This window comes from Streptomyces sp. KL109B (assembly GCF_030766935.1).
Lineage (GTDB): Bacteria > Actinomycetota > Actinomycetes > Streptomycetales > Streptomycetaceae > Streptomyces.
This window is the reverse complement of sequence record NZ_JASERL010000014.1, coordinates 1-56,393: the sequence shown is the minus strand read 5'-3', so window position 1 is coordinate 56,393 and position 56,393 is coordinate 1. Positions and strand designations below refer to the sequence as shown.

Here is a 56,393-nt window from a genome sequence, read left to right as displayed (position 1 = left end):
GGGGCCGCTCAAGGGCACGGACTGCTCGTCGATGTTCAGTGTCTCGTCCTCGGGCGCCATCATGTCGGACACGGTGCGCCGGCAGTTCCAGGAGCTGGTGCCGAACACCATGCTGCTGAACAACTTCGGCTCGTCGGAGTCCGGCTTCAACGGCACGGCGACGGCCGGTTCGGGCGCGGGTTCCGGATTCCACGTGCAGGTCAACTCCCGTACGCAGGTGGTGGATCCGGCGACGTACGAGCCGGTCGGGGTCGGCGAGGTGGGCCGGATCGCGCAGCGCGGTCACGTCCCGCTCGGCTACTACAACGACCCCGCGAAAACCGCCGAGACCTTCTTCCAGAAGGGCGACGAGCGGTGGGTGCTGCTCGGTGACATGGCGACGGTCGACGCGGACGGCATCGTCAGCGTGCTCGGGCGCGGCTCGCAGTGCATCAACACCGGCGGCGAGAAGGTGTATCCGGAGGAGGTCGAGCAGGCGCTCAAGTCACACCCGGACATCTACGACGCGCTGGTGGCCGGGGTGCCGGACGAGAAGTGGGGCAACCATGTGGCGGCGGTCGTCCAACTCGCGGACGGGGCGCCCCAGTTGACCCTGGAGACGGTGCAGACGCACTGCCGCACGCACCTCGCCGGCTACAAGATTCCCCGGCAGCTGGTGGTGACGGACACCATCCAGCGTTCGCCGAGCGGCAAGGCGGACTACCGGTGGGCGCGGCAGGTGGCGGCGGAGGGGAAGGGCTGAGCCCGGCCCCCCGTTGCGCCCCCGGTCGAGTCAGTCGAGGCAGAACTCGTTCCCCTCGATGTCCTGCAGCGTGATGCAGGACTCGTTCTCCTCGTCGGCGTGCTGGGTCAGGACGTGTGTCGCGCCGAGCTTCATCAGGCGGGCGGCCTCGGCTTCGAGGGTGGCGAGCCGTTCGTCACCCACGAGACCGATGCCGGCCCGCACGTCGACGTGCACCCGGTTCTTGACGACCTTCCCTTCGGGGACGCGCTGGAAGTACAGGCGCGGCCCCTCCCCGGTGGGGTCGGCGGCGGCGGACCATGCCTCGTCCTCGTCCGCCCCGGGCGGCATGACGTATCCCAGCACCTCGCACCAGAAGCGGGCGACGCGCACCGGCTCCGCGCAGTCGAAGGTGATCTGCATCTTCTTGATCGCTGTCACCGGCGCACCATAGCAAGGGTGTTCCCCTGTCGCGGTGGGATTTTCTCGGTTGCCGGGCCCCAGGACCGGTGCTGAAGTGCCTCCATGGATCACACGGCGGTACGGGACCTGTTCGACCGGCAGCTGCGGCGCGAGGCGCGGCCCGACGAACCGGGGGCGCGGGTGGAGCGGATCGGCGACGTCGTGCGCCACGTCGGGCCCCCGGAGGGCTGGAGCGCGGTGCTCTGGTCGGACCTCGACGAGCACACCGCCGACGCGGCGATCGCCGAACAGGTCCGATTCTTCGGCGAGTTGGGCCGCGACTTCGAGTGGAAGACGTACGGCCACGACCGCCCCGCCGACCTCCCCGAACGCCTGACGGCGGCCGGTTTCCTGGCCGAGGCCCCGGAGACCCTGCTCGTCGCGCGGACGGCAACCCTCCCCCTCGACACCGCACCCCCTCCAGGAATCCGTCTGCTCCCCGTCACCGAGGACGCGCACGTGGAACTGGCCGCGCGGGTGCACGCGAAGGCCTTCGGGGACAGTGGCACGCGCCTCGCCCACCAACTGCGCACCCAACTGGCCCAGGCCCCGGACACCATCCCCGCGGTCGTCGCGCTCCACGGCGACGAACCGGTGAGCGCGGCCCGCATGGAACTCCACCCCGGCACGGCCTTCGCGAGCCTGTGGGGCGGCGGCACGGTGCCGCAATGGCGGGGCCACGGCATCTACCGCTCCCTCGTCGCCTTCCGCGTACGCATCGCGGCCGAGCGCGGATTCCCGTACGTACAGGTGGACGCCTCGCCGTACAGCAGGCCGATCCTGGAACGGCTGGGGTTCGCGGCGGTCGGGACGACAACGCCGTATGTGTGGGAGCCCGACCCCGCCCGGTAGCCGGTCGCGCCGCATCTCTTGACGACTGCGGACCCTCCTTGAATTACTGATCACCAGCAGGGCAACCGAATGATCGGTCGGGAGTTTCGGGAGTGCGTGCGATGGCGTCGACGGCGACGGACTGGTGGGACGAGGGCGAGCGGCTCGGTCTGGACGAGTTGCGGGGGCGGCAGTTGGAGGGGCTGCGGTGGACGTTGCGGCGGGTGTATGAGCGGGTGCCGTTCTATCGGGAGGCGTTCGACAAGGCGGGGGTGCGGCCGCAGGACTGTCGGTCGCTGGCGGATCTGGGGCGGTTCCCGTTCACGGGCAAGGCGGATCTGCGGGCGAACTATCCGTTCGGGATGTTCGCCGTGGAGCAGTCCAAGGTGCGGCGGTTGCACGCGTCGAGTGGGACCACCGGGGTGCCCACGGTCGTGGGGTACACCGAGGGTGATCTGTCGGTGTGGGCGGACGTGGTGGCGCGGGCGATCCGCGCGGCGGGCGGCAGGCCGGGGCACAAGGTTCATGTGGCGTACGGGTACGGCCTGTTCACGGGTGGGCTGGGTGCGCACTACGGGGCGGAGCGGCTCGGCTGCACGGTGATTCCGGCGTCCGGTGGGATGACCTCGCGGCAGGTGCGGCTGATCCTGAACCTGAGGCCCGAGATCATCATGGTGACGCCCTCGTACATGCTGACCCTGCTGGACGAGTTCGAGCGGCAGGGCGTCGATCCGCGCACCACGTCCCTCGAGGTCGGCATCTTCGGTGCGGAGCCGTGGACCGAGGAGATGCGGCGCGAGATCGAGGAGCGGGCGGGGATCGACGCGGTCGACATCTACGGGCTGTCCGAGGTGATGGGGCCGGGTGTCGCGCAGGAGTGCGTGGAGACCAAGGACGGGCTGCACATCTGGGAGGACCACTTCTATCCGGAGGTCGTCGATCCGATCACGGGTGAGGTGCTGCCGGAGGGCGAGCACGGCGAGTTGGTGCTCACGTCCCTGACCAAGCAGGCGATGCCCATCGTCCGGTACCGGACGCGGGATCTGACGCGGCTGCTGCCGGGGACGGCGCGGCCCGCGTTCCGGCGCATGGAGAAGATCACCGGGCGCAGCGACGACATGGTGATCCTGCGGGGCGTGAACCTGTTCCCCACGCAGGTCGAGGAGATCGTGCTGCGCACGCCGGGCGTCGCCCCGCACTTCCAGCTCCGCCTCACCCGCGAGGGCCGCATGGACGCGCTCACGGTGCGCGCCGAGGCCCGGCCGGACGCGACGCCGGAGGAGCGGGACGCGGCGGCGCGGGCCATCGCGGCCGGGATGAAGGACGGCGTGGGCGTCTCGGTGGCCGTCGAGATCGTCGAACCGGAGTCCCTGGAGCGCTCGGTGGGCAAGATCAGGCGCATCGTGGACGAGCGGAATTCCTGAGCCGTACTACCTCACTCGACGTACGCCTGCGTCAGACGTCGTACGGAGTTTCACACAGTCGTTCGCACACGCACGGTGCTCCGCCGACTACCGCCTCATACGCTCGACCTCATGACTCACATCGCACCCAACTCGCCCACAAACAGCGACAGTTCGACCATCTTCGAGAAAATTGGCGGCGCCGACGCCGTCGGCACGGTCGTGGACATCCTCTACGACAGAATCCTCGCCGACGAGGAGCTCGCGCCCTACTTCATGGACGTCGACCTCGACCGTCTCAAAGAGCACCAACGCCTCTTCGTAGGGCAGGCGTTGGGTTCCACCGAGATCTATCCCGGCCGCGTCATGGCGCACGCGCACGCCCCGCTGGCCATCACGGACACCGCCTTCGACCGCGTCGTCGACCACCTCGGGGCCGCGCTCGCCGAGGCCGGCGTCGACGAGGCCACCATCGGCACGATCGCCGGCACGCTGAGCCCCTTACGGAAGGACATCGTCACGGCCTGACCGCGGGGCGCGCAGAAGCGGTGGCGCGACGCCGCCGGGCCGCCGTACGGTGGATGACGTACCGCATCGCACGGCGGCCTCCGACACCCACTCCGTATCCGGAGGTCCCGCATGTCCGCCCAGCCAGCGGTACGCCCCTTCCGCCGCGCCGACCGCGACCAGTTGACGACGCTGATCAACGCGCATGTCGCCGCCGTCGTCCCCGGCCTCTCCGTCTCCGTGAACACCGTGCTGAGCAGCCTGGAACGGCAGCCGGACGAGTTCGTCACCGACCCGTGGGTCGCCGAGCGCGTCACCCTCGTCGCCGAACAGCGCGGCCATCTCGTCGCCGCGGCACACCTGCTGCGCTACCGCGACGACGCCTCGGTCGGCTCCGAGTACCGGGACGCGGCCGAGATCGGCTGGTTCCTGCACCGGCCGCCGTCCTCGCTCTGGCCCGGCGCCGAGAAGGCCACCGACCTGCTGATGGCCGGCTGCCTCACCCAACTCACCCGCTGGCGGCCCCGCGCGCGCTACGCGGACGGCGCGCTGCCCGCCCCCGCGATCTACGGACTGCCCCGCCCCTGGCCGCACATCCGCGAGGCGTACCTGCGGGCCGGGTTCCGGCACACCGGCGGCACCGAGGTGGTGCTGATCGCGCGGGCCGACGAACTCCCCCGGCCGCGGGCCCGCCAGGACCTCGCCTTCGAGCGCACCCTCGGCGAGTCCGGCACGCGCTTCACGGCGTACGCCGACGACGGGGACGCCGTCGGCTTCATCGAGGTCGACACGGCGCTCGGCCGCCCGGAGCGCATCGGCCAGTCACCGGGCCTCGCCGACATCGCCAACCTGCACGTCGCCGCGACCGAGCGCGGCCCCGACCTGGCGCACCAGCTGCTCGCGGAGGCCGCCGACTGGCTGCGCCTGTGCGGCGCGGACCGCGTCCTGGCGTACGAGGACGCGGGCGACGCCGCGGCGATCGGGCTGTTGCGCAGCGCCGGGTTCCGGGAGTTGACGCGGACGGACCGGGGGTGGCGGCTGACGCCCGGGTAGTGCCCCTCCCCGCAGGGCTACTCCGTCAGCCGGTCCCGCAGTTCCCGCTTGAGGATCTTGCCGGAGGCGTTGCGCGGGAGCTCGTCCACGAACACGATGCGCTTCGGCGCCTTGAAGTGGGCGAGCCGCTCGCGCGCGTGGGCGATCAGCGCCTCCTCCGTCACCTCGACCTCGGCGGAGCGGACCACGACGGCGGTCACCGCCTCGATCCACCGCTCGTCGGGCAGCCCGACGACGGCGGTCTCGGCGACGGCCGGGTGGGTGTAGAGGGCGTCCTCGACCTGGCGTGAGGCGACGAGCACGCCGCCGGAGTTGATGACGTCCTTCACCCGGTCGACGACGGTGAAGTAGCCCTCGCTGTCGCGCACGGCGAGGTCTCCTGACCTGAACCAGCCGTCCCGGAAGGCCTGTTCGGTCTCCTCGGGCTTGTCCCAGTAGCCGTCGCAGAGCTGCGGGGAGCGGTAGACGACCTCGCCGGGCGTGCCGTCGGGCACGTCCTTGCCGTCGTCGTCGACGACCTTCGCCTCCACGAACAGCACCGGCCGCCCACAGGAGTCCATCCGGCCCTCGTGCTCGTCGGGTCCCAGGACGGTGGCGAGCGGGCCGATCTCGCTCTGCCCGAAACAGTTGTAGAAGGCGAGTCCGGGGAGCCGGGCACGCAGCCGTTCCAGGACCGGTACCGGCATGATCGAGGCGCCGTAGTACGCCTTGCGCAGCCCGCTCAGATCGCGGGCGGCGAACTCCGGGTGCTGGGAGAGCCCGATCCACACCGTGGGCGGCGCGAACAGGCTGTCGGCCTGCCCCGTCTCCACCAGGTCGAAGACCCGGTCGGCGGCCGGCGCGTCGAGGATCGTGTTCGTGGCGCTCACCGCCAGGTACGGCAGCAGGAACACGTGCATCTGCGCCGAGTGGTACAGCGGCAGCGCGTGCACCGGCCGGTCCGTCTCCTTGAGGTCGAGGGCGTGGATGGCGCTCACGTACTCGTGGACGAGCGCGCGGTGCGACATCCGGGCGCCTTTGGGGAGTGCCGTGGTGCCGGAGGTGTAGAGGAGCTGCGTGAGGTCGTCGGCGTCCGGGGATTCCCCGTCGTACGGGGCGGTCGCGGCGAGCCGCGTGAGGAGCGTGTCGTCCGCCTCGCGCAGCGCCAGCACCCGTACGTCGCCGGGGAGCCGGTCGGCGATGTCGGGGTCGGCGAGGACGAGCGAGGTGCCGGACTGGCGGACGATGTACGCGAGGTCGTCGCCGGTGAGGTTCTGGTTGACGGGGACGTGCACGAGGCCCGCGCGGGCGCAGGCGAGGAAGCCGATCAGGTAGGCATCGGAGTTGTGCCCGTAGGCGCCGACCCGGTCGCCGGGCGCGAGGCCCTCGGCGCGCAGGGCTCCGGCCGCGCGGGAGACGGCGTCGTCGAGTTCCTCGTACGTCCATGAGCGCGGCCCGTAACGCAGGGCGACGCGCGCCGGGGTGCGGCGGGCGCTGCGGCGCAGGACTCCGTCGACGGTGCTGGTGGCGGCTGCGGCGGCGGTTGACCTCGTCATGGCGTGATCCTGCGGGGTCGCGGGGGCGGGGTCAAGGTGTGCGTGTCATGGGCCGGTGCGGGGCTCTCGGCACGGGACATACCGGTTGGTACGCTCTGGCGCACCTCGCACCGCTCAACCACCTCTGTCCGCAGCACAGTTGGGAGCACGATGCGCACACGCCCAGGACACAGACGCCTCGCGGCCCTCGGGGTCGCCGCCCTGCTGACCGCGCTCACCGGGACGGCCTCCGCGTCGTCCGCCGCCGCCGAGCGCGGCGGGCATCCGCGTGGCGGCGGCCTCTCCGCCACCATCCGCTACACCGAGTACGGCATCCCGCACATCGTCGCCAAGGACTACACGAACCTCGGTTTCGGCACCGGATGGGCGCAGGCCGCCGATCAGGTGTGCACGCTCGCCGACGGGTTCGTGACGCTGCGCGGGGAGCGCTCGCGCGCGTTCGGCCCCGACGCGGCGCCCGACGGCTCGCTGTCGTCGGCGACGAAGAACCTCTCAAGTGACTTGTACTTCAAGGGTGTTCGCGAGGCGCACACCGTGGAGAAGCTGCTCGACGTGCCCGCGCCGGCGGGTCCGAGCCGCGCCGCGAAGGACGCGATGCGCGGCTGGGCCGCCGGGTACAACGCGTGGCTCAAGCAGAACCGGATCACCGACCCGGCGTGCGAGGGCGCGGACTGGGTGAAGCCGATCACCTCGCTCGACGTGGCGACGCGCGGCTTCGCGCTCGCGGTGCTCGGCGGTCAGGGGCGCGGCATCGAGGGCATCACGGCCGCGCAGCCACCGACGACCACCACATCGCAGGCCGCCCCCAGCAAGTCCGACGTCGCCGACGCCGCCCGCGAGTTGTTCGAGCAGGACGACTCCGACATGGGCTCGAACGCGGTGGCGTTCAGCGGCGCGGCGACCGCGAACAAGCGGGGCCTGCTGCTCGGCAATCCGCACTATCCGTGGCAGGGCGGCCGCCGCTTCTGGCAGTCGCAGCAGACCATCCCCGGCGAACTCGACGCCATGGGCGGCTCGTTGCTGGGCAGCACCGGCATCTCGATCGGCCACAACGCGCACGCCGCGTGGAGCCACACTGTCGCGACCGGCGTCACCCTCAACCTCCACCAGCTGACCCTCGACCCGTCCGACCCGACGACGTACGTGGTCGACGGCGAGAAGGAGAAGATGACGAAGCGGGACGTCACCGTCGCGGTGAAGGGTGGCCCGGACGTCACCCGCACCCAGTGGTGGACCCGCTACGGTCCCGTCGTCACGAACCTCGGCGCCTCGCTCCCCCTCCCCTGGACGGCCACGACGGCGTACGCCCTGAACGACCCGAACGCGGTCAACCTGCGCGCGGCGGACACGGCGCTCGGCTTCAGCAAGGCCCGTTCGACGGCCGACATCCTCGCCTCGCTGCGCCGCACGCAGGGCCTGCCGTGGGTGAACACGATCGCCGCGGACTCCGGCGGGCACTCGCTGTTCACGCAGTCGCAGGTGCTGCCGCGGATCACCGACGACCTCGCGGCGCGCTGCTCGACGCCGCTCGGCAAGGTGACGTATCCGGCGTCCGGCGTCGCGGTCCTGGACGGTTCGAAGACCGACTGCGGGCTCGGCAGGGACAAGGACGCCGTGCAGCCGGGCATCATGGGCCCGTCCAGGATGCCGGTGCTCAAGGACGCCCCGTACGCGGAGAACTCCAACGACAGCGCGTGGCTCGCCAACGCGGACACGCCGGTCACCGGCTACGAGCGGGTCTTCGGGAACATCGGCACGCAGCGCTCGATGCGGACGCGCGGCGCCGTCGAGGACGTCGCGGGCATGGCCGACAAGGGCGGCCTGACGGTCGCGGACCTGCAACGCCAGCAGTTCGCCAACCGGGTGCCGGCCGGTGACCTCGCGGCGGCGGACACGGCGAAGGCGTGCGCGGCGCTCCCGGGCGGCACGGCAACCGGCAGCGACGGCACGGCGGTTGACGTGTCGAAGGCGTGCGACGTGATCGGCGCGTGGGACCACACCATGAACACCGACAGCCGGGGCGCCCTGCTCTTCGACCGGTTCTGGCGGAAGCTGACGGGGGCGGTGCCCGCGGCGCAGCTGTGGAAGGTGCCGTTCTCGGCGTCCGACCCGGTGCGCACCCCGAACACCCTCAACACGCAGGCCCCGGGTTTCTCCACCGCACTCGCCGACGCGGTCGCCGAGTTGAACGCGGCGAAGATCCCGCTCGACGCGAAGCTCGGTGACCACCAGTTCGTGACGCGCGGCGGCGAGCGCATCGCCGTGCACGGCGGCACGGAGTCGCTCGGCGTGTGGAACAAGGCCGAGTCGGTGTGGAACGCGGCGGGCGGCGGCTACACCGATGTCACCACCGGGTCGAGCTACATCCAGGCGGTCGGCTGGGACGGCGGGCGCTGCCCGGTGGCGCGCACCCTCCTCACGTACTCCCAGTCCTCGAACCCGAATTCGCCCCACTACAGCGACCAGACCCACCTCTTCTCTCAGAAGAAGTGGGTCAAGGAGCGCTTCTGCGAGAGCGACATCCTCAAGTCGCCCGCGCTGAAGGTGGTGCGGGTGCGCGGCTGACGGACGGGACGTCGCGGACCCGGGTGGTCTCAGACCGCCCGGGTCCGGCCCTCCCAGTACGGGTCGCGCAAGCGGCGCTTGTAGAGCTTGCCGTTGGGGTCGCGGGGCATCGTCTCGATGAAGTCGACGCTCTTGGGCCGCTTGTAGCCCGCGAGTTGGGTCTCGCAGTGGGCGAGGATCTCGGCGGCCAGGGCGTCGTCCGCCGCCCGGCCCTCGGCGACCTCGACGACCGCCTTGACCTCCTCGCCCCAGTCGTCGTGCGGGATGCCGAACGCGGCGGCGTCGGCGACGGCCGGGTGGGTGAGGAGCGCGGACTCGATCTCGGCGGGGTAGATGTTGACGCCACCCGAGATGATCATGTCGATCTTGCGGTCGCGCAGGAACAGATAGCCGTCCTCGTCGAGCACGCCGAGGTCGCCGACCGTGAAGAAGTCGCCGATGCGGTTCTTCTTCGTCTTGCCCTCGTCCTTGTGGTACGAGAATCCGCCGGTCTTCATCTTCATGTAGACGGTGCCGAGTTCACCGGCGGGCAGCAGCTTACCGTCGTCGTCGTAGACCGCCAACTCGCTGATGGGCCAGGCCTTTCCGACCGTGCCCGGCTTCTTCAGCCAGTCCTCGGCCGTCGCGAACGCGCCGCCGCCCTCGCTCGCCGCGTAGTACTCCTCGACGCAGGTCCCCCACCAGTCGATCATGGCGCGCTTGACGTGGTCGGGGCACGGCGCGGCGCCGTGGATCGCGTGCCGCATGGACGTCACGTCGTAGCGGTCCTTGACCTCCTGCGGGAGCGCGAGGAGGCGGTGGAACTGGGTCGGCACCATGTGGGTGTGCGTGCACTTGTGGGTGTCGATGAGGCGGAGCATCTCCTCGGGCGTCCACTTGTCCATGAGGACGACGGGGTGCCCGATGTTCAGGGCGGCGCCCGCGAACTGGAGGACGGCCGTGTGGTACAGCGGGGAGCAGACGAGCGCCACGTTGCCGTCGAACGGCTTGATGCCGAAGATGCCGAGGAACCCGCCGAGGTACGCCTCCTCGGGCAGCTTGCCCTGGAGCGGACGCCGGATGCCGCGCGGGCGGCCCGTGGTGCCGGACGTGTAGTTCATGACCCAGCCGAGCGTGCGGTCCTCCGGCTCCGACTCGGCCTGCCCGTCGAGGAGTTCGGCGTACGGGCGGAAGGTGTCGACCGTGCCCACCGCGTACCGGTGGTCCTCCGGGAGCCCCGCCTCGTCCGCCGCCGAGCGGGCCGCGTCGGCGAACCGCTCGTGCGCGATCAGCACCTTGGCGCCCGAGTCCGAGACGATCCAGGCGATCTCGGGTCCTACGAGGTGGTGGTTGACCGGTACGAGGTAGAAGCCGGCCTGCGAGGCGGCGAGGTAGGCGGTGAAGAACTCGACGCTGTTGGGGAGGACGACGGCGAAGGCGTCGCCGCGTTCCAGACCGGCCGCGCGCAGGCCGTGGACCATCTTGTTGGCGGCGGCGTGCAGGCGGCCCGCCGTCCACGGTTCGCCGTCCGGGGCGGTCATGACTGTGCGGTCGGGGTCGGCGGTGGCCTGGGCCCAGAATCCGTTGGGGGGTGTGCTTGTGCTGGTCACTCGTTCACTCACCGTCCTGCGATCTTGTTGATGCGGTCGATCGCCTTCTCGAAGCCGCGCGTCAGGTCGTCGAAGACCGCCTGGACGCTGCGCTCCTCGTTCATCCGCCCGACGATCTGCCCGACGGGCGTGCCGAGCAGGGGCTCCACCTCGTACTTCTGGATCCGGGACACGGCCTCGGCGACGAGCAGGCCCTGCAGTGGCATCGGCAGCGGTCCGGGGCCCGTCGGGTCGTCCCACGCGTCGGTCCACTCCGTACGCAGCTGACGCGCGGGCTTCCCGGTCAGGGCGCGGGAGCGCACGGTGTCCCCGGAGCCCGCCGCGAGGAGCTTGCGGGTGACGGCGGGCGAGTGCATGTCGGCCTCGGTCGTCGTCAGCCACACCGAGCCCAGCCACACACCCTGCGCGCCGAGCGTGAGCGCGGCGGCGACCTGCTGGCCGCTGCCGATGCCACCGGCGGCGAGCACCGGCAGCGGGTCGACGGCCTCCACGGCCTCCGGGGTGAGCACCATGGAGGCGATCTCGCCGGTGTGGCCGCCGGCCTCGTAGCCCTGCGCGACGACGATGTCGATGCCCGCGTCCGCGTGCTTGCGGGCGTGCTTGGCGCTGCCCGCGAGCGCGGCGACGAGGACGTCGTGCTGGTGGGCGCGGGCGATGACGTCGGCGGGCGGCGAGCCCAGCGCGTTGGCGAGGAGTTTGATCGGGTAGTCGAAGGCGACGTCGAGTTGGCTGCGGGCGACCTGTTCCATCCAGCCGGTGATGCGCCAGCCGGACGCCTCGCCCTCGGCGAGCTCGGGGACGCCGTACTTGGCGAGGGTGTCCTGCACGAACTTCCGGTGCTCCGGCGGAATCATGGCCTCGATGTCGGCCTCGGTGACGCCTTCGACCTTCTTCGCGGGCATCACGACGTCGAGGCCGTACGGCCGGCCCTCCGCGTGGGCGTCGAGCCAGTCGAGGTCGCGTTTGAGTTCGTCGGGTGCCGCGTAGCGGACCGCACCGAGCACGCCGAAGCCCCCGGCCCTGCTGATGGCCGCGGCCACCGCAGGAAACGGCGTGAAGCCGAAGACGGCGTGCTCGATCCCCAGTTTCTTGCTCAGCTCCGTCTGCATGCGCGCAGGATGCCGCAGCGCGCCGGACGACGGAAGGGGTTTTCTGATGCGGCGTCAGATTCTTCGCTTCGTTCTTCACTTCGCGGGCATGCCGCACGGGTGTTGACACGAGGCAGCGCTGACAGCGAAGTTTCATCCGACTCGGCAGATCCCGAAAGAATTTTTCAGAAGGGCCTCGTCCATGAGCGGAGCACCCGAAGCAGCGGACAGACCACGCGGAGCCGGCGAACCCACTGGCTCCGGCCTCACCCGGCGGCAACTCGGCGCCGCGGGCCTCGCGTTGGGCGGCGCCCTGGCCGTCGCCCCGTTCCCCGCGGGCCCCGCCGCGGCCGCCGCCTCCGACTCCGGCTCCGCCGCCCACCGGCCCACGCTGCGCCGCGGCTCCCCCGAGCGCGCCGGGCTGCTCGCGGGCCATCTGCGGCAACTGGTCGCCGACGCCGAGAAATACCTCGGCACCTACCCGGGCGGCCCCAAGCACCCCTGGTACGCGGGCGCGGTGCTGCTCGCGGGGCGCGGCGGCACGGTCGCGCTGCACCAGCCGATCGGCAAGGCGGTGCGCTACTCGCACTACGACGACACGACGGACACCGGCATCGAGTTCCCGGCCGAGCAGCAGATCGACATGGCGCAGGACACGGTCTTCGACCTGGCGTCCGTGTCGAAGCTCTTCACGTCGATCCTCGCCGTGCAGCAGATCGAGCGCGGCGACCTGGACCTCGAGGCGAAGGTCGCCTCGTACCTGCCGGACTTCGCGGGCGGCGGCAAGCAGGATGTGACCATCCGTCAACTGCTCACGCACACCTCGGGTTTCCGCGCCTGGATCCCGCTCTACAAGGAGCCGACCCGCGAGGGCCAGATCGCGCTGATCTGGAAGGAGACCCTCCTCAACGCGCCCGGCACCAAGTACCTCTACTCCGACCTCAACCTCATCTCCCTCCAACTCGTCCTGGAGAAACTCACCGGCAAACCCCTGGACGTCCTGCTTCGCGAGCGGATCACGGGGCCGCTCGGCATGCACCGCACCCGCTACAACCCGCCCGCCGCCTGGAAACCGAAGGTCGCGGCGACCGAGGACGCGCGCGCCCCGTGGTCGGGGCTCGACCGGGGCCTGGTGTGGGGCGAGGTGCACGACGAGAACGCGTTCGGGCTCGGCGGCGTCGCCGGCCACGCGGGCGTCTTCTCCACGGCGTGGGACCTGGCCGTCCTCGGCCGTACGCTGCTGAACGGCGGGGTCTACGGCGACGCCCGCATCCTCTCCGAGAACTCCGTCGACCTCATGTTCACGGACTTCAACACCGACTTCCCCGGGGACGAGCACGGCCTCGGCTTCGAGCTCTACCAGCACTGGTACATGGGCGCGATGGCGACGCCGCGCACGGCGGGCCACACCGGCTTCACCGGCACGTCCCTGGTCCTCGACCCGACGACCGACTCGTTCCTCATCGTCCTCGGCAACTCCGTGCACCCCGTGCGCAATTGGCGATCCGGCTCCGCTCCCCGGGTCGCCACGGCCAACGACATGGCGCGCGCGGTCGCCGTCCGGCCCAAGCACGGGCGCACCGCCTGGTTCTCCGGCATGGCGAGCGCCACGTCGGCGACCCTGACACTGCCCGACCTGCGCCTCGCCTCGCCGAAGTCCCGCCTCACCTGCGACCTGTGGTGGGACACGGAGCCGCACTCCGACTTCCTGTTCCTGGAGTCGTCGACCGACGGCGGCGCCACGTGGCAGGCACTGCCGTTCACGACGGACCGCTCCGACACCCATCCCACGGGCGCGGTCGACGGCTACGCCGACCGCGCCTGGCACCGCCTCTCCGCCGACCTCGCCCCCTTCGCCACATCCCCCCTCCGCCTCCGCTGGCGCTACGCGACGGACCAGCTGTACGTCGGCCGGGGCGCCTACGTCGACGGCATCCGCGTCCTCGACGGGGCGGACGTGGCCTTCGACGAGGCACGCCCGGCGGACGCGTCCCGCATCGAGGCGAAGGGGTGGACGGCGTCGCGGGACTGACCGACTTGTCATAGAGCCCCTGCGGCGATTGAGCAGCGGGGTCCGGGGGCGGAGCCCCGCGGCCGGGTCAACGGCCCAGCACGACCATCGCGGCATTGTGCCCCGGAATCCCGCTGACCCCGCCTCCGCGCACTGCACCCGCCCCGCACAGCAACACGTTGGCGTGCTCCGTCTCCACACCCCACCGGCCGGTGCCCCGCGTGGCGTACGGGAACGACAGCTCCCGGTGGAAGATGTTGCCGCCGGGCAGCCGGAGGTCGTGTTCGAGGTCGAGCGGGGTCTTGGCCTCGATGCACGGTCGGCCGTCGGCGTCGGACGCCAGACAGTCCTCGACGGGCTCGGCGAGCTGGGCGTTCAGTTGCGCGAGCGTCGCCTTCAACAGCTCCGCGCGCGCCGCGTCGTTGTCCTCGGCGAACAGCCGCGCCGGGGTGTGCAGTCCGAAGAGGGTGAGCGTCTGGTAGCCGCGCTCGACCAGCTCCGGCGCGAGAATCGTGGGGTCGGTCAGGGAGTGGCAGTAGATCTCGGACGGCGGAGCGGAGGGCAGGGCCCCGCCCGCCGCCTCCGCGTACGCCGTCGCCAACTGTCCGTACCCCTCCCCCACATGGAACGTCCCGGCGAACGCCTCACGTGGATCGACGGACGTGTCCTTGAGCCGCGGCAGCCGCTTCAGCAACATGTTGACCTTGAGCTGCGCTCCCTCGGCGGGCGCCGGCGGGGTGTCGCCTGTGAGCCGGGCGAGGTCCTGCGGTGACGCGTTGACGAGGACGTTCCGCGCGGCGATCGTGCCCTCGAAGTCACCTGTCCGGTAGGAGACTTCGGCCTCGGCGCCGTCCGTCTCGATCCGAGTCACCTCGTGCCCGGTGACCAGGTCGGCCCCCGCCGCGCGCGCCGCGTCGGCGAGCCCTTCCGTGAGGGCGCCCATGCCGCCGACCGGGACGTCCCAGTCACCCGTGCCGTTGCCGATCACGTGGTACAGGAAGCACCGGTTCTGGGCCAGGGACGGGTCGTGGGCGTCGGCGAACGTGCCGATCAGACCGTCCGTGAGGACCACGCCGCGCACCAGATCGTCATCGAAGTGCCGCTCGATACCTACGCCGATGGGTTCCTCGAACAGCAGCCGCCACGCCTCCTCGTCGCCGACCCGCTCCCGCAGCGCGTCCCGGGAGGGCAGCGGTTCGGTGAGCGTCGGAAAGACCCGTTCGGCGACGCGCCGGGTCGTCTCGTAGAAGCGGGTCCACGCCTCGTACTCCCGCTCCCCACCGGTCAGTTGGCGGAACGCGTCACGGGTGCGCGCCTCCCCGCCACCCACCAGGAGCCCCGTCGGGCGGCCGTCGCGGACGGTCGGGGTGTACGAGGAGACATCACGGCTGGCGGTGGCGAAACGTAGCCCCAGATCGGCCACGATCTTCTTCGGCAGCAGACTGACCAGGTACGAATACCGGGAGAGCCGGGCGTCGACGCCCGCGAACGGGCGGGTGGAGACGGCGGCGCCTCCCGTGTTCCCGAGGCGTTCGACGACGGCGACGGACTGTCCTGCGCGGGCGAGATAGGCGGCGGCCACCAGGCCGTTGTGGCCGCCGCCGACGACGACCGTGTCGTACCGGTCGCGGAGATCATGTGCGGTCATGGCCCTTGGTAACACGGGCCGCGTGCGTCGGACCAGAGGTCAGGCCCGCGCCCCCGCGGGTTCCGGCTCCGGAGCCACCGTGACCGGCCGCTCTCGGTCGTCCCGCATCAGGAAGCTCGCCACGACAGTGAGCACGGCGACCGTCACGGCCATCCACACGTACGCCTGCGAGAAGCCGATCGCGGCGTACGCGGCGCCGAAGACGGTGGAGAACAGGGCGACGCCGATCTGCTTGGCGAAGTTGAAGCCGAGCATGTAGGCGGTCGCCGAGATCCGCACGTCGAACATCCTGGTGAGGTACTTCATCACCGACACCAGCATCAGCGGCATCTCGAACGAGGCGAGCAGCCGCCACACCACGAGCAGCGCGGTGTGCGTGAACAGGGCCGCGCCCAGGATGCGTACGACGAGGATGGTGGCGAAGAGCAGCAGCCCCTTGCGGGCGCCGACGCGGTTCACGAACCACGGTGTGAACACCATGACGCCGGCCTCGAGGAACACCTGGACCGCGACGACCCGCGAGAACAGCACGTTGGCGTCGCCGCTGGTGACGAACTGGGCGAAGTAGTTGGGGAACTGCTGGTCGAAGACGTCGTAGAGAGCGGCGGTGCCGAACATCAGCAGGACGAAGCCGAGGAAGCTGCGATCGCGCAGCAGGTGTCCGACGGCCTCCTTGGAGATCCGCCGCGCGCCGGGCTCCGTCTCCTCGGCCGGGGCCTCCTCCGGCACCGGCGTACGCGCGAGGAGAAGCAACGTACCGAGCAGCAGCGCCGAGCAACTCCCCGCCCACCACACGCTGTCCGGGTTCGCCGCCCACAGGATGCCGCCGACGAGGTTGGCGGTGCCGCCCGCGAGCGAGCCGAAGAGGCGGGCGTGGCCGTATTCGAAGCGGTGGGCGCGGCTGTTGCGCTCGTTGAACGCCTCGACGACGCCGACTCCGGAGTTGAGCGCCAGGCTGAGGTAGATACCGCCGACGGCCGCCGCGAGGTACTGGTTGACGTCGATCAGCGGCAGGAACACGAACCCGAAGAACGGGCCCATGAGCGCCGCGCACACCACGACCACCGAGAACAGGTGCTTGCGGAAGCCGAGCCGGTCCTGGAGGTAGCCGTACAGCGGCTGCAGCACCAGCGCGGTCACCGCCATCACGGTGTTGACCATGCCGATGGCGGCGGGGCCCATGCCGCCCTCGTTCTTCAGCCAGATCGGCAGGAAGGTGAAGGTGAGGGCCCAGATGCCGAAGTAGAAGAAGTACAGGCCGCCGAAGTTCCAGAAGACGGGCCTTCTGAGCGACTCCGCGGCGCTCACCGGGACAGACCCGTCGCGGGCAGGACGGCCGTCTCGTCGGCCGAAGGGGTCGGGCGGGTGTCGGCGACGGGCACGCCCCACACCGGTTCGCCGTCGGCGTCGAACGGCAGGATCTGCGCGCGGGCGTGCCGGTTGGGGTCGCGGAGCGGGTCGCCGACGATCTCCGTGTAGGTACGGGCGTGGTAGACGAGGACCGTGTCGCCGTCCTCGGTGGTGGTGAACGAGTTGTGGCCGGGGCCGTACTGGCCGCCTGCGGGCTCGGAGACGAAGACGGGGTCCGGGGACTTGGTCCAGGAGGCCGGGTCCAGGAGGTCGCCGCCCGCGTCCGCCGTCAGCAGCCCCATCGCGTAGTCGATGCCGGTGGCGGCGCCCGAGTACGTGAGGAACACCCGCCCCTCGCGGACCAGCACGGACGGGCCCTCGTTGACCCAGAACCCCTTGATCTCCCAGTCGAATTCGGGACGGGTGAGGAGGACGGCCGGGCCGCCGAGGGTCCACGGGTTCGCCATCGGCGCGATGTAGAGGTTGGAGTGGCCGCGGATCGCGTTGTCCTGCTGCGCCCACACCAGGTACTGCCGTCCGTCGAGGACGAAGCTGGTGGCGTCGAGGGCGAACGACTCCCAGCCGGTGTCGACCTGGCCCCGATCCACCCACTCCCCCGTGAGCGGGTCGTCGGCCGCGCACTCCAGGACGTATATCCGGTGGTTGAACGTCTCGTTGGCGCCGGGGACGTCGGCCTTCGGCGTCTCGTCGGGGGCGGCGGCGTAGTACACGTACCAGCGGCCGTCGACCCGGTGCAGTTCCGGCGCCCAGATGAGATGGGACCGCGGTCCTTCCGTGTGACGCTCCCAGATCGTCACCTCGTCGGCCGCCTGCAGGGCGGCGAGCCGCTCGGCCCCGCGCAGCACGATCCGGTCGTACGCGGGGTGGGACGCGGTGAAGTAGTACGTCCCTTCGTGGCGCAGCACGCACGGGTCGGCGCGTTGCAGGACGATCGGGTTCGGGATGTCGTCCGGGGGCGTCACACGGTCGGTCATGCGGTCTTCTCCTCGTTCAGAACGATCAAATGCCGTCAGCTGTTCGCGCTGGTGTCGCGGGTGCGGCGGCCCTTTCCGCCCTCGCCGAAGTGCCTCCACACCAGGAAGGCCAGGCCGAGCAGGAGCATCCCGCCGCCGGTCCACAGGTTGAGGTTGAGGCCCTGCGCCTTGTCGATCTCGGCATCGGAGGCGCCGAAGCCGAGGACCGTGAGGACGAGTCCGTAGGCGACGAACAGGCCGCCGATGACGAGCCGGATGTCGAAGAGGGCGGACGCCGTGCCCGACTCCTGCTCCAGCGCGTCGACTTCCTGTTGCAGGGCTTCGTTGTCCGACTGGGGTGCGGGTGTCGTCGTCATGCGTCAGCTCCAGTACGGGATGTAGAGGGCGAGGGCGAGGATCAGCGCGCTCCAGCCGAGGACGGCGGGCCGCCGGTACCAGACGACGGGCTCGGTGTCGGCCGCCGCGAGGGCCGTCTCGGTGCGGGTGGCGGTGGCCACGCCGCCCTGGCCGCCGAGGTCCGTCCCGGACAGTTCGAGCGGCTCCGTGTTCGGGTCCGGCGCCGTCGTCCCGTAGACCAGGCCCGCGATCTCGTGCTCCGGCTTCGGCGCGGTGAACAGGGTGACGAGCACCATGACGAGCGCGCCGACGACGAGCGAGACGATGCCGGAGACGAAGTTGGCGCCCTGGTCGGTGGGGATGTCGACGAGGCCGCCCTTGTAGACGACGAAGTAGTTGACCATCGCCGCGACTGTGCCCGAGAGCAGGCCCCAGAAGCCGGACTTGACCGAGGTCCGCTTCCAGAACATGCCGATGATGAAGACGACGAACATCGGGGTGTTGAAGAAGGAGAACAGGGTCTGGAGGTAGTTCATGATGTTCGAGAAGGACGAGGCCAGGAAGGCCGTCCCGACCGATATCAGCACACCCACCACCGTGACGATCTTGCCGGTGCGCAGGTAGTGCGCGTCGTCCGCGTCCTTCTTGACGTAACGGGCCCAGATGTCCGTCGTGAACACGGTGTTGAACGACGACACGTTCGCCGCCATGCCCGCCATGAACGCGGCGAGCAGACCGGTGACGGCGATGCCGAGGACACCGTTCGGCAGCAGCCGCTCCATCAGGTACGGGATCGCGTCGTTGTACGTGAGGTCGGAGCCCGCGGTGCCGATCTTCGGCACGAGGGCGGCGACGACCAGGCCCGGGATCATCACCAGGAACACGATGAACATCTTCGGGAACGCGGCGATGAGCGGTGTGCGCTGCGCGGCCGAGAGGTCCTTGGCGGACAGGGCGCGCTGCACCTCGGCGAAGTTGGTGGTCCAGTAGCCGAAGGAGATGACGAAGCCGAGGCCGAGCACGATGGTCAGCCAGTTGGCGCCGAGCGGGTTGGCCTCACCGATCCCCGTACCGCCCCACGCCGTCATGAAGTTGTGGCCGTGGCCCGACTCCAGGGTGTGCGAGAGCCCGCCCCAGCCGCCGACGCGGCGCAGGCCGACGATGGTCAGCGGGATCAGCGCGGCGAGGATCACGAAGAACTGAAGGACCTCGTTGTAGATCGCCGAGGACAGGCCGCCGATGGTGATGTACGCGAGGACGAACGCGCCGGCGACGACGATCGCGACCCACTGCGGCCAGCCGAGCAGCGCCTGCACGACGAGCCCGAGGGCGTACAGGTTGACTCCGGCGATCAGCACGGAGGCGACCGCGAAGAGGATGGAGCTGAGCAGGTGCGCCGACTTGTCGTACCTGAGCAGCAGGAACTCGGGGACCGAGCGCACCTTCGACTTGTAGTAGAACGGCATCATCACCAGGCCGAGGAAGACCATGGCGGGGATGGCGCCGATCCAGTACCAGTGCGTGACGTAGACGCCGTACTGGGCGCCGTTGGCGGCCATGCCGAGGATCTCGGTGGCGCCGAGGTTGGCGGATATGAAGCCCAGACCGGTGATCCAGGCGGGCAGGGAGCGGCCGGAGAGGAAGAAGTCGAGGCTGGTCTTGATGGAGCGGCGGGCGGCGAACCCGATGCCGAGGACGACGACGAAGTACATGCCCACGAGGGCGTAGTCGATCCCGTTGATGTCAAGACGCAGCCCGCTGGCCAGTTGCTGCATGGGTCGTACTCACTTCATTGTGCGTGCGGGTTGTCTGTGGATTCCTTGCGGACTCAGATCGCCTGGTGGAGGCGGTGGAACGCGGCGTTCCAGCGCAGTTCGTGCGCGAAGGAGCGGGTGGTGGTCGACCCGTCGATCAGGGCGAGTTCGACGTCGAGGATGTCCGCCAGGTCGGCGAGGTTCTCGGCGGTGAGGGCGGTGGACAGGACGGTGTGGTGGGCGCCGCCGGCGGTCAGCCAGCACTCGGTGGAGGTACGCAGGTCGGGGGCGGGCGCCCAGACGGCGCGCGCGACCGGCAGGTTCGGCATCGGGTGCGGGGGCTCGACGACCTCGATGGTGTTGGCGGTGAACCGGAAGCGGTCGCCCAGGTCGGAGATGGCGATGGTGACACCGTCGCCGGGCGCGGCGTCGAAGACCATGCGGACCGGGTCCTCGCGGTCGCCGATGCCCAGCGGGTGGATTTCCAGGCGGGGCTTTCCGGCGGCGATGCTCGGACACACCTCCAGCATGTGCGCCCCGAGGATGAGGCCCGCGCCGTCGGGCGCGAGGTCGTACGTGTAGTCCTCCATGAAGGACGTGCCGCCGCCCTCCGGAGTCATCGCTTTCAGGGCGCGCAGCAGCAGCGCCGTCTTCCAGTCGCCCTCGCCGCCGAAGCCGTAGCCGTCGGCCATCAGCCGCTGCACGGCGAGGCCGGGGAGCTGGCGAAGCCCGCCCAGGTCCTCGAAGTTGGAGGTGAACGCGGTGAAGCCGCCCTCGGTGAGGAAGGTGCGCAGACCCGCCTCGATCCGGGCGGCGTAGCGCAGCGACTCGTAGCGCTCGCCGAGGAGTTCGGGCGCGATGTCGTACTCGTTCTTGTACGTGTCGACGAGCGCGTCGATCTGCTCATCGGTGACCGCGTCGACGACCTCGACCAGGTCGTTCACGGCGTACGTGTTGACGGACGCGCCGAACCGCAGCTCGGCCTCGACCTTGTCGCCCTCGGTGACGGCGACGCCGCGCATGTTGTCGCCGATGCGGGCGAGCCGGGTGGAGCGGAAGGCGGCGGCGCCGCGCGTGGCGCGCTCCCAGGAGGTGAGGGAGGACTGGACGGCCGGGTCGGTGACGTGCCCGGCGACGGTCTTGCGCGGCTGGGCGAGCCGCGTCTGGATGTACCCGAACTCGCGGTCGCCGTGGGCGGCCTGGTTCAGGTTCATGAAGTCCATGTCGATGGTGTCCCACGGCAGCGCCGTGTTGGCCTGCGTGTGCAGGTGCAGCAGCGGCTTGCGCAGCGCGTCCAGGCCGGTGATCCACATCTTGGCCGGGGAGAAGGTGTGCATCCAGGCGATGACACCGGTGCACTCGTCGTCGGCGGTGGCGGCGGTGAGGGTGCGGCGGATCTCGTCGGTGCCGGTGAGGACGGGCTTCCACTCGACGTCGAACGGGAGTTGCTCGGCGATGGCGCGGGACTGCTCGGCGACCTGGGCGAGGGTCTCCTCGCCGTAGAGGTGCTGGCTGCCGGTGAGGAACCAGATGGTCATGGTGGTGCTCCTGTGGTGCGAAATGTCTTGCGGCGGTCGATGGTGCCTACGGGCCGTGGCTACTGGCCGGCCGTGCCTACTGGCCGTACGCGTTCTGGTAGCGGGCGTAGAGGCGGTCGATGTCGGCCTGGGCGATCGGCAGCGGGGCGCCGAGGGTGCGGGTGAGGTGGACGGTGCGGGCGACGTCCTCGCACATCACGGCGGCCTTGACCGCGGCCTTGGCGTCCTTGCCGACGGTGAACACGCCGTGGTTCTGCATGAGCACGGCGGGCGAGCGGTGCTCCTTGAGGGTGGCGACGATGCCGCGCCCGATGGAGTCGTCGCCGATCAGCGCGAACGGGCCGAGCGGGATCTCGGCGCCGAACTCGTCGGCCATGGCGGTGATGACACAGTCGATGGCCTCGCCGCGGGCCGCGAACGCGGTGGCGTACCCGGAGTGGGTGTGCACGACGCCGCCGACCTCCGGCATGTTCCGGTACACGTAGGCGTGCGCGGCCGTGTCGCTGGACGGGCGCAGCGGGCCGGCCAACTGCTTGCCGTCGAGGTCGCACACGGAAAGCGCCTGCGGGGTGAGGTCCTCGTACGAGATCCCGGACGGCTTGATGACGAACAGGTCGGTGCCGGGGACCCGGCCCGACACATTGCCGGAGGTCCAGGTGACGAGCCGGTTCGTGACGAGTTCGGCGTGCAGCTCGCAGACCTCGCGCCGGGCGGTGTCGAGGGCGTCGACGAACGCGGCGAGGGTGAGCGAGGTGCCTTCGGGCGTGGGCAGTTCGATGGCGGTGCTCATGCGGCGGGGACTCCCTGGCGGTTGCTCTTGCGGTGGGCGGCGTCGGACTTGATGTCGTGCAGGGCGTGCAGGACGGTGCCGTCGGCGAGGTGGTCGTGCAGGTGGCGGTACTGGGCGTAGAGGCGGTCGTAGGCGGCGGCGCGCTCGGGGTCGGGCAGCCAGGCGTCGCGGGTGCGGGCGCCCATGGCGTGGGCGGCCTCGCGGATGTCGGCGTAGCGTCCGGCGGCGACGGCGGCGTGGATGGCGGAGCCGAGGGCGGGCCCCTGGTCCGAACCGACCGTGGACAGCGGCATGTTGAGGACGTCGGCGTACACCTGCATGACGAGCGGGTTCTGTACGAGGCCGCCGGCGGCGATGAACTCGGTGACGGGGACCCCGGAGTCGTTGAAGGCCTCGACGATGGTGCGGGCGCCGAACGCGGTGGCCTCGACGAGCGCCCGGTAGACGTCCTCGGGCTTGGTGTAGAGGGTGAGTCCCGCGATGACGCCGGTGAGGCGGTGGTCGACGAGGACGGAGCGGTTTCCGCTGTGCCAGTCGAGCGCCACGAGGCCGTGCTCGCCGACCTCTTGGGCGGCGGCGAGTTCGCTGAGGTACGTGTGCAGGCTGACGCAGCGCCGCTCGGCCTCCGCGTGGTACGCCGGGGGCACTTGGTGGTCGGTGAACCAGCCGAAGATGTCGCCGACGCCGGACTGCCCGGCCTCGTATCCGTACAGTCCAGGGACGATGCCGTCGCGGACGACGCCGCACATGCCGGGGACCTCGGCGAGCTTGTCGGACGGCATGACGTGGCAGGTCGACGTGCCCATGATGGCGGTCATCTGGCCCGGCTCGACGGCGTCGGCGGCGGCGGAGGTGACATGCGCGTCGACGTTCCCGACGGCGACCGCGATGCCCTCCGGGAGGCCGGTGAGGCGGGCCGCGGCGGCAGAGAGGCGGCCGGCGAGCCCGCCGAGCGGGGCGAGGTCCGGCTCCGCTCCCCCGTCGGGGCCGGAGCGGGTGCCGATCCCGTCCGTGAGCTTCGAAGTGAAGCCCGCGAAGCCGGGGTTGAGGGCGGCGAGGAAGTCCTCGGACGGGTAGCCGCCGTCCTGGAAGATGCCCTTGTACCCGGCGGTGCAGGTGTTGCGGGTCTCGACGCCCGTCAGCTGCCAGATGATCCAGTCCGCTGCCTCGATCCACCGCTCGGCGCGCTCGTACGTCTCCGGGTCCTCCTCCAGGACCTGGAGCGCCTTGGCGTACTCCCACTCGGAGGAGATCTTGCCGCCGTAGCGGGCGAGCCACGTCTCACCGCGCTCGGCGGCAAGGGAGTTGATGCGGTCGGCCTGCCCCTGCGCGGCGTGGTGCTTCCACAGCTTGGGCCAGGCGTGCGGGCGGTCAGGGGCGACCTCGCGCAGCGGGGTGCCGTCGGCGAGCGCGGGCAGCACGGTGCAGGCGGTGAAGTCGGTGCCGATGCCGACGACTTGGGACGCGTCGACACCGGCGGCGGCGAGCGCCTTGGGCACGGCCCGGGTGAGGACCTCGACCCAGTCGCGGGTGTCCTGGAGCGCCCAGTCGACGCCGAGCGCGGGGCCGCCGCCGGGCAGCTCCTCGGTGATCACCGCGTTCGCGTAGGCGTGCACGGCGCTGCCGAGCTGCGCGCCGTCCGAGACACGGACGACGACGGCGCGGCCGGAGAGCGAGCCGTAGTCGATGCCGATGACGTACTCGGGGACCGGGGAATGGGACACGGTGACTCCTGGCGGAAGAAAGCGAAGAAAGGCAATGAATCAGGGCATGTGACCGCTAACATCGCGGCGCGGGATCAACATGTGAGCGCTAACATCAGACCCTTCGGTCGGACGGGGACGGGAGGGGGTTTGGTTGTCCGGTGCTGGTTCTCAGCGCCGCGGCGGCGGACCGCTGCTCTCGCGCAACTTCAGTGTGGGTACGAGGACTTCGTCCACGACCTCGCCGGAGGCACCGGTCGCGGCGCGCGCCAGCAGGTCGATCGCCCGCTGGCCGAGCGCCCCGAAGTCCTGGCGGACCGTGGAGAGGGCCGGGGTGATCCAGGCCGCTTCCGGGATGTCGTCGAAGCCGACGACGCTGAGCCGCTCCGGCACGGACACCCCTGCCTCGTGGAGCGCCTTCAGCAGGCCGAGCGCCATGTGGTCGTTGGCGACGAACACGGCGGTGGCGCCACTGTCGAGCAGCGCGGCCGCCGCACGGTGGCCGTCGACGAAACTCCAGCCGCCGCGCACGAGTTCGGGCACGGGGCGGCCCGCGTCGCGCAGCGCCGTCCGCCAGCCTTCCTCGCGCTCGGCGGCCTCGCCCCAGCCGGCCGGCCCCGCCAGGTGCCACACGGTGTCGTGCCCGGCGTCGAGCAGCGCGGTCACGGCGGCGTGCGCCCCTGCCACGTTGTCGACGCGGACCGTGCACACGTCGTCGGCCCGGCCCGTGATGACGAGGGGCACGCCCTCGGGCACCGCGGCGACGGCGCGTGTGGCGAGCCGTTCGGGCAGGTCGAGGACGAGTCCGTCGACGCCGTTCTCGACGAGGAAGTCGACCGATTCGGCGACCCGGTCCTCGTCGGTGTCGCGGAGGCTGATGACGGTGCAGGCGTGGCCCGCTTCGCGCGCGGCGCCTTCCAGGCCCTGGAAGGTGGAGGCGCGGCCGTACAGTTCCGCGTTGTGCGTGAGGACGCCGATGGCGCCGCTGCGGCGCATGGCGAGGGCGCGGGCGATGCGGTTGCGGCGGTAGCCGAGCTGCTCGACCGCGGCGAGTACCCGTTCGCGGGTCTCGGGGAGTACCTGCGGGCTGCCGTTGAGGACGCGCGAGACGGTCTGGTGGGAGACGCCTGCGGCGCGGGCGACGTCGGCCATGACGGGTTTGCCCGCCTTCTTGGCCGCCTGCTTGTCGCCGTGCTCGCGCTGCACGCCCTTGCTGTCGGGCGCCATTCGCTCCACCTCCCGCGGGTCCTCATCATTGACGGCTCGCGCTGCACGCTGGTGCGTGTTAGCGCTCACAACCTAGGCAGGACGATCAGCGGGCGCAAGGAAATGTGACGCGGGCCACGCCGTTTTCACGGAGATGCCGCGGCCTGTTGGCGCAGCGCCGCCACCCGCCGGTAGAGGGCCACCGCGTCGGCGGTGCGGCCGAGTTGCTCCAGGCAGTGGGCCTCGTCGTTGCGGCTGGCGAGGGTGCTGGGGTGAGCCTGGCCGAGGACCCGCTCGCGGGCGGCGGCCACCGTCCGGTACTCGGCGAGGGCGTCCTGCCAGCGACCCAGCCAGCCGAGGCCGACGGCGACCTCGCGGCGGCTGACGAGCGTGTCCGGATGGTCCGGGCCGAGCACCCGCTCGCGGATCGCGCACACGTCGCGGGCCTCCGCGAGGGCCTCCTCCCAGCGGGCCAGCCGGCCGAGGTTCACACCGAGTCCGTGCCGGGCGCGCAGCGTTTCGGGGTGGTCGGGCCCGCTGACCCGCGTACGGTCGTCGATCAGGTCGCGGTAGAGCGTCAGGGCGTCCGCGCTGCGGCCCAACCGGCCGAGGCTGATGCCCATTTCGTAGCGGACGGCGAGGGTGTCGGGGTGGTCGGGGCCGAGCGCCCGCACTCGCGCCCGCGCGACCTCCTGGTAGGTGCGCAGGGCCTCGCCCCACCGGCCCAACTGGCCGAGCGTGTAGCCGACTTCGCAGCGGGTGACGAGCGTGTCGGGGTGGTCGGCGCCGAGGACGCGGGCGCGGGCGTCGGCGACCTCGCCCGCCATCCGGTAGGAGTCCTCCAGGCGGCCGAGCCTGCTGAGGTTGAAGGCGAGGTTGTGGCGGCAGCGCAGCGTGTCGGGGTGCTCGGGCCCCATGGCGCGCTCACGGGCGGCGAGCACGGCGGTGTACGCCTGGTGCGCCTCGAAGTGCCGCCCCAACTTGCCGAGGACGTACGCGACTTCCTGCCGCGCGCCGAGCGTGTCGGGGTGGTCCGGGCCGAGCACCCGCTCGCGGCCCTCCACGACGCCCCGGTATTCGCGCAGCGCGTCGGCGGCCCGGCCGGTGCGGCTGAGGGTGAAGGCGACTTCGTAGCGGCTCGCGAGGGTGTCGGGGTGGTCGGGACCGAGGGCGTGCTCGCGTTCGGCGGCGACCGAGCGGTGCACCTCGCCCGCCTCGGTCCAGCGGCCGAGCCGGCCGAGGCTGAGTCCCGCGTTGTGCCGGGAGAGCAGGGTGGCGAGCAACTCCGGTGCGGGCGCGGGTCGTTCCGGGGGCCGTGGCGGGGTGGCGGTGCGGTCGGTGTCGCGGGGGATCCACTCGCCGGAGAGCCCGGCGGCGGCGTCCGGGGGTGTGAACCTGGGGCCGGGGCCGCCGGTGGCCTTGTGTCCGGTGGTCATGCCGCGGGTCCAGGACGGCAGCCGGGGCTCGCGGGAACCGGGCCGCTCCGGCACCGACCGCTCCGGCACCGACTGTTCCGGCACCCGCTGCTCCGGCACCGACTGTTCCGGCACCCGCCGCTCCGGCGTCTGCCGTTCCCGTACGGGCCGCTGCGCGGCCTGCTCCCCGGTGCGCGGTTCGTGGTGCGGGGCCCGCATGGTCGGCACGTACCCGCCGGGCCAGGACCGGGCGCCTTCGGTGATCCGCCGGCCCAGTTCACGGGCGTCGCGCGGGCGTTGCTCGGGCTCCTTGGCGAGCAGGTCAAGGATGATCCGGTCGAGGTAGCCGGGCAGTTCGGGGCGGTGGCCGCGCGGCGCCTCGGGGATGGTGTCGCGGTGCCCGACGAGCACGGCCCACGCGTCCTCGAGGTCGAACGGCGGGGCGCCCGTGGCGACCTCGTACAGCACACACCCCAGCGAGTACAGGTCGCTGCGCTCGTCGACCTGGTCGCCGCCGATCTGCTCGGGCGACATGTAGTGCGGCGTGCCCATGGCGATGCCGGTGCCGGTGAGCCGGGCCGTGAAGCCGATGTCGTGGCCGAGGCGGGCGATGCCGAAGTCGCAGATCTTCGCGGTGCCGTCGCCGAGCCGCATGATGTTGGCGGGCTTCAGGTCGCGGTGCACGACGCCCTGTTCGTGGGTGTAGGCGAGGGCGGACGAGACCTGTTCGGCCATGTCGACGATGTCGTCGACGGGCAGCGGCGCCCTCGGACGGGTCTCATCGAGGAGCTGGCTGAGGTTCTTGCCCTCAAGGAGCTCCATCACCAGGTACAGGATGCCTTCGTACTCACCGAAGTCGTGGACGACGGTGATGCCGCGGTGCTGGAGGGAGGCGGCGACGCGTGCCTCTCTGCGAAAGCGCTCGCGCAGGATCCGGGTGAAGGACTGGTCGCGCTGCGGTCCGAGCGGCTTGAGGCACTTGACGGCGACGAGCCGGCCGAGCGACTCGTCGCGCGCCCGCCAGACCTCGCCCATGCCGCCCCGGCCGATCAGTTCGAGCAGCCGGTACCGCCCGTGGATCAGCCTGACGTCTCGCGTCTCCCCCACCCCTGGCATCTCCCGCTGTCGCCCCCGTCGCCTCGCTGCGCCCTCCCCGGCCCGTCCAGTATGGCTGCCCATCTGTCGACTTTGTACGGGGCGGGGCGGCTGTCGGCACCGAGTCTCCCCATGGCGCGCAGGATGTGTTTGGGCGGGAGTTGCCAGCGCACCCGGTCGGGAATCAGGCGCAGCGCGGTGCCGGTGGCGCGCAACCGGCGCGTGACGGCGGCCGGTTCGGGCGCCCGTCTGCCGTACAGCTCGTGGGCGTACGGCGGCAGGGCGGCGTACGCCAGGTTGGCCACGCGCCGCCAGAGCGCTTCGCGCGCGGGGATCAGCAGCGGGTGGGCGGGCGGCCGTTGCAGGAAGTCGTCGACGTCGCGGGCCTCGGGTCCCGCGGCGAGTTCGGGCCGCACCTTCTCGAAGTACGCCGCCAACTCGGCCTGGCTGCCCGGGACTTCGCCCGGGTCGAGGCCGACGAGCCGGGCGCTGGTGCGGTGTTCGGCGATGTACCGGTCGGCCTGCGCCTCGGTGAGCCGGAACCCGGAGCGGCGGGCGACGCGCAGGTAGGAGTCGATCTCGGCGCAGTGCACCCAGAGCAGCAACTCGGGTTCGTCGACGCCGTACCGCTCCCCCGTGTCCGGGTCCAGCGCCGTGAGCCGCCGGTGGATCCCCCGCACCCGCGCCCCCGCCTTCTCGGCGGCCTCACTCGTCCCGTACGTCGTCGTCCCCACGAAACCCGCGGTCCGCATGAGCCGACCCCACGCGTCCCGCCGGAAGTCCGAGTTCTGCATGACGCCGCGCACGGCCCGCGGGTGCAGCGCCTGGAAGTACAGGGCGCGCACCCCCGCTATCCACATCATGGGGTCGGCGTGCACCTGCCAGGTCACCGAGTCCGGGCCGAAGAGTCCGGGGTCCGCCTCGCTCATGTCGCACCTCCTGCTCGCAGCGTACGCACACGGCGGCGCCGGCCGACACGGCGGCGGCGGTCAGCGGGCGGTACCGGTGGCGAACGCGGGGAGCGGGGCCGGGACCAGCGGCAGCAGGACGTCGAGAGCGGCCTGGCAGGCGGCCACGGTGCGGGCGTTGTCGTCGGTGTCGCGGACCGTGACGCGGACGGTTCGGCCTTCGTACGCCGTCGAGAGCGGGGACAGGTCGCGCAGGTAGACGTCGTGGCGGCGGCACTCGCGGACCAGTTGGGCGGCGCTCGGTCCTTCGGGCGGGAGGGTCAGGGTGAGGAAGTTCGCGATGCCTTCCTCGACCACCACGCCCTCCCCCAACTCGGCGAGGTCGGTGGCGAGTCGGGAGCGCAGGGTGTGGGTGCGCAGCCAGTGGTCGGTGTAGTACGCGGGTTCGCGCAGGGCGGCGACGGCGGCCAGTTGGCCGGGCAGGCCGAGCGGCCAGGGCGGGGTCCAGCGGCGCAGGTGTGCGGCGGTGGCGGGGGCGGCGACCAGGTAGGCGGCGCGGGCGCCGGACAGGGCGTACGTCTTGGAGAGGGAGGCGCACACGACGACGCGTGGGTCGGTCGCGGCGAGCGGGGCCAGGGACTCGGCGGGGTCCGCGTAGCCGAGGTAGGCCTCGTCGATCCACCAGCGGGTGTGCTCGGGCGTGGCGGCGATCGCGCGGCGCAGCTCGGCGGCGGGGAGGTGGACGCCGGTCGGGTTGTTGGGGTTGACCAGGACGACGAGGTCGTAGCGGCCGGTGGCGACGGTCGCGGCGAGCCGGTCCGTGTCGACGCGCCAGCCGTCCTCGCGGCGCAGCCGGAACCGGTCCGTGCGGCAGCCGACGACCTCCTCGGTGACGTGGGCGTACTCGCCGTATCCGGGGTCCATGAGGAGGACGCGGCTGCGCGGGGTCAGCCACTGGCCGAACGCCCGGAAGATCAGGTCGGAGGATCCCGCGCCGACCGCGAGCGCCTCGGCGGGCAGCCCGTGGCTCTCGGCGATCTGAGCCATGAGCCCCTCGGCCGCGGCGGGCGGCGAGGTGCGGGTCAGCCACCCCGGGTCCTCGCTGAGCACCGCCCGCACCCCGGGCGCCGGCGGGAACCAGGCGTCCAGCACGTCGGCGGGCACGATGTGCTGGCGGCGGTGGAGCGTACGGAAGTCCGTACCGATGGCGGTGAACGAGTCACCACCGTGCTCGCAGCCTTCGGGGCGGGGCTCGAAGGGCACGTCGAGGCACCAGTCGACGCTGTCGCGGAGCCGTTCGAGGAGGCGGCGGTGGCGGGTGGCGGCCGATCGGGCCAGTTCGCGTACGTCGCCGGAGAGCACCTCGAAGGTGAGCGCGCCGCAGTGCACGGTGCGGCCCACGGGGCGCAGTCCGGCGGCGAGGTACATGCCCAGCAGGTCGTCGCGCCCCATGGCGACGACCCGGCGCCCGCCGCGCGCGGCGATCCAGCGCAGCGCCGCGTACATGAGGAGGGGCGCGGCCGCGGTGGTCCGCTGATCCGGCTCGACGGTGAGGATACGGACCTCGAACGCGTCGGGGTCGTCGAGTTGCGGCAGTTCGTCGCGGGTCAGGTACCTGTCGAGGCCGTAGCGTCCCACCCACGGCGGGGTGACGCTGACGAATCCGACGCGGTTCGTGCCGCGCGCGGCGACGAGGTACACGTTGTCGCCGTCGAGCCGGTCGCGCAGCCGCCCGTCCGGGGTCGGCGCGTGCTGGCCCAACTCCTGTGCGTACACCCGGTGCCGGAGTTCGTGGATCCAGTCCCGGTCCTCGGGTGTGGCGGCGCGCAGTTGCAGGTGACGGCTCATGGCTCCCTCGTTCCGCACGGCGTGGGGCGGCGCGTGTCCCATCGTGCGCGGGCGCGGGCGGTCGGGGTCAGGGCCGACGTGCGCAGTACGTCTGAGTACGGATACTCAGGCGCGCCCGCCGCCGGCCGCACTCGGGGCGGGTGCGGAACCCGGTCAGCGGCTTGATCGTCCTGATGGGCGAGGACCGGTACGGAAATCGAGCCTGGGCCGACCAGGCGCAACGGGCGAGCGGACAGGGCGACATGAGCGAGCGGGTCAGCGAAGCGGAAGTCTCCGAAGCGCGTACCGGGGCGCGTACCGGAGCGCGTACGGGCCGTGCCCGCGTGCCGTGGGGGTGGCGGCGCGGCCGGGTGCTCACGGCGCTCGCCGCCCTGACGGCGCTCGTCCTCCTCTGCCACCGGCGGGTCCCGAACACGCCGGGGCGTCTGGGCAGCCTGCTCGAGTCGTTCCTGCCGTGGTTCGGACTGCTGGCGACGGCGGCGCTGCTCGCTCTTGGCCTGCTGCGCCGGGCGCCGCTCGCGCTCCTTGCCCTGCTCCTCCCGGTGGCGGCGTTGACGTACCGCTTCGGTGGCCTGCTGCTGCCCGCGCCCGAACCCGGCGACCGCGACCTCGTCGTCGTACAGCACAACGCGAGCGACGAGAACGGCGATCCGTCCGGTACCGCGCGCTCGCTGGCCGCCGCCGGGCCCGACCTCATCGCCCTGGAGGAGCTGCTGCCGGGGGCCCGCCCGGCGTACGAGCGGACGCTGGCCGCGCGCTATCCGCACCACGCGGTGGCCGGCACGGTCGGGTTGTGGTCGAAGCATCCGCTCAGCGGCGTGCGGGCGGCGGACATCAAGCCGGCGGGGATCACGGAGCCCTGGAGCCGCGGGCTGCGCGCGGTCGCCGGGACGCCGGGGCAGGACGTCGCCGTGTACGTCGCCCATCTGCCCTCGATACGGGTCGGCGCGAGCGGTCTCGCGTCGGAGTGGCGGGACGAGAGCGCCCGGAAGCTCGGCGCGGCGGTCGCCGCCGAGAAGACCGCCGCCGTGCTCGTCCTCGGCGACCTCAACGGCACCGTCGACGACCGCGGCCTCGCCCCGCTGACCTCACAACTCGACGTACCGGCACGCGGGTTCGCCTTCAGTTACCCCGCCGGTTTCCCGGCCGCCCGCATCGACCAGGTGATGGCCCGCTCCGCGAGCGTCGGCCGGATCCGGACGCTGCCCGCCACCGGCAGCGACCACCTCCCGGTGCTCGCCCGGATCACGCTCGACGACCCGGTCAGCGCCGCACCCTCGGCATCCCGAGGCCGATCCACGAGATGATCTCGCGCTGGATCTCGTTGTTGCCGCCGCCGAAGGTGAAGATGACGGCGGAGCGGTAGCCGCGCTCCAGCTCGCCGTGCAGGACGGTCCCCGCGCTGCCCTCCTTCAGGGCGCCCGCCGCGCCGACCACTTCCATCAGCCAGGCGTACGCGTCCCTGCGGGCCTCCGAGCCGTAGACCTTGACGGCGGAGGCGTCCTGCGGGAGGAGGGTGCCCTCCTGGACGGCGTTCACCATCTGCCAGTTGAGGAGCTTCATCGCGTCGAGCTTGGTGTGCGTCTGGGCGAGGCGCTTCCTGACCCAGCCGAGGTCGATGACCCGGCGCCCGTCGGCGAGCTTGGTGTCCATGGCCCAGCGCTGTACGTCGTGCAGGGCGCGGATCGCCATGGTGCCGTGGGCGGCGAGGGTGACGCGCTCGTGGTTGAGCTGATTGGTGATCAGGCGCCAGCCCTTGTTCTCCTCGCCGACCCGCCGCGAGACGGGGACGCGGATGTTCTCGTAGTAGCTCGCCGTGGTGTCGTGGGAGGCGAGGGTGTTGATGACGGTGCAGGAGTAGCCCGGGTCCGTGGTCGGGACCAGCAGCATCGTGATGCCCTTGTGCGGGGGCGCGTCCGGGTCGGTGCGGACGGCGAGCCAGACCCAGTCGGCGGTGTCGCCGTTGGTCGTCCAGATCTTCTGCCCGTTGACGAGGTACGTGTCGTCCTCGCGCACCGCCTTCGTCTTCAGCGCCGCCAGGTCGGTGCCCGCGTCGGGTTCGCTGTAGCCGATCGCGAAGTCCAGTTCGCCGGAGAGGATCTTCGGGAGGAAGAACTCCTTCTGCTCGTCCGTGCCGAACTGCATGATCGTCGGGCCGACGGTGTTCAGCGCCATCAGCGGCAGCGGCACACCCGCCTGCGCGGCCTCGTCGAAGAAGATGAACTGCTCCATGGGCGACAGGCCGCGGCCGCCGTACTCCTTCGGCCAGCCGACACCCAGCCACCCGTCACTGCCGAGCCGGCGCACGGTCTCCCGGTAGAACCGCTTCTGCGCGGCCGGGTCCTCGTAGCGCGCGTACGCGTTCTCGGGCACGAGCCCGGCGAAGTAGGCGCGCAGCTCGGTGCGCAACTGCTGCTGCTCAGGCGTGTATTCGAGATGCACGGCCCCTCCTGGCGGTCAACTGTGTGGCTCAGGCGCCGACTTGCGACGGCTTACGACGGCTTGCGACGGCTTACAACGGCTTGACGGCGCACACAGTAGAACGCGTTTCAGGAATAGGGAATGCCGGGGACCAGAAGAACTGATGGACCGTCAGTCGAGTGTCACCAGGAAGTCCGTGCAGGCACGCGCGCACGCCCGGCACTGCTCGGCGCAGTCCGCGGCGTCGCGCTCGCGGTCGCAGGCGTGGGCGCACTCCAGGGTGACGGCCCTGCACCATTCGACCTGGAGCCGGAGCCCGTACTCGTCCTGGTGGGCCTCCTCCGAGAGCAGCCGGCAGGTCGCGTCGCACACCTCGACGCTGAGCAGCAGCGCGCGCCGCAGGTCGAGCGGGGCCTGCGGGGGGCCGCCGGACGGAACCGGGCGCACGGGTCCGTGCTGGTGCGGGGCGACGGGGCCCAGCTCCGTGGAGCTGACCAGCAGGGCGCAGGCGCGGGCACACTCCGTGCAGGACTGCGCGCACGCGAAGCGGTCCTCCAGGAAGCGGACGAGGTCGTCCTTGGGCGGTTCGGTCATCAGGGCACGGTCGGCGCCCGTGGAGTCCTCGGCGTGGGGGTGCGGATACTTCGCCAGGGAGGTCACCGGCCCGGCTCCTTTCCAGGGGACGTACGGCTGGGGGTGCGAGTAGCCGGATCGGCGGGCGCCAAACCGTGCGCGGCGGTGCGCGATCTCGCGGCGTCCGGGGTCAGGTCACCCGGTATTCCTCCACCTCGTCGCTCCTGAGCACCAGGCCGTTGCCCGGCCCGTTCCGGCCCGGCCGCACCGTGCCACCCGCCGGGTCGAGGACGCCCGCGAAGAACATCGACTCGAGGCGTACGTGGTCGTGGGGCCACTCGATGTGCCGGAGGTTCGCCGCGCAGGCCGCCGCGTCCGCGTGGGCGTGCGGGGCGCCGTGGGCCGAGATCTCCAGGCCGTGGGCGTCGGCGAGGGCCGCCGCGCGGAGGAACTCGGTGATGCCTCCGCAGCGGGTCGCGTCGACCTGGAGGCAGTCGACGGCGCCCGCGCCGATCATGCGGGCGAAGTACGGGAGGTCGTAGCCGTATCCCCCGGCGGCGACGTCGCACACCACGGTGTCGCGGACCAGGCGCAGGCCGGTGAGGTCGTCGGAGGAGACGGGTTCCTCGAACCAGCCGACGCCGAGGGTGCCGAGCGCGTCGCCGACCCGGACGGCCTGTTTGCGGTTGTAGCCGCCGCCCACGTCGACGTACAACTCGGCGTCCTCTCCGATGACTTGGCGGGCGCGGCGGACGCGTTGCAGGTCGCGGGGGACGGCCCTGCCGCACGCCTCGCCGACCTTGATCTTGACCTGCGTGATGTGCTGGCCGTGCACCCAGCCGCTGAGCTGCGCGGCGAGGTGGCTGTCGTGGTACGTGGTGAAGCCGCCGCTGCCGTAGACGGGCACGGTGTCCCGGGCCGCGCCGAGGAGGCGGACCAGCGGGAGGTCCATGAGGCGGGCCTTGAGGTCCCACAGGGCGAGGTCGACGGCGGAGATCGCGCAGCCGGCGATGCCGGGGCGGCCCGCGTCGCGCACGCCCTGGCACTGCGCCACGTGGGCCGACGGGATGTCGAAGGCGTCGCGGCCCTCTACGAGCGGGGCCAGTTGGTCGCGGACGACGTCAGCGGTGGCCGCCGGGGCGTAGGTCCAGCCGATGCCGGTGAGGCCGCCCGCCCGGGCCTCGACGAAGACGATCGTCGTGCTGTCCCAGGCGAGGGTGGCGTCGGCCTCGGGGGCGTCGGTGGGCACCGTGTAGGCGCTGGCGTCGACGCGTTCGACGGGCAGGCAGGTGCTGGGGGACTTGAGGATGCCGGTCGTCGTCATGGTCCGTCCTTGAGCTGCGGCAGCACCTTCGTCCGGTAGAAGTCGAAGAACTCCCGCTGGTCCGGGCCGATCTGACCGACGCAGACCCGGTCGCATCCGGCGTCCGCGAACGCGGCCAGCGCGGCGACGTGCTCCTCGACGTCGGGCCCGCAGGGCACCGCGCCCGCCACCATCTCCTCGGTGACGAGGGACTCGGCCTGCTCGATGTGGCGGGGCGTCGGCAGCACCTGGCCGAGTTCGCCCGGCAGCAACCGGCTCGACCACAGCCCGTGCGCGCGCCGCACGGCCGCCTCGCGGTCGGGCCCGTAGCAGACCTTCACGCCGCCCGCGGCCGGCTTCGCACCGCCGCCGCCCTTGCGGAACTGGGTGACCAGCTCCTCGTCGGGGCTCATGGTGACGTAGCCGTCGCCGATCCGGGCGGCGAGCGCGGTGGCATCCGGCCCGAAACCGGAGACGTCGATGGGCACGGGGTCGTCGGGCAGCGTGTGGATACGGGCGTTCTCCACCGTGTAGTACTCGCCGCGGTGGGTCACCTCGCCGCCCTCGAGAAGCCTGCGGATCACGGTGACGGCCTCTTCGAGCATGTCCATCCGGACGTGGGCGCCGGGCCAGGGGCCGCCCAGGATGTGCTCGTTGAGCGCCTCCCCGGTGCCGACGCCGAAGCGGAAGCGGCCGCCCAGTTGCACGGCGCTGGTGGCGACGGCCTGGGCGAGGACGGCGGGGTGGATCCGGACGGTGGGACAGGTGACCGCGGTCTCGACGGGCAGCGACACGGCCTCGGCGAGAGCCCCGATCACGTTCCACACGAAGGGGCTCTGCCCCTGCGCCTCGTTCCACGGGTGGTAGTGGTCGGAGATCCACAGGCAGTCGAAGCCCGCCTGTTCCGCCATCCGGGCCTGTTCGACGAGTTCACGCGGCCCGAATTCCTCCGACGCCAGAAAGCAGCCGTATTCGGCCATGCCGTCCTCCAGGGTTTCGTGCGCGGTCCAGCGGTTTATCGGTACCTGGCGGGGTTACTCACCATCGGTACCAGCGGCGCCTTCCACCAGTGGCACTCGTGCCGCGCATCACGAACCCGAGCAGCCACACCACCAGCACGGCGATGGCCACCCACCACAGCAGTTTCACGGCGAATCCCGCGCCGAAAAGCAGCAACGCGAGTAACAGAACCAACAGAACAGGAATCACGTCGAATACCTCCTAGGAACTCCGTGGGCGCCGAGTTCCCGCGAATTCCCCCCATATTCCGCCCACCGTCTGCGAGTTGTTGTGACCGCGAAGAATTCCAAGACCGACGATCACCGGACCCGGGTCACCGTCCTGGTGGCGCTCGCCGCGAATCTGCTGATCGCCCTCGCCAAGGCGGTGGGCGGGCTGGTCTCCGCGTCGCCCGCGCTGCTCTCGGAGGCGGCGCACTCGGTGGCGGACAGCCTCAACGAGGTGTTCCTGCTGGCCGCGCTGCGCCGCAGCCGCCGGCCCGCGGACCACAGGCATCCGTTCGGGTACGGCAAGGAGCGGTTCTTCTGGTCGCTGCTCGCCGCCGTCGGGATCTTCGTGATGGGCGGCTGCTTCTCCTTCTTCCAGGCGTTCCAGGCGCTGACGTCCGGCGGCCACGAGGAGTCGCGCGGTGGATACGTCGCCGGGCTCGTGGTCCTCGGTGTGGCGCTGCTCGCGGAGGGCGGCTCGCTGATCCGCGCCGTGCACCAGGTCCGGGTGCAGCCCGGCGACGGCATCGGCGCCGACCCCGCCCTGCGCACGGTGCTCGCGGAGGACGGCACGGCGGTCATCGGGGTGCTGCTCGCGGCGGGCGGGATGGCGCTGCACATGGTCACGGGCCGGATCGAGTGGGAGGCCGCGGCGTCGTTCTCCATCGGTGTGCTGCTGGTGTACGTGGCGTACCGGCTCGGCAGAAGCGCACGGGACCAGCTCATCGGCGAGGCGGTCGCCCCCGAGCTGCACCGCGACATCCGTGAACTCCTCGCCGTACAGCCGGAGATCGACCATGTGGCGGCGCTGCACACGATGCGCCTCGGCCTGGACTCGACGCTGGTCGCGGCGCGTATCGACCTCGCTCCCGGCATCGAGAGCGAGCGTCTTGAGCTGGTCTGCGAGCGCATCAAGCGGGCGGTACGGGAGCGCTGGCCGGAGGCGGACCAGGTGTTCCTGGACGTCGTGAACGCCCCGAAACCGGACCCGGAGCCGAAGCCCAAGCCGGTACGTGGCCGCTGAGCGCGGTCAGATCACGCGGAACAGGTCGGCGGCGGCGTGCACGTCCGTGAAGTCCTCCACGCACCGGAGGTTGTCGCACAGCGCGTCGAGGACGGAGTCGGCCTCGGCCGCGCGCGGGGCGCCTACCGCCACCCCGAAGACCCGGAAGTCGAGGCGGCGCTTGGCGGCGTTCCAGCCGCGCGTCCACTCCTCGGTGACGCCGCAGTCGTCGTCGGTGAGCAGCACGATGTCGCCGCGGGCGCGGGCGGTGTCGTCGAACTCCGCCTCCAGGACCTCGCGGGCGGCGTCGAGCGGGGCCTGGTAGCTGGTGCCGCCGCCGAGGAAGGTCTCCGCGAAGTCGAGGGTGGCGTCGAGGTCGGCGGCCCGGTCCGCGGGGAAACGGTGGACGCGCACCTTGTCGGCGGCGGAGAAGAGGATGCCGACGAAGTCACGCCCACCGGCCCGCGCCTGGTCGAGGAGCGCGAGCGCGCACGCCTTCGCCCACGCCTCCCGGGTGACGCCGCCGGGCCCGGCCTCGTACATGGAGTGCGAGGTGTCCACGCACGCGATGACGGCGCCGCGCCCGGTGGGCCGCTCACCCCGGCTGTCGTACAGCATCAGCTCCCCTGCGGCGTACCGCGCGGCGAACACGGCGCGCAGGGCGGGCACGCCGAGGCCGGACAGTTCGGAGGGGACGACGCGGGACAGGTCGTCGCCGAGGGTGACGCCGACGAGTTCGCCGGTGGCGTTCTCCACCTTGCGGGCGCGCTCACCGGCGGCCATCTCCCGGAACCGGCCGATGAGTTCGGCCCATTCGGCGAGCCGCCCGCCCCGCAGCCGCTCCGCGAGCCGGGCCCGCCGCTCGAACGGCAACCGCTCCAACTCCGCCGACTCGACACCCCAGGCCCGCATCAGCGCGGCTTCACGGCGTACGACGCGGGCGCCCTGCGCGGCGGCGGAGCGGGCGACGGTACGGACGGCGGGGGTGGCTGCGACGCCGGGGGCGGCTGGGGTACCTGGCGTGCCCGGGGTACCCGGCGTCCCGACCGCTGCCGCGGCCTGCCGGTCCCCCTCCCCCGCCGACCCACGCCCTTCCCGCTCCTCCCGCTCCTCCCGCTCCTCCCGCTCCAACAGCCCCCGCAGCGCGGGCCCCTGTGCCAGCAGCGCCAGCGCCGCCGCGTACGGGTCGCCCACCGTGTCTCGTCGGAGGTCCGCGAAGTCCGGCGACTCCAGCAGCGCGGCGACGAACTCGTGGTGGGCAGGCCACGACGGCGCCGACGGCTCCGCCGTGGGCTCACGCATCCGTACCCGCGCCTGGTAGGCGGCCAGGAACACATCCCTGAGCAGGTCCTCCGCGCCGGCATGGCGCGCGCCCAGCTCCCCCACCAACTCCCGTACACCTGCGGCCTGTTCATACGTGTCGCGCCACGTGAGCCGGTCGAACCGGTCCGCGACCACCACCCCGCTCAGGGCCGGTCCCCCGCCATGCCGACGTCCACGCCGAGGGCCTCGGTGAGTACCCGGGCGCGGACGGCGCGCTGGCGTCCGGTGACCCGGTCGATGGCGGCGGTGGAGCGGCCCGCGCCCGCCGCCTCCTCGCGCAGCCGCTCCAGACGCTGCCCCGCCGTGGCGAGCCGGTGGTGGGCCTTCTTGATGACCCAGTCGCTCAGCGCCTCCCTCGACTGCCCTGCCATGGCGTCGAGTTGGGTCTCCAGCTCCTCGATGGTGTCGGCGAGGTCGAGCGCCTCCTTGGCGTCCGGGTTGACCAGGTGCAGCACCTCGCGCTCGACGGTGGCCCGCTGGGCCGGCGAGTCCCACAGCACGTGCGTGAGCACCGACAGGTCGGTCTCGGCGACCTCGCCCCTGCCGTCGAGGTACGCGGACGCCTGGAGCAGCGCGACCGCCTGCCGCCAGCGCCGGTCGGAGGCGACGAGTTCCTTCCGGCGCAGGGCGGCCCGCAGCGTACACACCGCGTCGACGATGGTTTCGGGGACGTCCACGGCCGGTACCTCTTCGGCCACGGCCCTTTGCAGCGCGGCCAGTTGGACCGTCGTACGCGACGGTGGCACCGCGGAACGGCCGCCGACGGCCGAGCGGACGAGCGCGGCGAAGTTGGCGGGGTCCTCCAGGTAGCCGACCTCCATCCGCACAAGGAGCCGGTCGTAGATCGCGGCGGAGTCCTCACCCTCGGGCAGTTCGTTGCTGGCGGTGATGGCACCGATCAGCGGGCAGTGGATCGGCGCGCCCCCGTTCTCGGGGTGGTAGATCCGCTCGTTGAGGTAGCCGAGCGTCTCGTTGAGGGCGGCCGTCGAGCACTTGAAGATCTCGTCGACGAACGCGATGTGCGCCGTCGTGGCGCGCCCTTCGTACACCTGCCGGTACTCGCCTCGGGCCAGGGCGGCGACGTCGACGGGACCGAACATCCGGGTCGGCGCGGTGAACTTGGAGAGCAGGATCTCCCAGTACGCCGCCCCTTCGACCCGCCCGGTCAGCTCGCGCGCCAGCTCGGACTTCGCGGTGCCGGGCGGGCCGAGCAGCAGGGAGTGCTGACCGGCGAGCAGGGCGGTCACCAACGTCCGTACGACATCGGCGCGTTCGTAGAAGCGCTCCGACAGCTCCCCGCAGATCGCGCGCAGCCGGCCACCCGTGTCGCCCCGCTCCCCCACCGCGTCCCGCTCCTCCACCGCGTCCCGCGCGTCCTCCACTGCCGCTCCTCCCCCGCCCGCAAGGCCTCACCGTTCACACCGTTCTCAGGTCGAAGCCCAAAATACGTCAGTGCTCGCCCGCCACGCCCACCGCCGGGACCCGCACCCCCAGGGTGACCGGCCAAGGGCCCGGGAAGCCGGTTGGCTCCGCCCGGGCGGGGTACTCGGCGGGCGGTGCGCGCCACGAGGGCGCGACGGGAGGAGGCAGCGGAGCCATGAGCCTGGTGCAGGCGGGAGTGCTGGTCCTGGATTGCGCGGAGCCCGAGGAACTCGCCGAGTTCTACCGGACGTTGCTGGACGGCGAGATCGAGGCGTCGCCCGGCAGCAACCGCATCGACCTCGTCGGCGAGCAGGGAACGCGGATGGCCTTCCGCCGCGACCTGAACGCCGCCCCGCCGAGCTGGCCGCGCCCCGACGACTCGCAACAGGCCCACCTCGACTTCCTCGTGGACCAGGAGGACCTGGACGAGGTGGAGCGCCGGCTCATCGGCCTGGGCGCCCGGCCGCTGCAGACCCGCGGCGCCCGCGGCCCCAACGAGACGCGCCTGTACGCCGACCCGGCGGGCCACCCGTTCGCGACGCACTGCGCGAAGCAGCCTGCACCGAAGATCGGCTGAGCCGACCACGGGCACCCACTCCCGTCGTGGCGTCTACGAAACCGTCTACTACCGAACCACCACCGAACCGCTATCAAACCCGACCGAGTTCCTTCGGTTTTCGGTCGGAGAAGGAACCGATCATGACCACGAAGGAGCGCGCGCCGTACCCCGCAGAGACCAAGCGCGAGGTCAAGGGCAGGATCCGTACCTGCCGCCCCGCATGCCGCGACGGACGCGAGCCCTCCGGCATCGGGAACGACCGTGAAACGGACTGGAACGCGGACTGGAATCTGGTGCGAGGAGAGGACTGAGAGACCTCTTCCCGCCCCTTGTTTCCGGTTGTTTCCGGCATATGCTGTCGGTGCCGACGAGGGGAGGCGCTTGGCGATGCCCACCGCCGCACGGCCGAAGATCCTCGTCGTGGACGACCGCGACGACACCCTGTTCGCGATGGAGAGCGCGCTCGCCCCGCTGGGCTACCCCATCGACCGCGCCGCCACCGGCGACAACGCCCTCAAGGCCGTGCTGCGCGGCGGCATCGGCCTTGTCCTGCTCGACGTGCTGATGCCCGACGTCAGCGGCTTCGAGGTCGCGCACTACATGACGCGCCTTGAACAGACGCAGGACATCCCGATCATGATGATCACCGGCGCGGGCCAGGACCCCTCGCTCGCCACCAAGGCCTTCGAACTCGGCGTCGCCGACTTCGTCGTCAAGCCGGTCGAGCCCTGGGTGATGCGGACGAAGGTCCGCTATCTGTACGAGACGAGCCTACGCATGCAGTCTCTGCGCGAGCGCCTTCGGGCGTACGAGAACGGGGGCGACGGAAAGCCCGCGCCACCGGCGCACGCCGCCCCCGAGGAACCCCTGCAGCGCCCCGCCTGACCTGCCGCCGCGCCGCCGGGTGGCCATGGTCACACCGGCCGCGGGACTTCCGACCCCCGGATCGGTTGTACAGTACAACTGCACCAAGAGTTGTATAAGCCAACCGATTCGACCGTGGAGGTCCTGCTCATGAGCGGCTCGCGCGAACCCGCGCTGCGCCACGTCCTGACGCACCTGCTCACCCCGCTTCTGATGTGCGTCGGCATGGGCCTCGCCTATCTCGGAGCCTTCGCCTCTCCGGAGCCGCACCACATGCCGATCGCCGTCGTCGGCTCGGGCCCGGAGGCGAAGGTCTTCGCGCAGACCGTGAAGGACAAGGCGGGCGACGCGCTCGACGTCCGCACGCTCGACGCCCGCTCCGCCGCGGTCGACCAGCTCAGGACGCGGGACATCGACGGCGCCTACGTACTGGGCGACAAGCCCGAGCTGATCGTGGCGTCGGCGGGTTCGGACACCACCGTCTCCGTCGTCCAGAAGATCTTCACGCCGGTCGCCGCCGAGCAGGGCGCGCCCCTGAAGGTGACCGACGTCGTGCCGTCGGTGTCCGACGACCCGACGGGCCAGGGCCTGTTCTTCCTGCTCGTGGCGGTCAGCATCGGCTCGTACGCCTCCGTCGCGGTGATCGGCGGCGCGGGCGGCGCGCTGCGGATGCGCACCCGCGCGCTGCTCGTCGTGGGCGCGTCCGGCGTCGTCAGCCTGATCGGCGCCGCCTTCGCGGGCCCCGTCTTCCACCTCGCGCACAGCCACCTGTGGCCCCTGTGGGGCATGACGTGGCTGTACTCGGCGGGCGTGCTGGGGATCGGCGTAGGACTGCACACGTTCCTGAAGAAGTGGACGACGCTCGGCGTGATGGTGCTGTTCGTGATGCTGAACTTCACCAGCTCCGGCGGGATCTTCCGGCCCGAGCTGCAGAACGGCTTCTTCGGCGGCCTGCACGCCTTCTGGAACGGCGCCGGATACGTCGAGGGCGCCCGCAGCCTCCTGTACTTCGACCAGTACGACCTGGCCCGGAACATCTGGACGCTGGTGGCCTGGCTGCTCGTGGGCGCGGCCATGGTCACGGTCGCGGGCCTCTACGAGCGCCGTCGCAGGCCGGCTCCGGCGGCCGTGGAGCCGGTCGCCACGCACAAGCACAAGAAGGGCGCCGCGCCGCACGACGCGGATCTGGAGGAGGAGTTGGAGGAGGCCGTGGGCGTCTGAGCTCCGTCCATGTGGAGGGCCCCGCCGCTGCTGCGGCGGGGCCCTCCACGTACGTACCCGGGTGTCACACGCCCGCCGGGATGTCCTTCGCCCGCTTGCGGACCGCGAACGACGAGCCGATCTCCACGACGCCGACCACGAGCAGCCAGATGCCGGTGACGAGCGTCAGCACCGCCAGGGTCTCGAACGGCGACACGATCAGGACGACGCCCGCGAGCCCGGTGATGACACCGAGGAAGATCTGCCAGCCTCGGGCCGGCATGGCGGGGTCGGAGGCCGCGGCGACGGTCTGCGTGATGCCCCGGAACAGCCAGCCGATGCCGATCCACAGGGCGAGGAGCAGCGTCGACTCCATCGCGTCGCGGAAGCAGAACAGGCCGAGCAGGACCGACAGGGCGCCGCTGATGAAGCCGATGACGCGCATCCCGGCGGTGGCGTTCGTGCCGAACGCGGCGACGAGTTGGAAGATGCCGCTCACCAGCAGGTACACGCCGAACATGACGCCCGCCACGCGCAGCGAGGCGCCGGGCCAGATCAGCACGAGCAGGCCGAGGATCACCGAGGCGACACCCATGAGCAGCACGGCCTGCCAGGCCGATTGCGCGAGTCTGCCGAGCGGCCCCTGGCCCTGCCCCGGGGCGGGGCCCTCGCCGGGAGTCATGTAGGGGGACTGCGGTTCGTGCGGTGCTTGGGTCATGTTCGACTCTTCGCAGCGCGCCGCCCCGCCTGCCAGCCGTGGTGGGCCGAACGGATGACTCGGACGCGCTCCCGACTCAGGCGCTCTTTGCCGCGGCCTCGTGGCGTACGGAACACACCAGCGCGTCGTCCTTCACATCGGCCACGATCGTGTCGCCCTCGTCGGCCTCGCCGCTGAGCATCAACGAGGCCAGCCGGTTGTCGAGTTCGGTCTGAATGGTGCGGCGCAGCGGGCGCGCCCCGAACTCCGGCTGGTGCCCGTCCGCGACGAGCAGCTTCTTGGCCGCGTCGGTGACCTCCAGGGTGAGTCCCTGCGCGTGGACGCGGCGCTTGCTGTGGTCGAGGAGGTGGTCGACGATCTGGCCGAGGTCGTCCTGGGTGAGCCCGTGGAACAGGATGATCTCGTCGATGCGGTTGAGGAACTCGGGCAGGAACCGCCCGCGCAGGTCCTCCATCAGCGAGTCCTTGATCTCCGATACGTCGCCGTGGTGCGCGAGGATCCGCTGCGCGCCGATGTTCGAGGTCATGATGACGACGCAGTTGCGGAAGTCGACCGTCCGCCCCTGGGAGTCGGTGAGCCGCCCGTCGTCGAGGACCTGGAGCAGGGTGTTGAAGACGTCCGGGTGGGCCTTCTCGACCTCGTCGAAGAGCAGCACGCTGTACGGCTGGCGGCGCACCTTCTCGGTGAGCTGCCCGGCCTCCTCGTGTCCCACGTATCCGGGCGGCGCCCCGACGAGCCGGGAGACGGTGTGCTTCTCCTGGAACTCGCTCATGTCGAAGCGGACCATGCGGTTCTCGTCGCCGAAGAGCAACTCGGCGAGCGCCTTGGCGAGTTCGGTCTTGCCGACGCCGGTCGGGCCGAGGAAGAGGAAGGAGCCGACGGGCCGGTTCGGGTCGCCCATGCCGGCGCGGTTGCGGCGCACGGCCTCGGAGACCGCGGTGACGGCCTCGTCCTGGCCGACGACCCGGTCGTGCAGGGCGTCCTCCAGCTTGAGGAGCTTCTCCTTCTCGGTGGCGGTGAGCTGGGAGACGGGGATGCCAGTGCGGCGCGAGACGACGTCGGCGATGTCGCTCGCGGTCACCTCGACGACGCCCTCGCGGCGCTCCTCGATCCCGGCGAGCTCGCCCTCCACCTCGCCGATCCGCTGCTTCAGCTCGGACGCCTTCTCGAAGTCCTCGGCGGCGACGGCCTGGTCCTTCTCGCGCCTGAGCTTGGCGATCCGGTCCTCGCGGCTGACGACCTCGGTGGAGCGTCCGGCGCTGCGCAGCCGGACCCTGGCCCCGGCCTGGTCCATCACGTCGATGGCCTTGTCGGGCAGGAACCGGTCGCTGATGTACCGGTCGGACAGTTCGGCGGCGGCCGCCAACGCGCCGTCCCCGAACCGGACTTGGTGGTGTGCCTCGTACGCGTCCCGCAGCCCTTCGAGGATCTGCACGGTCTCCTCGACGCTCGGCTCCGGGATGGTGACGGGCTGGAAGCGCCGCTCCAGGGCCGGGTCCTTCTCCACGTACTTGCGGTACTCGTCGATGGTGGTGGCGCCGACGACGTGCAACTCGCCGCGCGCCAAGGCCGGTTTGAGCATGTTCCCGGCGTCCATGGAGCCCTCTCCTGTGGCGCCCGCACCGACGACGGTGTGCAGCTCGTCGATGAAGAGGATGATCTCGCCGCCCGCGTTCTGGACGTCCTCGATGACCTTCTTCAGGCGTTCCTCGAACTGGCCGCGGTACTGGGCCCCGGCGACCATCCCGGACAGGTCGAGGGCGACGACCCGCTTGCCCTTGAGGGTGTCGGGCACCTCGTCCGCCACGATGCGCTGCGCGAGGCCCTCGACGATGGCGGTCTTGCCGACGCCGGGCTCGCCGATGAGCACGGGGTTGTTCTTGGAGCGCCGCGAGAGGATCTCCACGGTCTGCTCGATCTCCTCGGCCCGGCCGACCACGGGATCCAGCTTGCCCGCCTTCGCCTCCTCGGTGAGGTCGCGGCCGAACTCGTCGAGCGTGGTCGTGCCGCTGCCGCCACCGGCCGCACCGGACGCGCTCGGCGCCCCGTCGGCGCGGGCCGCCCGGTCCGCGCCGCCGCGCAGCCCGTCGACGTCCGTGCCCTGGGCGCGCAGCAGCCGGGCGGCGCCCGCGTCCGGGTCGTCGAGGAGGGCGCCGAGGATGTGCTCGGGCCCGATGTAGGAGACGCCGGCCGCCTGGGAGCGGGCGTGGGCGGCGGTGAGCGTGCGCTTGGCGGCCGGGGTGAGACCCGGCTCGGAGGACGGTTCGCCGCTCTCCCCCGGCAGGATCTTGGCGATGGCGGCGGCGAGCGCGTCGGGTTCGGCGCCGGCCTGCGCGAGCAGCGTACGGGCCGGGTCGACCTGGGTCGCGGCCCACAGCAGATGCTCGGTGTCGAGGTCCGAACTGCCGTCCTCCGCCGCCTTGTTGGTGGCCCGGCCGATGAGCTCGCGCGCCGAGTCGGTGAGCAGCCGCCCGATGGGCACGCGCTGCACCTGGGGCGGCGCGGAGCCCGGGGACATGCCGAAGAACCGGTTCAGGAGTTCGTTGAACGGGTCGGGCGAGCCGAAGGGTGATCCGAAGGACATCGACATGGCGGGTTCTCCCGGTGGAATGTCACGGCAACACCCTTCACTGAAGCAACACCTTCCCGGCTACGCAAAGTGGGGGAAACCAGCACAATGGGTTCATGACCGCAAATCATGGCTCCGGTGACTTCGCCGTCCGCAGGGTCTACGACCCGCCCACTCCGGCCGACGGCACCCGCCTCCTCGTGGACCGGCTCTGGCCGCGCGGCGTCTCGAAGGAGCGGGCCGACATCGACGAATGGCTCAAGGACATCTCCCCGTCGAAGGAGCTGCGCTCCTGGTACCACGAGGACAAGGCGGACCGGTACGACACGTTCGCCGAGCGGTACGCCGCCGAGCTGGCCGAACCGGCCCGCGCCGATCTGGTGGACCGGGTGCGCGAGCTGGCGAAGCACGGGCGGGTGACGCTGGTGACGTCGGTGAAGGACATCGAGCACAGCCATGTGCCGGTGCTGCTGCGCCACTTGGAGGCGGGCTGAACCGTCCCTGAGCCGTCCCTGGGCCGTCCCGGGCGGTGCTCAGGCGGCGAGGCAGACGGTGCCGCGAGAGCCCTGGGCGGCGGACGTGACGGAGACCGTACGGATGGGCCGGGCGGCCCGCGCCAACTCCCCCTGGGCCAGGGCGAGTACGTCGACGAGCCCGAGCCCGAGCGCCCCCGCGACGGCCGCGAGCATCTCCGAAGAGGCCTCCTTGCGCCCGCGCTCGACCTCCGACAGGTAGGGCATCGAGATCCCGGCGACGTCGGCCACGTCCCGCAGGGTCCGCCCCTGCGCGCGCCTGCGCCGCCGCAGCACGTCACCCACGACGTGCCGCCAGAGGGGCTCGGGGACCGGGACGGGACGGGTGCGGCGCGACTCGTGGTTGCTCATCGGCCCACCGTACGAAGACGCGCGGCCACCTGCCCCGCACTTCGCCCACGGCGATATCGCCGGCCCCCGTAACGCTCAGCGCCGTACTACTCGGCCTACTCGGCCCGATCCCGCTCGTGCCGCAGCAGCACGACGCCGTTGCCGAACGCCCGCGTCTCCACGAGCCGCAGCGGGCGGTCGGTGAAGGTCTTGGCGGGGTGGAACATCGGGGTGCCGGTGCCGATGAGCACCGGGTGGACGTAGACGCGGAACTCGTCGACGAGGTCGTGCTCCAGGAACGTCGTCGCCAGGTTCGCGCCGTCGACGACGAGGTCGCCGCCGGGCTGTTCCTTGAGCGCGCGGATCGCCTCGGGCACCACTTCGGGCATGACGGTGGTGTGCCACTCGCCGGAGCCCGGCTTCAGGGTCCGGGAGAACACGATCTTCGGGATCTCGCGCCAGATGGCCGCGAATTCGACCACGGCGGGTGTGGCCTCGGGGTCCTGGTCCGCCTCGGGCCAGTACCCGGCCATCAGCTCGTGCGTGAGGCGTCCGCCGAGGATCCCGCCGAAGGAACGGCTCACGTCGTTCATGTGCTGGTGCAGTTCCTCGTCGACCCGGTGCCAGCCGATGTCCCGGCCGGGTGCCTCCATATAGCCGTCGAGGGACATGCCCATCATGAAAACGATCTTGCGCATCGGGTACTCGCCTCTCGCCGTCGACCGCCGTTCGCTAACCGCGTTCCCAGTCACACGGAGGTGAGGGGCAGGCGTGCGCGTCGTGTTCCTTGAGGGCGACGCTCACCAAACTCAGCAACAGCTGCACATCCGTGTCGCATTCGAGGAGCACGGTAATCCAGGAGTCTCCCGGTCGCACCCTTATGGCGCTGTTGTGTCGCAGCTGCGGAAGCAGTCGCTGCACCACCGACGAGGTCAGGTACAGATCGGCGCAGTCATCGGCATGGAAGTGGACGAGGTCGTGGCCCGCCGCGCGGAAGGCGTGCCCAACTGAGCACTGGGGCGGGCCACTTACCAGGTTCGGCCATGTTCCGAGTTCGGTCATGGCACGCTGGGCCGCGGTCATGCCTCCATCCTCGCGCACGCTTCACCCGGAGGACCAGCCCCGTCCACCACCCCGTCACAACGGGCGGGACGTCACCGCTGCTTCTCCCGGCGGCGCAGCTCGCGCCGGGCGATGGTCCGCTTGTGCACCTCGTCGGGACCGTCGGCAAGGCGCAGCGTCCGCAGGTGCGCGTACATGCTGGCGAGCGGGAAGTCGTCGGAGACGCCGCCTCCGCCGTGCACCTGGATCGCGAGGTCGACGACCTTCAGGGCGACGTTCGGCGCGGCCACCTTGATCGCGGCGATCTCGGTGCGCGCCTCCTTGTTGCCGACGGTGTCCATCAGGTACGCGGCCTTGAGGGTGAGCAGCCGCGCCATGTCGATCTCGATGCGGGCCTCGGCGATCCAGTCCTGGATGTTGCCGCGCTCCGCGACCGGTGACCCGAAGGTGGTCCGGGACTGGGCCCGGTCGATCATCAGGTCGAGGGCCCGCTCGGCCATGCCGATGGAGCGCATGCAGTGGTGGATGCGGCCGGGGCCGAGCCGCGCCTGGCTGATCAGGAACCCGTCGCCCTCGCCGGACAGCAGGTCGGTGGCCGGCACGCGGACGTTCTCGAAGAGCACTTCGGCGTGCCCCTCGCGGTCCTGGTACCCGAAGACGGGCAGCCCGCGAAGCACCTTCACGCCCGGGGCGTCGATCGGCACGACCATCATCGACTGCTGCCGGAAGGCGGGCCCGTCGGGGTCCGTCTTGCCCATGACGATGAGGACCTTGCAGTGCGGGTGCAGGGCGTTGGAGGTCCACCACTTGCGGCCGTTGAGGATGTAGTCGTCGCCGTCGCGCTCCATCCGCATCTGGATGTTGCTGGCGTCCGAACTGGCCACGGCGGGCTCGGTCATGGCGAACGCGGAGGCGATCTCACCGTTCAGGAGGGGCCCCAGCCACTTCTCCTTGTGCTCCTCGGTGCCGAAGAGGGTGAGGACCTCCATGTTGCCGGTGTCGGGCGCGTTGCAGTTGGTGGCCTCGGGCGCGAGCCCCGCACTCCGCCCCATGATCTCGGCGAGCGGCGCGTATTCGAGGTTGGTGAGTCCCGGGCCCCACTCGGGGTGCGGGTGGAAGAGGTTCCACAGGCCGCGCTTCTTCGCCTCGGTCTTCAGCTCCTCGATGACCGGCGGGTGGAAGTGCGGGTCGCCGGACTCGGCCATCTGCGCCGCGTAGACGGCCTCGGCGGGGTAGATGTGCTCGTCCATGAAGGCGAGCAGCTTCTCCTGGTACTCCTTGCCCCTGGCGGTCTGTTCGTACACGAGTGGTTCCTCCACAGTCGGTTCGTTCGGTGTCACACGCGGCCCGACTCGCCCAGCAGGCGGTCGAGTTCGGCGGCGGTCGTGGCGGCGTCGCGGTGCACGATCCCGGCGATGCCGATGCGGGCCGCGGACGTGATGTTCTGTTCCAGGTCGTCGACCATGACGGTCTGTTCGGGTGCGACGCCGAGGCGTTCGCAGGCGATGGCGTAGGCGCGCCGCGAGGGTTTGCGGACGCCGATCTCGCCGGAGATGGTGACGGCGTCGAACAGCGCGGGCAGGTCGAAGCCCGCGTAGCAGTCGTCGCCGAGGGAGTTGGAGAGCAGCCCGACGCGATACCCGTCGGCGCGCAGCTTGGCGACGAGCGCGACGGTGTCCGGGTCGGGCCGCAGGCCGGCCTGCATCCGGCGGACGAGCCCTTCGGCCGCGACGTCGGCGCCGTGGGCGCGCAGCCGCGCCGCGAACCCGTCCTCGAACTCGCCCTGCCCGATGAGCCCCTTCTCGTGCGCGACGAGCAGGGCACTGCTCTTCTCATCGTGCGTGAGCAACCGCAGCAACAGCCCGCTGTCACCGGCGAGTTCACGCCCGAGCTCCTCGAAGGCCCCGACGAGACTCGTGGTCAGCACACCACCGAAGTCGAAGAGGACGGCACTGCGCGGCTCGCTCATCGCACGGACTTCTGGTAGCGCCGCATGCCGCGCAGCCACCGGTCGTAATCGCTGCCCTTGTGCCGGTAGAAGTCGAGCACCTGCGGGTGCGGCAGCACGAGGAACCGCTCGTCCCCGACGGCCGCCACCACCTCGTCGGCGACGTCCAGCGGCTTGAGCAGGTTCCCGGCGTCCAACACGGCGCGGGCGGCGGCCTGTTCGGCGGGATCGGACGAGCGGGTGCCGGCCATCAGCAGCTCGGTCTCGACGCCCTGCGGACACAGGCAGCTCACCCGCACCCCCTCGTCCCCGTACGTGACCGAGAGCCACTCGGAGAAGGCGACGGCGGCGTGCTTGCTGACGGAGTACGTGGCGGAGCCGATCTGTGTGAGCAGCCCGGCGGCGGACGCGGTGGAGAAGAAGTACCCCTCGCCGCGCTCCACCCACCCCGGCACGAGCAGCTTCGCGGCGCGCACATGCGCCATGACGTTGATGTCGAGCGCGCGCTCCCACTCCTCCTCGCTCGCGCCGAGGCCCGAGCCACCGCCGATCCCGGCGTTGGCGAAGTACAGGTCGACGGGCCCGAACCGCTCCTCCGCGAGCGCGATCAGCTCCCGCAGCTGCCCGGTGTCACCCGCGTCCCCGGCCCGCCCCGCCACACGCCCGTCGTGCGCCTCCCCGAGCCGCCCCACGGTCGCGTCCAGGCGGGAGCCGTCGAGGTCGGTCAGCACCACACCACGGGCGCCCGCCTCCAGGAGCCGCTGCGCGACGGCCGCGCCGATACCCCCAGCGGCCCCGGTCACGACCGCGACCTTGCCATCGATCAACATCCCGCTCTCCACCCCTTCACTCACACCACTCGACCCTGTCCGCACAGCACCGTACTTGAATCCGACGTCAAGTTCTAGAGCGGCCTCACCGCTCAAGCCCGTACGGCCACAATCAAGCCCCCTCCGGCCCGCACTCAAGCCCCGCCGTCGGACGAGAGGCAGCGGGGTCCGGGGCAGAGCCCCGATCTTTTGGAGCCTCGGCGGCGGACGACCACAATCAAGCCCCGCCGGCGCTTGAGGCGCGGGGCCCGGGGCAGAGCCCCGCGACCGCACCCCCGGGTGACCGCACCCCTACCACCACGTCACCCGGACAACGGCCGAAACCCCGGCTCCCGCCCCTCCAAATAACTCGCCACCCCTTCCGCCGCGTCGGCCCGCCCGAACGACTCCTCCATCAACACCTCCGCCCTCCTCGCCGCAGTCTCGAAGTCCACCTCGAACGCCTCGCTCAACTGCTGCTTCATGACACTCATCGACGTAGGCGAACACCACGTAGCCAACTCCTCCGCATACGCCACCGCCTCCCCCAGCAACCGGTCCCGCTCGACGACCCGGTTCACCAACCCCATCTCGTACGCCTCCGCACCCCGCACCACCCGCCCCGACAGCAGCAGGTCCGCCGCCCGCGCCGGCCCCACGAGCCGCGGCAGCAGCCACGCCACCCCGTACTCGGCGATCAGCCCGCGCCGCGCGAACGACGTCGTGAACTTGGCCTCCGGCGTGCTGAACCGCACGTCGAAGTAGAGCGCCTCGACGAACCCGAGCCCCGCCGCCGCCCCGTTGATCGCCCCGATCAACGGCTTGCGCAGGCTCAGCGGATACCACCGCGGCCGCTCCCGCTTCGGCCGCTCCTCCCCCGCGTCCCCGGCGGAGCCGATCCGTTGCAGCTCGGCCATGTCGGCACCCGCGCAGAACCCGCGCCCCGCCCCGGTCACGACGATCGCCCGCACCTCGGGGTCGGCCTCGGCCTCGTCGAGGAGCTCGAAGTACCGGTCCTCCAGCTCATTGGTCCAGGCGTTGAGCCGCTCGGGCCGATTGAGCGTCACCACGCTGACCGCCCCCCGCCGCTCCGCGTACGCCAAAGGTTCCTCGGTCGTCGTCACGGTCACACTCCTCCCACGGTGCCGGGCACCGCTGTCGGGTCCTCGCGTACCTCGCGCGGATTGGTCTCACGCAGCACCCACGCGCTGCCGAACGTGAGCAGCCCCATCACCGCGACGAACACCGACACCCAGGTGGTGCCTCCGGTGCCACCGATGATGGCGGTCATGATGAGCGGGGTGCCGCCGCTGATGGTGAGCGCCGCGATCTGGTAGGCCAGCGAGGCACCGGAGTACCGCACGCGCGGCTCGAAGAGTTCGCCGATGTACGCGGCGAGCGGCCCGTACGTGAGCGACTGGCCGAAGCCACCCACCAGCACGGCCACCCCGAGCCACACCAACGACCCGGTGTTGACCAGCCAGAAGTACGGGAACGCCCACAGCACGATGATCGCCGCACCGACGAGGACGGCGGGCCGCCGTCCGACCCGGTCGGACAGCCACCCCGCCCACAGCACGAACAACGCCCCGACCGCTGTCACCGGCATCGCGACGAGCAGGATGGCGTCCTTGTCGAGCCCGAGGTGTTCGGCGGCGTAGCTGACGACGCCCGCGATGCTGATGTAGAAGAGGCAGTTGGTGCCGGCGAGCAGTCCGGCCGCGAGCAGCACGGTGCGCCACTTGGTGCGGATCACCTCGACGACGGGCGCCCGTGCCACCTTCTCCTTCTCGCTCTTCGCGGCGGCCTGCTCGGCCATCCGCCGGAACTCGGGCGAGTCCTCGACCTTGTTCTGTACGTACATCACGACGGGCAGCAGCACGCCGCTCGCCAGGAACGGGATGCGCCAGCCCCAGCTCATGAACGCCTCGTCCGATGCCGTCGCGCTCGCGAGGAGGAAGGCACCGTTGCCGAGGAAGACACCGAGCGAGACACCCATCTGCCCGAAGGTGCCCGCGTACCCCTTGCGTTTGGGCGAGGCGGACTCGGTGAGCAGCAGCGCGATGCCGCCCCACTGGGCGCCGCAGGCGAGGCCCTGGACGAAGCGCAGCAGTACGAGGAGCAGCGGCGCAGCCGCGCCCATGACACCGGCGCCCGGCAGGCAGCCGATCAGGAAGGTGCAGGCGCCCATCAGGGCCATGGAGATGACGACCATGGCCTTGCGGCCGTGCCGGTCGCCGAGGTGTCCCGCGACGACGCCGCCGATCGGGCGCGCCAGGAAGCCCGCCCAGAAGGTGCTGAACGACAGCAGGGTGCCGGTGAGCGCCGAGGAGTCGGGGAAGAAGACCTCGGGGAAGACCAGCGCGGCGGCCGTCCCGTAGAGGAAGAAGTCGTACCACTCGATGGAACTGCCGATGAGTCCCGCGGCGAGGAGTTTGCCCGACGCTCGGGTCGGGGGTGTCTCGGCGCCGGCTGCCTGCTCGGCGCCTTTTCGGGGCTGTGCGGTGGGCGGATTCACGTGCGGGGCTCCTCCGTCGTCCGAACATGTCACGACCGCTGCGGCCCTGCGGCCGCCCCCTGTATATTTGAACCCAACGTCAACTTCAATACCTTGAACACGCCCTTGAACAGGGCTTGTTGCGCCGACATCGAGGAGTTGCCTGCATGAGCGCCCCCACCGCCGCGGCCGAGTGGCAGCATGTGAAGTCCCGCCAGGTCGACACCAACGGGATCTCGCTGCGCGTCTTCGAGCACGGCCCCGCGGACTCCGACAAGCCACTGGTGGTGCTCTGCCACGGCTTCCCCGAGCTGGCGTTCTCGTGGCGCCACCAGGTGCTCGCGCTCGGCGCGGCGGGCTATCGGGTGCTCGCCCCGGATCTGCGGGGTTTCGGCGGGAGTTCACGGCCCGCGGAGCCCGAGGCGTACGACACACTCACCGTCTGCGCGGACCTGGTGGGGCTGCTGGACGAGGTGGGCGCGGACGACGCGGTGTTCGTGGGGCACGACTGGGGTGCGCAGGTCGTGTGGCACATGGCGTGGGAGCACCCGGAGCGGGTGCGGGGCGTGGTCGGGATGAGTGTGCCGGTGGCGCCGCGCTCGCCCGTGGCGCCGCTGCCCGTGATGCGGCGGCGGCTCGGTGACGCCTTCTACATGGTGTGGTTCCAGGAGCCGGGCGTCGCGGACCGCGCGCTCGCGCACAACGTACGCAGGACGCTGGTGACCCGGGAGATCTGGTCCGCCGAGTGGGCGGAGCGCCCGGACGAGAAGTTCCCGCCGCCGCGGTGGCTCGACGACGACGAACTCGCCTATTACGTCGAGGAGTTCGAGCGGACCGGCTTCACCGGCGGCCTGAACTACTACCGGAACCTGGACCGTACCTGGGAGCTGACCGAGCACCTCGCGGGACGCACCATCGACCGCCCCTCCCTGTTCGTCACCGGATCCGCGGACCCGGTGGCCCGCTTCATGCCCGCCGACCGCCTTGAAGAGGTGCTGACCGATCTGCGCGGACGGGTCGTGCTCGACGGGGCGGGGCACTGGATCCAGCAGGAGCGGGCCGGCGCCGTGAACGCCGCTCTGCTGGAGTTTCTCGACGGAGTCGGCTGATAGCATCCGCAGCCACCAGCCGTGGAAGCGCTGGTGACACGAGCGAAGGGACCGCGTTGGCTGCCCAGGCCCCGGCCGCAGACGGCGGCCAGAAGCAACCCATCACGCCCCGCAGCGCCCGCGGCGTCCGCACGCGCAACGCGCTCGTGACCGCCGCGCGCGAGGTGTTCGAGCGCGACGGGTATCTCGACGCGCGGATCACGGACATCTCCAAGGCCGCGCATGTCGCGTCGGGCTCGTTCTACACGTACTTCAACAGCAAGGAAGAGATCTTCCAGGCGCTCGTCGCGCAGGTGCAGGAGGAGATGCTGCACCCGCATCTGCGCGAGCGCACCGGCATCACCGATCCGCGCGAGATGATCGACGCGTCCAACCGCGAGTATCTGCGCGCCTACAAGAAGAACGCCCGCCTCATGGCGCTCTTCGAGCAGGTCGCCCAGGTCGACGAGACGTTCAAGCAGCTCCGCATCGAGCGGGGCAACGCGTTCGCGCGCCGCAACGCCAAGCTGATCCGCTCCCTCCAGGACGAGGGCCTCGCCGATCCCGGCCTCGACCCGCTGGTGACGGCGCACGCCCTGTCGGTGATGGTGAGCCGCATGGCGTACCTGGTGTTCGTCCTCGGCCAGCGCATCCCGTACGAGAAGCTCGTGACGACGCTCAACAAGATCTGGGAGAACGGGCTTCAGCTCAAACAGCCCGAGGCCTGACACACCCGACGCACCCGACGCACCCGAGGAGGCACCCTCATGCACCCCTTCCGCGCAGCCGTGGAGAAGGGCGATCTCGCGGCCGTCGAGGCCATGTTGGCCGACGACGTGGTCTTCCGCAGCCCGGTCGTGTTCAAGCCGTACCCGGGCAAGGCGATCACCGCGGCGATCCTGCGCGGCGTCACCCGGGTCTTCGATGACTTCCGCTACGTACGGGAGATCGGGGACGCCGACGGGCGCGACCACGTGCTCGTCTTCGAGGCGCGGGTCGGCGAGCGGCAGATCACCGGCTGCGACTTCCTGCACTTCGACGAGGACGGCCTGATCGACGACTTCATGGTGATGGTGCGCCCGCTGTCCGCCGCGCAGGCGCTGGCCGCCGCGATGGGCGAGCAGTTCGACCGGATCGCCGAGGAGGCGGCGCAGGCCGCCAAGTAGAGCCTGCCCGAGAGCAGTTCAGTTCAGTTCAGTTCAGCGCAGGCGGCCGTAGGGGTCGTGCTCGGCGGCGAGGTCGTCCACCAGCTCGAAGAGGACCTCGCCCGAGTCGGCCGCCGCGTTGACCACCGAGCGCACGGCGGCGCCGAGCCACACCATGTGCGGTGCGGTGCCCACGATGCGGCACGGCACGACGAAGTCCTCCGGGAAGCGGACCAGCGCCTCGTTGCGCGCGACTCCGGTGCCGCGGTGCACGACGCGGGACTGGACCACAACGCCCGGGCCCGCGCTGTACTCCGTCTTGAGCTCGCTCGACGCGCAGACCGGGCAGAGCAGCCGGCGGAACGACGGGGTGCCACACCAACGGCAGCGCTGATAGGCGAAACCCGCGTCCTGCGCGTCGGTGCCCGCGCGGCGCTCGATGCTCTCCGGCGCTGAGATCACTGACATCCTTCGGCCTCCCGCACTCACCGCTGTGCGCCGGGCGGCAGTGCCTCGACGCCCCATCAGCGTATGACACTGAGTGCCAGCCGGTAAAGACACTGAGTACCATCAACTTGCTTCGGGTGCCGTACACAGGGTGCGCGGTCAGCCGTCCCGCAGCGCCGACTCCACCCGCTGGATCACCCGCCACATCGGGGCCCCCTTGGGCGCCACCATCACGACGACGTCCTCCTGTTGGGGCTCGGGCGCCACCGCGCCGGCCGCGCCGCCCTCCCCCCAGGTGCGCCGTACGAGTCGCAGCGCGTGGTCCACCGCCCCCTCGGCGTCGTCCTCGCCGCCCGAACGCAGCCAGGAGCGCAGGCCGTTGTTGTGCGCGGCCACCACGGAGGCGGCCACCACCTCGGCCCGCAGCGCGCCGTCCGCTGCGCCGGCCCAGCGCTGCCGCAGATACCCGGCGAGCGTGCGCTCGTAGCGCCGCACGACCGACAGCTCGTAGGTCCGCAGCCCCGGCACCTCGCGCGTCAACTGGTAGCGCTGGACCGAGAATTCGGGGTTGGCCGCGTACATCCGCAGCACCAGGCTCGCGGCGTCGCACACCACGTCGACGGCGTCGCTCTCGTCGCCCGCGGCCTCCAGGAAGGCCGTCATGTCGGCGAGGCAGCTCTCGTGGTCCGGGAAGACCGCGTCCTCCTTGGACGGGAAGTACCGGAAGAAGGACCGCCGCCCCACCCCGGCCCGCGCCACGATGTCGTCCACGGTCGTCCGCTCGAAGCCGCGCTCCATGAACAACTGGAACGCCGCCTCGGCCAGCACCTCCCGCATGGGTGCCTTCTTCTGTGGCCCCGTGGACCCGTTGACCTCGCGCGCCTCGCTCATGCCGGGAACGTAACACCGCTCGGGCCACCTTGGCACTACGTACCTTTACAGAGGGAACTGAGTGCCATAAGTTGGCCATCAGTAGGAGACGAATGCAGTAGGGCAGTAGGG

Annotated in this window: 52 protein-coding genes (1 of these 52 running past the window's edge); 17 read left to right on the top strand and 35 right to left on the bottom strand. The window is 71.3% G+C overall.

Annotated elements, in window-relative coordinates; genetic code table 11:
* A protein-coding gene (locus tag RBJ65_RS35090; RefSeq protein WP_306319459.1) for an acyl-CoA synthetase crosses the window boundary here: on the top strand, positions 1-742 show its end. It extends 878 nt beyond the left edge of the window; 742 of the gene's 1,620 nt are visible here — the last part of the coding sequence; the start codon falls outside the window, past its left edge; the stop codon is at positions 740-742.
* Between the two features lie 30 nt (positions 743-772).
* Here RBJ65_RS35090 and RBJ65_RS35085 read toward each other — a convergent pair whose 3' ends face one another.
* A complete protein-coding gene (locus RBJ65_RS35085; RefSeq protein ID WP_372341297.1) occupies positions 773-1,144 on the bottom strand; it encodes a VOC family protein in 372 nt (123 codons plus the stop codon).
* A 102-nt stretch (positions 1,145-1,246) separates the two neighbouring features.
* On the opposite strand from RBJ65_RS35085, the gene RBJ65_RS35080 reads away from it, so the two are divergent.
* The 4 genes from RBJ65_RS35080 (at position 1,247) to RBJ65_RS35065 (ending at position 4,977) form a co-directional block, all read left to right on the top strand.
* Positions 1,247-2,035: a GNAT family N-acetyltransferase gene (locus RBJ65_RS35080; protein WP_306319457.1), complete on the top strand. Its 789-nt coding sequence runs from the start codon at positions 1,247-1,249 to the stop codon at positions 2,033-2,035.
* A gap of 101 nt (positions 2,036-2,136) precedes the next feature.
* Entirely contained in the window at positions 2,137-3,438 is a 1,302-nt protein-coding gene (gene paaK, locus RBJ65_RS35075; RefSeq protein ID WP_306319456.1) for a phenylacetate--CoA ligase PaaK, read from the top strand.
* Between the two features lie 111 nt (positions 3,439-3,549).
* Positions 3,550-3,945: a group 1 truncated hemoglobin gene (locus RBJ65_RS35070; protein WP_306319455.1), complete on the top strand. Its 396-nt coding sequence runs from the start codon at positions 3,550-3,552 to the stop codon at positions 3,943-3,945.
* Positions 3,946-4,056: 111 nt separating this feature from the next.
* On the top strand, positions 4,057-4,977 hold the full coding sequence (locus tag RBJ65_RS35065; RefSeq protein ID WP_306319454.1) for a GNAT family N-acetyltransferase: 921 nt from the start codon (positions 4,057-4,059) through the stop codon (positions 4,975-4,977).
* 17 nt (positions 4,978-4,994) lie between these two features.
* Here RBJ65_RS35065 and RBJ65_RS35060 read toward each other — a convergent pair whose 3' ends face one another.
* Positions 4,995-6,512, bottom strand: a complete 1,518-nt coding sequence (locus RBJ65_RS35060) for an acyl-CoA synthetase (protein ID WP_306319453.1) — start codon at positions 6,510-6,512, stop codon at positions 4,995-4,997.
* Between the two features lie 150 nt (positions 6,513-6,662).
* On the opposite strand from RBJ65_RS35060, the gene RBJ65_RS35055 reads away from it, so the two are divergent.
* Complete coding sequence (locus tag RBJ65_RS35055) at positions 6,663-9,077, top strand: penicillin acylase family protein (RefSeq protein WP_306319452.1); 2,415 nt, start codon at positions 6,663-6,665, stop codon at positions 9,075-9,077.
* A 29-nt stretch (positions 9,078-9,106) separates the two neighbouring features.
* Here RBJ65_RS35055 and RBJ65_RS35050 read toward each other — a convergent pair whose 3' ends face one another.
* Together RBJ65_RS35050 and RBJ65_RS35045 are read right to left on the bottom strand one after the other, a co-directional pair.
* Positions 9,107-10,666, bottom strand: a complete 1,560-nt coding sequence (locus RBJ65_RS35050) for an acyl-CoA synthetase (RefSeq protein WP_306319451.1) — start codon at positions 10,664-10,666, stop codon at positions 9,107-9,109.
* A gap of 8 nt (positions 10,667-10,674) precedes the next feature.
* Entirely contained in the window at positions 10,675-11,775 is a 1,101-nt protein-coding gene (locus RBJ65_RS35045; protein ID WP_306319450.1) for a nitronate monooxygenase family protein, read from the bottom strand.
* 181 nt (positions 11,776-11,956) lie between these two features.
* Between RBJ65_RS35045 and RBJ65_RS35040 the strand changes: the two genes are divergently transcribed.
* Positions 11,957-13,786 carry a serine hydrolase gene (locus RBJ65_RS35040; protein WP_306319449.1) on the top strand — a complete coding sequence of 610 codons (1,830 nt, stop codon included), beginning with the start codon at positions 11,957-11,959 and terminating at the stop codon, positions 13,784-13,786.
* Between the two features lie 67 nt (positions 13,787-13,853).
* Here RBJ65_RS35040 and RBJ65_RS35035 read toward each other — a convergent pair whose 3' ends face one another.
* The 12 genes from RBJ65_RS35035 to RBJ65_RS34980 form a co-directional block, all read right to left on the bottom strand.
* Positions 13,854-15,413, bottom strand: coding sequence for an NAD(P)/FAD-dependent oxidoreductase (locus tag RBJ65_RS35035; RefSeq protein WP_306319448.1), 1,560 nt, complete (start codon positions 15,411-15,413; stop codon positions 13,854-13,856).
* 39 nt (positions 15,414-15,452) lie between these two features.
* A complete protein-coding gene (locus RBJ65_RS35030) occupies positions 15,453-16,721 on the bottom strand; it encodes an oligosaccharide MFS transporter (RefSeq protein WP_306319447.1) in 1,269 nt (422 codons plus the stop codon).
* On the bottom strand, positions 16,718-17,758 hold the full coding sequence (locus RBJ65_RS35025; RefSeq protein WP_306319446.1) for a glycoside hydrolase family 43 protein: 1,041 nt from the start codon (positions 17,756-17,758) through the stop codon (positions 16,718-16,720). Before RBJ65_RS35025 ends, RBJ65_RS35030 begins: the two co-directional genes overlap by 4 nt.
* A 35-nt stretch (positions 17,759-17,793) precedes the next feature.
* Complete coding sequence (locus tag RBJ65_RS35020; protein WP_306319445.1) at positions 17,794-18,114, bottom strand: hypothetical protein; 321 nt, start codon at positions 18,112-18,114, stop codon at positions 17,794-17,796.
* 3 nt (positions 18,115-18,117) lie between these two features.
* Positions 18,118-19,869: a sodium:solute symporter family protein gene (locus RBJ65_RS35015; RefSeq protein ID WP_306319444.1), complete on the bottom strand. Its 1,752-nt coding sequence runs from the start codon at positions 19,867-19,869 to the stop codon at positions 18,118-18,120.
* 53 nt (positions 19,870-19,922) lie between these two features.
* Complete coding sequence (araA, locus tag RBJ65_RS35010) at positions 19,923-21,386, bottom strand: L-arabinose isomerase (RefSeq protein WP_306319443.1); 1,464 nt, start codon at positions 21,384-21,386, stop codon at positions 19,923-19,925.
* A gap of 76 nt (positions 21,387-21,462) precedes the next feature.
* Positions 21,463-22,176: an L-ribulose-5-phosphate 4-epimerase gene (locus RBJ65_RS35005; protein ID WP_306319442.1), complete on the bottom strand. Its 714-nt coding sequence runs from the start codon at positions 22,174-22,176 to the stop codon at positions 21,463-21,465.
* A complete protein-coding gene (gene araB / locus RBJ65_RS35000; protein WP_306319441.1) occupies positions 22,173-23,900 on the bottom strand; it encodes a ribulokinase in 1,728 nt (575 codons plus the stop codon). The genes RBJ65_RS35005 and araB overlap by 4 nt, the downstream gene beginning before the upstream one ends.
* Positions 23,901-24,050: 150 nt before the next feature.
* Positions 24,051-25,106 carry a LacI family DNA-binding transcriptional regulator gene (locus tag RBJ65_RS34995; RefSeq protein WP_306319440.1) on the bottom strand — a complete coding sequence of 352 codons (1,056 nt, stop codon included), beginning with the start codon at positions 25,104-25,106 and terminating at the stop codon, positions 24,051-24,053.
* A 125-nt stretch (positions 25,107-25,231) separates the two neighbouring features.
* Entirely contained in the window at positions 25,232-27,616 is a 2,385-nt protein-coding gene (locus tag RBJ65_RS34990; protein WP_306319439.1) for a serine/threonine-protein kinase, read from the bottom strand.
* Complete coding sequence (locus RBJ65_RS34985; protein ID WP_306319438.1) at positions 27,580-28,524, bottom strand: oxygenase MpaB family protein; 945 nt, start codon at positions 28,522-28,524, stop codon at positions 27,580-27,582. Before RBJ65_RS34985 ends, RBJ65_RS34990 begins: the two co-directional genes overlap by 37 nt.
* A gap of 60 nt (positions 28,525-28,584) precedes the next feature.
* The gene (locus tag RBJ65_RS34980) at positions 28,585-30,351 is read right to left on the bottom strand and encodes a histidinol-phosphate aminotransferase family protein (RefSeq protein ID WP_306319437.1); all 1,767 of its coding nucleotides are present in this window, start codon (positions 30,349-30,351) and stop codon (positions 28,585-28,587) included.
* Positions 30,352-30,593: 242 nt separating this feature from the next.
* Between RBJ65_RS34980 and RBJ65_RS34975 the strand changes: the two genes are divergently transcribed.
* Positions 30,594-31,658 carry an endonuclease/exonuclease/phosphatase family protein gene (locus RBJ65_RS34975; RefSeq protein ID WP_372341296.1) on the top strand — a complete coding sequence of 355 codons (1,065 nt, stop codon included), beginning with the start codon at positions 30,594-30,596 and terminating at the stop codon, positions 31,656-31,658.
* Here RBJ65_RS34975 and RBJ65_RS34970 read toward each other — a convergent pair.
* From RBJ65_RS34970 to RBJ65_RS34950, 5 genes are all read right to left on the bottom strand, one after another.
* Positions 31,615-32,793, bottom strand: a complete 1,179-nt coding sequence (locus RBJ65_RS34970) for an acyl-CoA dehydrogenase family protein (RefSeq protein WP_306319435.1) — start codon at positions 32,791-32,793, stop codon at positions 31,615-31,617. The genes RBJ65_RS34975 and RBJ65_RS34970 overlap by 44 nt on opposite strands.
* A gap of 150 nt (positions 32,794-32,943) precedes the next feature.
* Positions 32,944-33,366, bottom strand: coding sequence for a ferredoxin (locus tag RBJ65_RS34965; protein WP_306319640.1), 423 nt, complete (start codon positions 33,364-33,366; stop codon positions 32,944-32,946).
* A gap of 169 nt (positions 33,367-33,535) precedes the next feature.
* On the bottom strand, positions 33,536-34,669 hold the full coding sequence (locus tag RBJ65_RS34960; RefSeq protein ID WP_306319434.1) for an enolase C-terminal domain-like protein: 1,134 nt from the start codon (positions 34,667-34,669) through the stop codon (positions 33,536-33,538).
* A complete protein-coding gene (locus RBJ65_RS34955) occupies positions 34,666-35,628 on the bottom strand; it encodes a TIGR03557 family F420-dependent LLM class oxidoreductase (RefSeq protein WP_306319433.1) in 963 nt (320 codons plus the stop codon). The genes RBJ65_RS34960 and RBJ65_RS34955 overlap by 4 nt, the downstream gene beginning before the upstream one ends.
* A gap of 58 nt (positions 35,629-35,686) precedes the next feature.
* The gene (locus RBJ65_RS34950; RefSeq protein WP_306319432.1) at positions 35,687-35,857 is read right to left on the bottom strand and encodes a hydrophobic protein; all 171 of its coding nucleotides are present in this window, start codon (positions 35,855-35,857) and stop codon (positions 35,687-35,689) included.
* A gap of 81 nt (positions 35,858-35,938) precedes the next feature.
* Here RBJ65_RS34950 and RBJ65_RS34945 point away from each other — a divergent pair, with 81 nt between their 5' ends.
* Positions 35,939-36,898, top strand: a complete 960-nt coding sequence (locus tag RBJ65_RS34945; RefSeq protein ID WP_306319431.1) for a cation diffusion facilitator family transporter — start codon at positions 35,939-35,941, stop codon at positions 36,896-36,898.
* Positions 36,899-36,904: 6 nt separating this feature from the next.
* Here RBJ65_RS34945 and RBJ65_RS34940 read toward each other — a convergent pair whose 3' ends face one another.
* On the bottom strand, positions 36,905-38,347 hold the full coding sequence (locus RBJ65_RS34940) for a VWA domain-containing protein (protein WP_372341295.1): 1,443 nt from the start codon (positions 38,345-38,347) through the stop codon (positions 36,905-36,907).
* Entirely contained in the window at positions 38,344-39,582 is a 1,239-nt protein-coding gene (locus tag RBJ65_RS34935) for an AAA family ATPase (RefSeq protein ID WP_372341290.1), read from the bottom strand. Before RBJ65_RS34935 ends, RBJ65_RS34940 begins: the two co-directional genes overlap by 4 nt.
* A gap of 215 nt (positions 39,583-39,797) precedes the next feature.
* Between RBJ65_RS34935 and RBJ65_RS34930 the strand changes: the two genes are divergently transcribed.
* The 4 genes from RBJ65_RS34930 to RBJ65_RS34915 all read left to right on the top strand — a co-directional run bounded on the left by RBJ65_RS34930 (position 39,798) and on the right by RBJ65_RS34915 (position 42,266).
* Complete coding sequence (locus RBJ65_RS34930) at positions 39,798-40,199, top strand: VOC family protein (RefSeq protein WP_306319430.1); 402 nt, start codon at positions 39,798-39,800, stop codon at positions 40,197-40,199.
* A gap of 122 nt (positions 40,200-40,321) precedes the next feature.
* A complete protein-coding gene (locus RBJ65_RS34925; RefSeq protein WP_306319429.1) occupies positions 40,322-40,492 on the top strand; it encodes a hypothetical protein in 171 nt (56 codons plus the stop codon).
* Positions 40,493-40,568: 76 nt separating this feature from the next.
* Positions 40,569-41,066: a two-component system response regulator gene (locus tag RBJ65_RS34920; protein WP_306319428.1), complete on the top strand. Its 498-nt coding sequence runs from the start codon at positions 40,569-40,571 to the stop codon at positions 41,064-41,066.
* Between the two features lie 129 nt (positions 41,067-41,195).
* The gene (locus RBJ65_RS34915; protein WP_306319427.1) at positions 41,196-42,266 is read left to right on the top strand and encodes a hypothetical protein; all 1,071 of its coding nucleotides are present in this window, start codon (positions 41,196-41,198) and stop codon (positions 42,264-42,266) included.
* A gap of 64 nt (positions 42,267-42,330) precedes the next feature.
* On the opposite strand, the gene RBJ65_RS34910 is transcribed toward RBJ65_RS34915, so the two are convergent.
* On the bottom strand, positions 42,331-42,963 hold the full coding sequence (locus RBJ65_RS34910) for an HdeD family acid-resistance protein (protein WP_372341289.1): 633 nt from the start codon (positions 42,961-42,963) through the stop codon (positions 42,331-42,333).
* A 76-nt stretch (positions 42,964-43,039) separates the two neighbouring features.
* Complete coding sequence (locus RBJ65_RS34905) at positions 43,040-45,553, bottom strand: ATP-dependent Clp protease ATP-binding subunit (RefSeq protein ID WP_306319426.1); 2,514 nt, start codon at positions 45,551-45,553, stop codon at positions 43,040-43,042.
* Positions 45,554-45,648: 95 nt separating this feature from the next.
* Between RBJ65_RS34905 and RBJ65_RS34900 the strand changes: the two genes are divergently transcribed.
* Positions 45,649-46,026: a DUF488 domain-containing protein gene (locus RBJ65_RS34900; protein ID WP_306319425.1), complete on the top strand. Its 378-nt coding sequence runs from the start codon at positions 45,649-45,651 to the stop codon at positions 46,024-46,026.
* Between the two features lie 39 nt (positions 46,027-46,065).
* On the opposite strand, the gene RBJ65_RS34895 is transcribed toward RBJ65_RS34900, so the two are convergent.
* The 8 genes from RBJ65_RS34895 to RBJ65_RS34860 all read right to left on the bottom strand — a co-directional run bounded on the left by RBJ65_RS34895 (position 46,066) and on the right by RBJ65_RS34860 (position 52,732).
* Positions 46,066-46,416, bottom strand: a complete 351-nt coding sequence (locus RBJ65_RS34895) for a helix-turn-helix domain-containing protein (protein WP_306319424.1) — start codon at positions 46,414-46,416, stop codon at positions 46,066-46,068.
* A 95-nt stretch (positions 46,417-46,511) separates the two neighbouring features.
* Positions 46,512-47,093: a dihydrofolate reductase family protein gene (locus RBJ65_RS34890; RefSeq protein ID WP_306319423.1), complete on the bottom strand. Its 582-nt coding sequence runs from the start codon at positions 47,091-47,093 to the stop codon at positions 46,512-46,514.
* A gap of 34 nt (positions 47,094-47,127) precedes the next feature.
* Complete coding sequence (locus RBJ65_RS34885; protein WP_306319636.1) at positions 47,128-47,457, bottom strand: luciferase family protein; 330 nt, start codon at positions 47,455-47,457, stop codon at positions 47,128-47,130.
* Positions 47,458-47,549: 92 nt separating this feature from the next.
* Entirely contained in the window at positions 47,550-48,761 is a 1,212-nt protein-coding gene (locus RBJ65_RS34880; protein WP_306319422.1) for an acyl-CoA dehydrogenase family protein, read from the bottom strand.
* Between the two features lie 32 nt (positions 48,762-48,793).
* On the bottom strand, positions 48,794-49,426 hold the full coding sequence (locus RBJ65_RS34875; RefSeq protein WP_306319421.1) for an HAD family phosphatase: 633 nt from the start codon (positions 49,424-49,426) through the stop codon (positions 48,794-48,796).
* Entirely contained in the window at positions 49,423-50,235 is an 813-nt protein-coding gene (locus tag RBJ65_RS34870) for an SDR family oxidoreductase (RefSeq protein WP_306319420.1), read from the bottom strand. Before RBJ65_RS34870 ends, RBJ65_RS34875 begins: the two co-directional genes overlap by 4 nt.
* 302 nt (positions 50,236-50,537) lie before the next feature.
* On the bottom strand, positions 50,538-51,338 hold the full coding sequence (locus tag RBJ65_RS34865; protein WP_306319419.1) for an enoyl-CoA hydratase-related protein: 801 nt from the start codon (positions 51,336-51,338) through the stop codon (positions 50,538-50,540).
* 2 nt (positions 51,339-51,340) lie between these two features.
* The gene (locus RBJ65_RS34860) at positions 51,341-52,732 is read right to left on the bottom strand and encodes an MFS transporter (RefSeq protein WP_306319418.1); all 1,392 of its coding nucleotides are present in this window, start codon (positions 52,730-52,732) and stop codon (positions 51,341-51,343) included.
* A gap of 146 nt (positions 52,733-52,878) precedes the next feature.
* Here RBJ65_RS34860 and RBJ65_RS34855 point away from each other — a divergent pair, with 146 nt between their 5' ends.
* Genes RBJ65_RS34855 through RBJ65_RS34845 form a run of 3 tightly spaced genes read left to right on the top strand, consistent with a single transcriptional unit; the run spans position 52,879 to position 54,965 of the window.
* Positions 52,879-53,820, top strand: a complete 942-nt coding sequence (locus RBJ65_RS34855) for an alpha/beta fold hydrolase (protein ID WP_306319417.1) — start codon at positions 52,879-52,881, stop codon at positions 53,818-53,820.
* A 56-nt stretch (positions 53,821-53,876) separates the two neighbouring features.
* Positions 53,877-54,527 carry a TetR/AcrR family transcriptional regulator gene (locus RBJ65_RS34850; protein WP_306319416.1) on the top strand — a complete coding sequence of 217 codons (651 nt, stop codon included), beginning with the start codon at positions 53,877-53,879 and terminating at the stop codon, positions 54,525-54,527.
* 39 nt (positions 54,528-54,566) lie between these two features.
* Positions 54,567-54,965: a nuclear transport factor 2 family protein gene (locus RBJ65_RS34845; protein ID WP_306319415.1), complete on the top strand. Its 399-nt coding sequence runs from the start codon at positions 54,567-54,569 to the stop codon at positions 54,963-54,965.
* Between the two features lie 33 nt (positions 54,966-54,998).
* Here the strand turns inward: RBJ65_RS34845 and RBJ65_RS34840 are convergent, their stop codons facing one another.
* Positions 54,999-55,412: a Zn-ribbon domain-containing OB-fold protein gene (locus RBJ65_RS34840; RefSeq protein ID WP_306319414.1), complete on the bottom strand. Its 414-nt coding sequence runs from the start codon at positions 55,410-55,412 to the stop codon at positions 54,999-55,001.
* Positions 55,413-55,550: 138 nt separating this feature from the next.
* Entirely contained in the window at positions 55,551-56,282 is a 732-nt protein-coding gene (locus RBJ65_RS34835) for a TetR family transcriptional regulator (protein ID WP_306319413.1), read from the bottom strand.
* Positions 56,283-56,393: the final 111 nt, after the last annotated feature.

Bases quoted from the DNA above. Each gene is read 5' to 3' on its own strand.
- RBJ65_RS35085 (WP_372341297.1), bottom strand. From the start codon at position 1,144: ATGCAGATCACCTTCGACTGCGCGGAGCCGGTGCGCGTCGCCCGCTTC.
- RBJ65_RS35080 (WP_306319457.1), top strand. From the start codon at position 1,247: ATGGATCACACGGCGGTACGGGACCTGTTCGACCGGCAGCTGCGGCGC.
- paaK (WP_306319456.1), top strand. From the start codon at position 2,137: ATGGCGTCGACGGCGACGGACTGGTGGGACGAGGGCGAGCGGCTCGGT.
- RBJ65_RS35070 (WP_306319455.1), top strand. From the start codon at position 3,550: ATGACTCACATCGCACCCAACTCGCCCACAAACAGCGACAGTTCGACC.
- RBJ65_RS35065 (WP_306319454.1), top strand. From the start codon at position 4,057: ATGTCCGCCCAGCCAGCGGTACGCCCCTTCCGCCGCGCCGACCGCGAC.
- RBJ65_RS35060 (WP_306319453.1), bottom strand. From the start codon at position 6,512: ATGACGAGGTCAACCGCCGCCGCAGCCGCCACCAGCACCGTCGACGGA.
- RBJ65_RS35055 (WP_306319452.1), top strand. From the start codon at position 6,663: ATGCGCACACGCCCAGGACACAGACGCCTCGCGGCCCTCGGGGTCGCC.
- RBJ65_RS35045 (WP_306319450.1), bottom strand. From the start codon at position 11,775: ATGCAGACGGAGCTGAGCAAGAAACTGGGGATCGAGCACGCCGTCTTC.
- RBJ65_RS35040 (WP_306319449.1), top strand. From the start codon at position 11,957: ATGAGCGGAGCACCCGAAGCAGCGGACAGACCACGCGGAGCCGGCGAA.
- RBJ65_RS35035 (WP_306319448.1), bottom strand. From the start codon at position 15,413: ATGACCGCACATGATCTCCGCGACCGGTACGACACGGTCGTCGTCGGC.
- RBJ65_RS35025 (WP_306319446.1), bottom strand. From the start codon at position 17,758: ATGACCGACCGTGTGACGCCCCCGGACGACATCCCGAACCCGATCGTC.
- RBJ65_RS35020 (WP_306319445.1), bottom strand. From the start codon at position 18,114: ATGACGACGACACCCGCACCCCAGTCGGACAACGAAGCCCTGCAACAG.
- RBJ65_RS35015 (WP_306319444.1), bottom strand. From the start codon at position 19,869: ATGCAGCAACTGGCCAGCGGGCTGCGTCTTGACATCAACGGGATCGAC.
- araA (WP_306319443.1), bottom strand. From the start codon at position 21,386: ATGACCATCTGGTTCCTCACCGGCAGCCAGCACCTCTACGGCGAGGAG.
- RBJ65_RS35005 (WP_306319442.1), bottom strand. From the start codon at position 22,176: ATGAGCACCGCCATCGAACTGCCCACGCCCGAAGGCACCTCGCTCACC.
- RBJ65_RS34995 (WP_306319440.1), bottom strand. From the start codon at position 25,106: ATGGCGCCCGACAGCAAGGGCGTGCAGCGCGAGCACGGCGACAAGCAG.
- RBJ65_RS34990 (WP_306319439.1), bottom strand. From the start codon at position 27,616: ATGCCAGGGGTGGGGGAGACGCGAGACGTCAGGCTGATCCACGGGCGG.
- RBJ65_RS34985 (WP_306319438.1), bottom strand. From the start codon at position 28,524: ATGAGCGAGGCGGACCCCGGACTCTTCGGCCCGGACTCGGTGACCTGG.
- RBJ65_RS34980 (WP_306319437.1), bottom strand. From the start codon at position 30,351: ATGAGCCGTCACCTGCAACTGCGCGCCGCCACACCCGAGGACCGGGAC.
- RBJ65_RS34975 (WP_372341296.1), top strand. From the start codon at position 30,594: ATGAGCGAGCGGGTCAGCGAAGCGGAAGTCTCCGAAGCGCGTACCGGG.
- RBJ65_RS34965 (WP_306319640.1), bottom strand. From the start codon at position 33,366: ATGACCGAACCGCCCAAGGACGACCTCGTCCGCTTCCTGGAGGACCGC.
- RBJ65_RS34960 (WP_306319434.1), bottom strand. From the start codon at position 34,669: ATGACGACGACCGGCATCCTCAAGTCCCCCAGCACCTGCCTGCCCGTC.
- RBJ65_RS34955 (WP_306319433.1), bottom strand. From the start codon at position 35,628: ATGGCCGAATACGGCTGCTTTCTGGCGTCGGAGGAATTCGGGCCGCGT.
- RBJ65_RS34930 (WP_306319430.1), top strand. From the start codon at position 39,798: ATGAGCCTGGTGCAGGCGGGAGTGCTGGTCCTGGATTGCGCGGAGCCC.
- RBJ65_RS34925 (WP_306319429.1), top strand. From the start codon at position 40,322: ATGACCACGAAGGAGCGCGCGCCGTACCCCGCAGAGACCAAGCGCGAG.
- RBJ65_RS34920 (WP_306319428.1), top strand. From the start codon at position 40,569: ATGCCCACCGCCGCACGGCCGAAGATCCTCGTCGTGGACGACCGCGAC.
- RBJ65_RS34915 (WP_306319427.1), top strand. From the start codon at position 41,196: ATGAGCGGCTCGCGCGAACCCGCGCTGCGCCACGTCCTGACGCACCTG.
- RBJ65_RS34910 (WP_372341289.1), bottom strand. From the start codon at position 42,963: ATGACCCAAGCACCGCACGAACCGCAGTCCCCCTACATGACTCCCGGC.
- RBJ65_RS34905 (WP_306319426.1), bottom strand. From the start codon at position 45,553: ATGTCGATGTCCTTCGGATCACCCTTCGGCTCGCCCGACCCGTTCAAC.
- RBJ65_RS34900 (WP_306319425.1), top strand. From the start codon at position 45,649: ATGACCGCAAATCATGGCTCCGGTGACTTCGCCGTCCGCAGGGTCTAC.
- RBJ65_RS34895 (WP_306319424.1), bottom strand. From the start codon at position 46,416: ATGAGCAACCACGAGTCGCGCCGCACCCGTCCCGTCCCGGTCCCCGAG.
- RBJ65_RS34890 (WP_306319423.1), bottom strand. From the start codon at position 47,093: ATGCGCAAGATCGTTTTCATGATGGGCATGTCCCTCGACGGCTATATG.
- RBJ65_RS34885 (WP_306319636.1), bottom strand. From the start codon at position 47,457: ATGACCGAACTCGGAACATGGCCGAACCTGGTAAGTGGCCCGCCCCAG.
- RBJ65_RS34875 (WP_306319421.1), bottom strand. From the start codon at position 49,426: ATGAGCGAGCCGCGCAGTGCCGTCCTCTTCGACTTCGGTGGTGTGCTG.
- RBJ65_RS34870 (WP_306319420.1), bottom strand. From the start codon at position 50,235: ATGTTGATCGATGGCAAGGTCGCGGTCGTGACCGGGGCCGCTGGGGGT.
- RBJ65_RS34855 (WP_306319417.1), top strand. From the start codon at position 52,879: ATGAGCGCCCCCACCGCCGCGGCCGAGTGGCAGCATGTGAAGTCCCGC.
- RBJ65_RS34845 (WP_306319415.1), top strand. From the start codon at position 54,567: ATGCACCCCTTCCGCGCAGCCGTGGAGAAGGGCGATCTCGCGGCCGTC.
- RBJ65_RS34840 (WP_306319414.1), bottom strand. From the start codon at position 55,412: ATGTCAGTGATCTCAGCGCCGGAGAGCATCGAGCGCCGCGCGGGCACC.
- RBJ65_RS34835 (WP_306319413.1), bottom strand. From the start codon at position 56,282: ATGAGCGAGGCGCGCGAGGTCAACGGGTCCACGGGGCCACAGAAGAAG.